Source organism: Parapedobacter sp. (assembly GCF_035556095.1).
Lineage (GTDB): Bacteria > Bacteroidota > Bacteroidia > Sphingobacteriales > Sphingobacteriaceae > Parapedobacter.
In genome coordinates this window covers 57672-115342 of record NZ_DATMFT010000016.1, presented here as the reverse complement: position 1 = coordinate 115342, position 57671 = coordinate 57672, and the positions used below count along the sequence as shown (strand labels likewise).

Below are 57671 nucleotides of genomic sequence, written 5' to 3'. Positions count from 1 at the left end.
AACGGAGGTTCGTCCTCGATGATTTCTGGAAATCTCCCGATTTCATCATCCCAGAAGAAGTTATCATTTTCATCGTCATTGGCAGTAGATACCTCGCCGATAATGCATTCGGAAGAAACCGGCTGAAACGCGTGCCACAATAGCGGCGTAATGGTGATGCGTTCACCAGCATTTAGCGTAATCGACTCCCCGTTCATAACGGTACGCTCCTCGCCGTTTATCTTAACGGTAATGAGTTCATGTCCCGTCGCTTCGGGATTTCCTTTCCACAGTGTCACAGCGAGCTGTCCTGTTCTGCAAATGATATCTTCTTTCTTCTGTTTATGGTAGTGCGCCGGTGTGGTCTGATCACGCCAGGCATACATCAGCTTTTCACAGTACTCGGCTTCCGCAGCAAGGTTTACCAATACCAGGCCCGCTTTGCGGAAAATCCCCAAGCCAAAATCGGTCACGTCCCACGCCGGATTGGGCGGCAATACCCAACCATTACGTTCAAAAAAACTGATCGCGGACCGCACGGCATAATTTATTTCCGACCGCTTCATATCGCCATCATATTAGTGTATGGAACTTCGACAAACGATCCGGTCTCATGCGAGTGCAGGGCTGCTTTGAAAACCCGGTGGCTATCTACCGCCTCTCCCGGCGTTGCGCAACCAAACCTCCCGTTCAGCAATCCTTCGCGTTCGGCAACATAAGCCGCAATCATCTGCATAAAACAGTCGGGAAAACCGGCCTCAAAAATACTTCCTGTAATGGTTTCGAAAGGCATCTGAAATCCGAGATCCGTACGTTTCCACCATTGCTCAGCGCCATTGGTGAACTGCCAGAACGCCTTGGTGTCTTTTGTACTGTAACGTACACCGCCTTCCGTTCCGTAAATTTCGATGTACCACGTGTTCGTTTCACCGGGTGCCAGCCGTTTCATTTCCAGTTGCATAGGCACCTGTTCGCCATCAACGACAACCTGGGTACTCAGTGTTGCGTTATTCCATGTATCACATTCGGCAATCCCCCCTTTCCCATCGGGCCGCTCAGTGATGATTTTCTGCAGTTGGGCGAACACTTTAACGGGCTTCCAACCCAATCGCAGCGGCACGTGCAGCGCGTGCATCCCCAAATCGCCCATCACACCGATCTCGCCACAGTATTGCGATTGGCGTTTCCAATTGATGGGCTTCTGCGCATTCATATCGCTCGCATGGAGGAAACCCGACCGGATTTCGAATATCCGTCCCAAACGCCCCGATTGCACTTCGCTGATTACCCGCTGGGGGCCCGGCAGAAAAGGCATCTCCGAGCTGCAGCGGACAAACCGGCCTAATTTAGCTGCTTCTGCCGCAATTGCCTCCGCAGCTTCCTGATCAATACCAAAAGGCTTTTCACCTAGTAGGTCTTTGCCCGCCCGCAGGATGTCGATATATAGTTCACGGTGCAAATTGTGCGGTACGGCAATATACACCACATCCACTTGGTCGCTATCGATCAGTTCGCGGTAATCTGTGGTGAGCACCGAAACACTTTCGATCTGCTTGTACCACGATAAAATCGTCTCATTCAGATCACACACTGCGGTCAACTGCGCCCGTACGGGAAAATCTTTCAGGGCGAACCAGCGCCCGAATGCGCTTGCAGCCTCACGCCCCATCAGTCCACCGCCAATGATGCCAATGTTTACTGTTTTCATTTATGCCTGTTTTAACAATCCGATTACTTCCCCTGGTTTAGCACCCTCGTGGACAATAGCCATCAACGCACGCGTCATGCCGCTCGGATTGGCATGCTGAATAACATTCCTTCCATAAACGATACCCTTTACGCCTTGCTTCATCAAACCGTACGTACGTTGAAGGATTTCCTCATCGCTTGCTTTTCCTCCCCCACGAACCAGCACGGGAATGTCACCGGCTGTTTCTACCACACGATGGTAATCTTCCACGTGATCGGTCGGATCGGCCTTAATGATGTCAGCACCGAGCTCCACGCCCTGCCTAACTAATGGAATAATTTTCTCCGGATCGCCGTTCACCATATATCCTCCCGCTTCGCTATTCGGGCGGAACACCAAGGGTTCCACCATCAGCGGTATGCCATAGCGTTCGGCTTCAGGCTTGATTTTCAATATGTTTTGAACACATTGGTCGGTCACTTCCGGCTCATCCGGGATGCTGAACAGGTTCACCACCACGCATACGGCATCCAAACGAATGGCTTGCTCAATCGGATTTTCAATCATCCGGCTGAATAGCGCACGAGGCAATTGTTTACCATATACGTTGGCGACGTCCGTGCGCAATACCAGCGACGGCTTTTCGCGGCCGGGGATGGATTGGAGATAATGCGCCTGCCCGATCGTAAGCTGTATCGCATCCGGAGCCGCGTCGACGAGCACATCAACGGCGTTCTTAATATTTTCTATTCCGTGTAAAAATGAATATTCGTTAAAGAATCCATGGTCAATGGCCACATCGAAGCAATTACCTGATTTACGGTTGAAGAGTCTGTTTAATCTATAATTTTTCATGACACAAATATAATAAATTAAACAACTTGTATATACAAGTTGTTTAATTTATTTTAGAACGATTTCATCCACAAACATCCAGGCTTCTGCACCCGCGCCGGGGTATCCCTCAGGAATCTTTCGATAAGGTTGTGCAATCAATTTCAGGTAGCTCACTTCGGCGTTAATTGGGCAGTGGATGAGTCTGGGCGACACCAACTGCTCCTGCTTATCTGGAACAGGCAGCACCTTCGCCAGTAGTTTTTCTTCGTTGTTGTCGCTTCCTCCCCATACTTCGATGTATTCAGGGGCAAATGCATGTATATACGTAATTCCCACGTAATTCTGCATGACACTAAGTGTGAGTGTATCGATCGCTGTTGCCCCGTCGAAATGCAACATAGCAGATAAGGGAGACTGGTAGTAGCCCTGCCATTTCCCATCTGCATGGTTCCTACCGCCACTCTCCAAATCAAAAAAAGACAGCTCTCGGCGTGCCGGATACAGCGTATGGGGCCGCCCTTCCATAACAATGCGATCTGGTTTTTTCCCAGACTGCACATACCTGCGCGTTACAGTAGGACTTGCCCCCCAGCCTTCCTTGAATGCCTTCACGGTCAGCTGCTGATTACTGTCGATGGTGATCGGACCGTCAAATAGCTTGCTGTTTAGACTATCTGGCTCACTCCCATCCAATGTATAACGGATTTGCACCTGGGGAATGGGATGGCTAATGGCAACGTTCAGTTCATCACGGAAAAAGGTCCGCGCCGGCGTAACCTGCGGTTCTGTCAACGGGAGGATGGTCTGTCCGTCATCAACATACCCCACCGTAATCTTTTTTGTCGGGAACGACTTGGCGAGCTGGGCTACCTCCTCATCACTGATGGCCGTATTCCAAATGAACACCTCCTGCAGTGCATCATTCGCCAACAATTGCTTGATTCCGATCTCGGTCAACGCGGTTCCATTTAGTCTCGCGCTTCGCAAGTTTCCCAATGCACTCAGGCTTCCTATGCGTTGATCATCTATTGGTGTACCATTCAGGTTGATATCACGCAAGTTTTCAAATTTTGCGATTGTTTCTATTCCCTTTGCCCCGATAGGCATGCCGTTTAGGTTCAACGACACTATCTGTTTGGCAATAGGTTCGAGCTCCGCCAAAGACTGGTCGGTATAAAAAGCGGCACCGTAAAAATTGACCAAAAGAGCTGGTGACCCATCGGCTACCACCCTCACAACACGGTATGGGGTAGAAAGTGTTTTAATCTGGTCTGTATCTGCAGCTGGGAAATCAAAATGTTCATCTTCAGCTACCTGATAGACCGCACTTATCGCCAATCTGAGGCTATCGTTGGCAGCCAATGAAGCCACAGGTACTTCAAACCGGGCACCGTTGGCCACCCAGATCTGGAGTAGTGCCAATTCCTCGGGCGTCAATTGTGGCTTACCCTTTGGCGGCATGTGGTGTTCATGCTCAATATCTAGCATCAACCGCTGGATCAATAAGCTTTCTGCTGGGTCGCCGGCAACGAACAAGGCACCGCTTTCACCTCCTTTGGCAATAGTTACCGAATCAGTTAACACCAATTCGCCCTTTGATTTGCCGGTACGGTGACAAGACAGGCATTTCGCTTTTAATATGGGCAATATTACATCGTCAAATACTTGAGCAGTTTGGATGTCGAATAGTTGATCATCGCCTTTTTTCAGAGGTGCCAGTACAAATTGCTCACCGTGTGTTAGATTTGCCCCAAAATGACCTGCTACCAACACCAGGCACAGACATCCATTTGTAGATAAGATAAACCAGCGCCGACGGTGTGTGCTTAACAACGACTGCGCCCACACTAACCCGCATGACACAAAAGAAATGGCTATCCCGGTCCATTTATGCCACAAGAAACTATTTCCCTCATAGCCATCCTCCTGGGCAAGGAGCAGCCCCAGGATCACGGTTATGGCGGCACTCACTGCGGCGATGAATAAGGTTTCGCGGATTAACCGCGTTACTGGAAACGATTGCTGCAACGGCTTACGGAAATTAACGAATGCGCCGGCAATCAACAGCATGACAATCGGGAAGTGCAACACCATCGGGTGCATCCTCCCCACGACCTGCAGCCACAGCGGTATATGAACCAGGTGCTCAGCTAGTAGCAAGAAGACAATAAAACAGTTAAGGCCTATAAGCGTATTAAGCCGCCAGTTCGGTGCTTTCATCAATCCACAAAAACTTAAGCTATGATACTTTTCACGACATTACCTGCCACATCGGTGAGCCGATATCGCCGACCCAAATGCTGATAGGTTAGCCGCTCATGATCTAGCCCGAGGAGATGCAGTATCGTAGCATGGAAATCATGTACATGAACCGGATCTTTGGCTATGTTGTAACTAAACTCGTCTGTCTCGCCATAAACGATGCCGGGCTTTACGCCGCCGCCTGCCATCCAGATACTAAAGCAACGGGGGTGATGGTCCCGTCCATAATTATCAACGGCAAGGTGTCCCTGACAAAAATTCGTACGGCCGAATTCGCCACCCCAAATCACAAGGGTTTCATCCAACAAGCCGCGTTGTTTTAAATCGGTAACCAATGCCGCCGAAGCTTGGTCCACATCTTTCGCCTGCATGGCCATATAATTGGGAAGTGCGCCATGCTGATCCCACCCCTGGTGATACAGCTGCACAAAACGGACGCCGTTTTCCGACAGTTTTCTGGCCAGTAGACAATTCGCGGCATAGGTTCCCGGCACCAGGCACTCCGGACCATACATTTTCACGATATGGTCAGGCTCTTTGGATACATCCGTGACTTCCGGAACGGAGGTTTGCATACGGTAAGCCATCTCATACTGCTGCACCTTGGCGGTAATTTCGGCATCACCGAAAATCTCAAACTGCATACCGTTCAATTTGGCTAACTTATCGAGCAAATTCCGTCGGCTAGCCTTATCGGCGCCTGCTGGATTATTCAAATACAGCACCGGATTGGGACCGCCCATGAACTGGACGCCTTGATGAATGGAGTCAAGAAATCCATTCGACCACAACTTCGAATAGATGCCTTGGTTATCACCGGCACCTTTGGAAATCAACACACAAAATGCGGGAAGATTCTCATTTTCACTTCCCAGTCCGTAACTCAGCCAAGCACCCATACTCGGCCGATTGCCTTGCTGGGCACCCGTCTGAAAAAAGGTAATGGCTGGATCGTGATTGATTGCATCGGTGTGCATCGATCTGATGATACAAAGCTCGTCGACAATCTTTGCAGTATGCGGAAATAAACTGCTTACCCAAGCGCGGCTTTCCCCATGCTGGGCAAAGTCAAAATATGAACCCACCAATGGAAACGATGCCTGGCCGGCGGTCATACCCGTGAGTCGTTGTCCTCCGCGTACGGATTCGGGCAGGTCCTGCCCAAGCATTTCCCTTAATTTCGGTTTGTAATCGAATGATTCCAGTTGAGAAACGCCCCCCGACTGAAACAGGTAGATTACGCGCTTGGCCTTCGGGGCGAAATGCGGTATGGCCCTTTCCAACGCCTCTTGCCCTTTCTTACCACCAGAAAACAAATCGGGAATCAGCAGCGAGCCTAAAGCCGCGCTACCGATGCCAATGCTTAAGCTCGATAAAAACTGACGCCGGTTCTGAAACAATTTGGCATTCTGTATTTCATTTTCCATCGGCGGTGTTCTTTTCCTTTCCATTACTCAGCGATTTATCGTTTACACACGTGTGGTGGCTTCTTCAAGGTTATAAATGGCGTGGATGACAGCCATCAACGCCGCATGTTCAATGGCAGGTACATCTGCGTTACGCGGCGCTTCTCCCACCTGCAAGAATTTGTCGGCTTCATCCGGGACGTTGCGGAAACGCTGTTGCTCCTCTTCGTAATACTGTTGCAGCACATCGATTTCATCAGTTGTTGCTTCTCGACATAAAATCCGCTTAAATGCGGTCTTTATTAAGCTTTGTGGTGACGTATCGGTTGACACGGCCAAAAGCTCTTGAGCAAATACACGAGCCCCTTCCAATATTGTCGGGTCATTCAACATAACCAACGCTTGAAGCGGTGTATTGGTCCGCTGCCGGGTTACCTCACACATATCGCGGTTGCTTGAGTCAAATATAAGCATACTGGGAGGCGGCAACGTTAACTTAAAGAACACATAAATGCCCCGCCGGTACAATGCATCGCCATGGTCTTGAACATAATGGGCCAACGCTCCTCTTCCGGGACTGGTAACCTCCCATATTCCATCCGGTTGATAGGGTTTCACGCTCGGTCCACCAATGGTCTTGTTCAGCAAGCCGCTGCTTGCCAGCACCTGATCACGGACCATCTCCGCCGGCAATCGTAGGCGGGAAGCGCGGGCATAATAGCGATTGTCAGGATCGATTCTCCGATGTTTGTCCGTAATTTGCGACGATTGCCGATAAGTCGCACTCATCGCGAATTGCTTCACCAGGCGCTTAATATCCCAACCATTTTCCCGAAAATCAACTGCGAGCCAGTCGAGCAATTCGGGGTGTGTGGGTAATGTTCCTTGATTGCCGAAATCGGCAATCGTAGGCACCAATCCGTTACCAAAAAACAATGCCCATAGCTGGTTCACAAATACACGGGCTGTCAGCGGATTGTCATCACGGAATGTCCATTGTGCCAAACCGAGCCGGTTGGACGCATATTGTGTACTATCGAATGCAAGGATAGATTCTGGTGTGCCAGGGTACACACGCGTTGTTGGCGCATCATACAGCCCGCGGTCCAGTACAAACGTCGATCTAATAACATCCCGTTCGCCCATCACCGATACCGTTACTTCAGCCTGGTCATCCCACTTGTTGATGAAATCCAACACACCATCCAGGTCCTCCTGTGAAATCGTCAGCCGGGGCGTCTTGGAAGGCCCGGAATTAACCAGTCCCTCCAGCCCTCTTTCAAGCGTGTTGTTGAAAAACGCATACAAGCTGAAATAGTTCTGTTGGGAAAACGGATCATATTTGTGATCGTGGCACTGTGCGCATTCCATCGTTATCCCCAGAATCCCTTTGGAGTAGGTATTGGCTTTGTCTATGGTATACGCTACCCGATATTCTTCATCAATCACGCCACCTTCTTCGGTGATTTTGTGGTTCCTGTTGAATGCAGTGGCCAACAGTTGCTCCTTGGACGCGTTGGGCAACAAATCGCCCGCCAACTGCCAGGTAACGAATTGATCATAGCTCATGTTTTCGTTAAACGCGTGGATTACCCAATCGCGCCACGGCCACTGGGTACGGATATCGTCATCCTGATAACCGTATGAATCGGCGTACCGCGCTACATCCATCCAGTGCAACGCCATGCGCTCACCATAGGCGCTGGAAGCCAATAGCTCATCGACTACCTTTTCGTAAGCATTGGGCGAGTCGTCTGCCAAAAAGCGATCAATCAGATGTACATCGGGTGGTAAGCCAGTCAGATCCAGACTTACGCGGCGCAGTAAATGGTATTTTTCGGCCACCGGATTAGGAGTGAAACCGGCTCCTTTCATCCGCTGGAGGACGAAATGATCAATTTCATTCCGTGCCCATCCTTTGCCATCGTCCTGCGGAACTTCAGCCTTTAGCGGAGGTGTAAATGCCCAATGCGGTTTATATTCTGCACCCTGCTCAATCCACCGCGTAATCAATTTAATTTCGCGGTCAGTCAGCGCAAGATTTGACGAAACCGGGGGCATGCGATACGTTTCATCATCGGAAACCAACCGGTGGTAAACCTCGCTATCTTCCGGTTTACCGGGCACGATGGCATACATACCCGGATAATCTGCCAATGCGCCGTAAGCACCCTCCTCGGTATCCAATCGCAACCCCGCTTCCCGGGTATTGTTATCCGGGCCATGGCACGCAAAGCATTTGTCTGACAATATGGGCCGGATATGAAAATTATAGTCCACGACATCCGGCAAACGAGTGTTAGCGGAATGATCACCTTCGTTGGTCGCATTACATGTTGCCAGCAAAAAGACCACCCCACAGATACCTCCTATCGTCGTCCATTTCTGAAACCGGTTTACAGCTACTCGGGCTAATTTGGCTTGAATCATAACTACGGCAACACTATTGTTTATGATAAGTACAGAATCGGTCCTTTCACTACTGCACTTAACGCAAATATACTAATTCAACTTGTATACACAAGAGAACCTATGATTATCGTGTTTCCATTTTCGCATATAAACGTTAACCATTCACCCCGATGGTCATTGGATTGATTGCCTGCAAGTTCATTTAGTACTATCTTTTGCTTGTTGAAAACGAGTAGGGAACATCCTGTTCTTTCACGCCCCGTTGTTTGTTTGGGCTATCGGACATCTCGAATACGACGTTGCCACCCTTCATCAATTCACCATGATCGAACCAATTTTTAGTATATTCCTTACCGTTTACTGTTGCCTTTCGGATATACCGGTTTTGTGCACGGTTTCCCGGCGCTTCAATCGTTACCCGATTCCCATTTTCGAGCATCAAGGTCGCGGTTTCAAAAAGCGGAGAACCGATCACGTATTGATCCATTGCCGGGCAAACGGGATAGAAGCCCAACGCCGAAAACACATACCACGCAGAAGTTTGCCCGTTGTCTTCATCTCCGCAGTATCCGTCAGGTCCTGAATGATATAGCTTATCCATCACCTCCCTAACCCAATATTGCGTCTTCCAGGGCTGCCCGGCAAAGTTGTATAGGTACGTCATGTGCTGGATTGGCTGGTTACCATGGGCATATTGACCCATATTCATAATCTGCATTTCCCGTATCTCGTGGATAACGATGCCGTAATAACTTTCATCGTAAACCGGCGGCAGGGCGAACACAGAATCCAATTTCGCCACGAATTTCTCCTTTCCGCCCATAAGATCGATCAGGCCTTGGATATCATGGAACACCGACCAGCTATAATGCCAGCTGTTACCCTCAGTAAATGCATCGCCCCATTTAAACGGATTAAAAGGCGACTGAAATGCGCCGTCTTCGTTCTTACCGCGCATCAAGCCGGATACCGGATCAAACAGGTGTTTATAGTTGCCTGCGCGCTTGGCAAACCGGTTAATTTCCTCGGCCGGACGGCCCAATTCCTTAGCTAACCTGTAAATGGCAAAGTCATCGTAGGCGTATTCCAGCGTACGTGCGGCATTTTCGTTGATTCCGACATCGTAAGGGACATATCCCAATCGGTTGTAATAGTCCACACCGCGTCGCCCTACCGAACTCAACGGCCCTTCATTTTCGCTGTTTTTCAGCAATGCTTCATATAACGCATTGATGTCATATCCCCGTGCGCCTTTTAAATAAGCTTCAGCGACGATGGATGCCGAATTGGAACCAATCATGCTTTCCCGATGTCCAGGGCTTGCCCATTCAGGAAGCCATCCACTTTCTTTATAGGTGTTCACGAGGCCTTCCATAATCTGCCCCGTCAGCGTCGGATACATCAAGTTGAAAAACGGAAATACGGCACGGAAAGTATCCCAGAAACCATTGTCGGTAAACATATAGCCTGGCAAAACCTGCCCGTTGTATGGACTGTAATGCACGATATTCCCATCCTCATCATACTCATAAAATTTACGGGGGTAAAGTAAAACGCGGTATAAGCACGAATAAAACGTCGCCAATTGATCATCCGTACCCCCACTGACCTGTATTCGACCCAGTTCAGCATTCCATATAGCCTCCCCTTTCGCTTTGATGGCATCAAAGCCCTCGTTCCCGAGTTCATTGAGATTTCGCTCCGCTTGCTCATGGCTGATGAATGACGAGGCGACATTGGCGTGCACCTTTTCACCATGCTTGGTCTGAAAAGCGATTACACCGATAGCGTGATTTCCAGCGTATTCCAGTCCATGCTGTTTTTGCTTACTTTCATAAGTAGCTGCATAGGTAAAGGGCTTATCAAATGTGATGACGAAATAATTCTTAAAATTCTCTGGTACGCCCCCACTGTTTTTTGTAGTATATCCAATCACCTTACGCTCTTCCGGGATTATTTTGATAAATGACCCGTTGTCAAACGCATCAATGACGAGGTATGCGCTATCCGTATCCGGGTAGGTAAACCTGAATTTCGCAGCCCGCTCTGTGGGTGTGACTTCTGCCGTCACGTCTGGATCGGCCAGATACACACTGTAATAATGGGGTTTCGCTATTTCGGCCTTATGGGAAAACCAGCTCGCACGTTCCTCTTCATCAACCTTAAGCGTTCCAGTTACCGGCATCAGTGAAAACTGACCGTAATCGCCTATCCATACGCTGGCCTGATGAGTTTGTTTAATGCCACGGATCTTGTCTGCCGAATATTGATATAGCCACCCATTCCCCATTTTACCGGTTTGTGGCGACCAGAAATTCATCCCCCAGGGCAGCGCAATAACCGGGTATTGGTTTCCATTTGACAATTCAAACTTTGAATCTGTTCCCATCAAAGGGTTTACTCGATCGACTGGGTTCCTGTCACTCCCCGCAAATAGCTGGTAAGGCACGACATGGAATACCACAAAAAAAGATATGATCCACTTTATACGCATATTACAATATGATTTCATGAGCATCATTAAATTAGTGATTCGGCCATGAGCCTCGCGCCGCTTCCGGCGTGTTTTCTAGGTATTTCCGGTATAAAGCAAAAAAAGTAGCTCCGTCCAAAAGCTCGATATTCGGATTACGTTTGTGCACTTCATCCACCACTTGCACGTACCAGCTCGGCGATTTCAGAATATTGCGGAACCAGTGGAAACGCAAAGGCCGTTTGTCTACCCGGTTTACAATAACCGCTGCAGCTGTTGCCGGGTCTTCCTGATTGACATCTTCATCCGAGCGCAGCACCGGCATCCGGTCATGCAGTAGCGTCAATGGTACTTTCTGTGGTACAATGCCATCCGGACTGAACTGTGCATAGGCGTCCAGCCCGTCTTTGTTCAAACCGGGCGCTTCCCCGTCAATGACAAAACCCGTAATGGAAAGACCCCATTGTTTATAATACGGCATATTGTGTACAGCCCACTGCGCTGTGGCGTCGGGTAGTCCAGACACATCTCGGGGCACCTGCAACATGCCGGGCATTAGATATCCGGCACCGTTGTCCGCTGCTGCGAAATAGTCGTTTGGCGTAGCCGACGACCTCCTGTATTCCATCGCCATCGGGACGCGTTGCGCTAAAACCGGACTGATGCACCACATCAGTGGCACTTTCCCCCGGTTGGGATCATCCCACAGCGTTGGTGTGGTTTGGGACAGCCAAGAAGCAGCGTCGTAGTCGCCTACGTAAAACACCAGATATTCCTTTCCGTTTTCCACCAGCTTACCGTCCGCCGTGAGGTAACCGCGTGCCACCAATTCCTCGTCAGTGACCTGCTCTTGGGGATAAACGTCCTTTAGTGGATAGTGTTGCCAAAACGACGCATTGGCCAAGGCTCCGTACCCGATAGCGTCTGCATCCTTAAATGCATTGTAGGCACTGATGATGCGAGAATATTCCCACTCCGTCGGTACATCACCGTGCTTTCCACCTGCATGTTGGGTATACTTGAATGCCCATGGCGGAAATCCACCGATATGAGTAAATGTATTCCCGTTACCATTTTGCTGATAGGCCAATAGCAAAAATTCTTTCAGTGTTTCCAAGTCTGTCCCCGGCTGTTGAGAAGGATCATCGGTGGCCGGCTCGTCCGCCCAGGGACTAAGGTCAAAGAAAAAGGCTTTTTGACTGACAAAGTAGTCATGGTTGGATAACGTGTGGTGATTTCGATTTATCCGCGTCGGATTGGTCATCCAATATTGGTCGATGTAATAAGCGCCAAAAGCGGTATTGCATTTCCCCTTTTTTAGATAGTGCTCAATAAACCACCGATAGGCGTCATTTTTCGCCGATCCGCTTGAAGGACGCGAAGTGCCAGGTATCTTCCCCGAGCCTGTAAAAACCGGCTTCCCGTTCTTTTTTACCAGCCGAACTTTTACGGGTAAGCGCAGCCCGGTTTCCACCAGCTGATGATAGAGGCTCCCCTCATCGGGATCGTAACGGACGGCAATCAGCCCGTCAGCACCGGCTACTGCCGATGCTACGTTGCTGGTAGCCGGCACATTCGGGTCATAAACGACGACGCCTTTGATATCGCCGCTAAATGCCGCGATCAACGAAAGAATATCTGGATACACCAGTGTATCCCGCTTTGCAAGCCATTTGCCTTCAGCCCGGTACTTGTTCCACCAATAACGGTCGATATCGTGTTGACCGTTTTTCACGAAGTACGTATACAAGCGAGGGGATTCTCTATTAACCAACCCCTGCAACGTCGCCAGTGTATGCGCATGATCCCAAGCCTGCTTCACCGCCTGTGGTTCTTCCCAAGTGCCTTCCAAGGTATATCTCAGATCGAATACAACAATTGCATCGGACATGCTGGTCTGCCCGTACGACAGACGACAACCCATGACTCCGATAACAATTCCAAATAAGGTTAAGTAACGCATAGCAGATTTCAGTAGCAAATTATAAGTTGAATGACGGGTACGATAAAACTAAACTAATCGCTAACTTTAGTATGATATATGTTCTCATCTTTATCAATACACCCTATTGCATGTATTATCGCCTTCTTATTATTAATCGTGATGGGCGTGGGGGAGATATAGTCTCGCATCCTACAACCTACCATCGATATGGTGAGCTTTTTATTTCCCTCAATTAGCATAAAATCATATGATTTTGCAACGTTTGTCAAAGCGGGATTATCGCCGGAAAAGGCTTCTACGTTCGTAATCGCCGTATGGCCCTCGCCTTTTATTACAATCGGATGAATGATATCTACATCGGTACCGGCATTGGCAATAATCGAGCCCTGTGCAATCTGCCAATTACGGTTAAAGGTATTAGCCCCCTCTTTCAAGATACCGATAACCACACAATCCAAATTGAAATTTGTTAGTTGTCCATAAGACTGCTCCCCCAATCGTATTCCGCCGTACGAACCGAACGTAAAAACATCCATCAATTGAGCGTTGTCCGTATGATTGATTGAATAGGTAAACGTCTTTTTCGCGACAACTGCATCAATCACGTCGCGACTATATCCACCCCCAATAAAGCGTTGATTAGCTGGATTCACGTGGCAATGCAGGATTCTAGGGATATCATAGCAGTAATCTATTCTAATGAATTCACCACTTAACGGATATCCATAACAATGTTCAAATATCATCGATTCGCAGATATTTTTAGCATCCGCATTGAAATCCATAGCTAAATATTCACCATAGAACGTCAGACAGGACAGATATACTCCCTGGGTAGAACTCGTTTTAGAAGTTTGGATGGTAGCCGGATAGGGTATGATTGCGTCAGGATCATTAATAGTTTGTTCGGAATACCAAAATTGAATGCCTTTTATCTGTGTTGCACTTTCAACCGTCATAAAAACATGGTCTCGGTCGGTAATCTTGAAAACACTTCCTACGGGTTGCTTCTTTGAAGAATGTACTGTACCCCTCGCGGTTGGACCATGTACGCCAATCAGTGATACGTTCCTTTTTAGCACAATTCCCCCATCAACATGATAAGGTTCGTCAGACGGTTCTACATACAATCCTGCTCCGTTATCCGACGCCCAGTCTATTGCCTTTTGAAGGTTTATGGCATTTTCCATCCCCGTGTTACCAGGTTTAACTCCAAACTTTTGGATACTAACCAAGTGTCCGTCATAGTTAATTTCATTACTTGCTGAAAGTGTCTGGTACCCTCCGGCAAGAATCAATGTAATGATCACGGAGAAAAGGCTTTTGATGGTTAAACCTGCCGACAAATTGAGGAAGGTCGCTAATGTACTTTTGGTTTTTAATGGATTTTTACTTGTTTTCATGGTAACAATATTTGCGAATGATGAATTTACTTTCCAAGTTTCTTTCCTGCATTTTGAATTAAACTTCTTAAGTAGGAAGCTGAGTAACTTTCTGTACCATCGGGTCGAATAAGCCAAAATCCCCTCAATTGATCATTCGTGTATACCAACGAATTTTTTACACCTTCTTTGACCTCGTTGCAGTAAACTTGCCAATGTATAATATAGGGGATATCTTGTGTTATAAAAACCGACATAGCCTTATCCCAGCGCTTAATAAGCTCTTCTTTTATAATTCTTCCATTTTGTGCCGCAATTCCAAAAACAGTTCCTTCGTTTTCGGGAATCCCAATTTCGCCAATCATAATAGGAACAGCTGGAAATTCACCAGTAGATTTCATATTTTCTCTGATGTAATCAATACCCCGCCAAAGATCCACCGGGTCAGCCAACCCTTCATAGCATGACCAAGACACCATATCCGTCTTTACATAGGGAAGCACATTGGAGGTAAGACACGGAATACCTTTTCGACCATCAAGCACCTTATTGACTTCGATTGCGTGATAAATCTTACAGTTTGTTATTCCCATCTCAGCACGTGCCCGATCGACCCCGGTTTGTCTAGCACTAAACCAGTTGATCATGACATCGCTACGCTTCTCTACATCGGGAGGAAAAGACTCCGCTGTCCACTGCGCGGCCGCGTTCGTGCCACCGCGCATCAACCAATCGCCTTCCCAGTTATGCAGAATAAAAACCACTTCCCTATCCTTATAAGTTTGCAGCAGATACTTAGTCAATTGATACATGGCCTCTTCTTCCTTGGCATAATCTGTAGCTGATGCTTTCATCGCCTGCTGAAGATTTATTTCACCACGCACACTCAATGCAAAGGTTTTGAATGGCATATCAAAGACCGCTTTAAAATAGGGATGCGCCGCAATCTCAACCAAGCTTGCCTGCTCACTTAAATTCCAGTCGGAATTGTACGGATAATCGCTTGCGGGCTTATCTTGGAGCCACAGCTTAATCGTTCCCATGCCTAGGTGTTGAATGGCTTGACTACCCGCTGTTAAAAATGGAGATTCGGTTAGAAAGTACTTTCCCGCAACGTGTGAAGCCCCTAGCCGCACTCTCATATCTGCCGGAATAGTTGCACCATTAAGCGGACTATTACGCGCTATCATAGCACTTATTTCAGCAGTGGTGGGTCCCTCTCTGTAAATATCTGTTTGTGCTTTGCATTGGAGGGAACACAAGAGAGCGATTTTAATGATTAACCTCACGGGTATGTCTATTGCTGTTCGCATACACACTACCAATTGGGGTTTTGTGTAAGCGCTTTATTCACATACAATTCATTCTGTGCAATTGGGTACAAATTCATTTTGTCGTGCCAAACACGCGTTTCAACCAATTTCGGGGTATAAGATACCTGGCCCGAATTATTCCGGCTTACGTCCACGCCATATATTTCTGCGGTCGAATTACCAATTCCCCATCTCCTGATATCCCAGAAACGACTATCCTCAAAGGCCAGCTCCACCCGCCGTTCATTCCGCAATTTTTGCCTAAAGGCGTCTTGCGACATAGCTGCGGGAAAATCCGGCATTGCTGCCCGCCACCGTATAAAGTTCACCGCCTCGCTCGCGGTCATTTGCAACGTGCCGGGGCCCTTGACATCGGGGCCAAATGCTTCATTCATAGCCTCCGCATAATTTAACAACACCTCGCCATAGCGAAATACCACCCAGGCATGCTGCTGCGTCGTAGGGTTGACGGGATTTAATGAAATACTTTCTATTAGGTATTTTTTAAGATAATACCCTGTCTTGGTAGCCCGTTCCTGAGGAGGGCCATTGAATCCGCCAGGCCAAACCTCTATAGTCAAATTTTTCCAAGTGGCACCATTGTAAAGGATGGTTTCATACATCCGGGGGTCACGACCTGCATACGGATTTTGAGCAACGAAGCCCGATTCTTGCTCGTTAATGTCCATCCCAGTTTCCTGCATTTCATATGCCTCCACCAGATTTTGTGTAGGGCACGTCCCCGTATTTCCCCCTTCATAACCTACCGGAAAGTTTGCCACTTCAAAGGCATTCGAGAAGTTTTGTCTGGTTTCCAATATCAATTCAGATGAATTAATGTTGTTTACGACGTTTTTATAACTGCCCTCCAGCGAATATTGTTGCATATCGATGATTTCTTTTGCCGCAGTAGCTGCGGCCACCCACTTCGTCTGGTCGTTTGAAACGTTATGCAACGGACTAGCGGCGTATAAAAGCGTACGAGCTTTTAATGCAAGGGCGGCTCCTTTTGTTGCACGTCCGGTTTCGGCACCCGGCAGGCTTGCGTAGGAAGTAGGCAATTTCGGAATGATGTCGTCACATTCGGAAACAATAAAATCGACCACGTCGTAATAGGGCGTTCTAGTCACCGCATTAGCTTCTTGCACGGTTAATGGGGTCTTAATCAAGGGAACATCCCCATACCGCTTAATCAATTCAAAATAAAAAAACGCTCTCAAGAATCGGGCTTCGTTGGGGTAGTTATCGTATTGAATCATCATCTCCCGATAACCGTCGTTATACCTTAGATCTTCAAATGTCTGTCCTTCCGATTTTTGCAGGAACAGGTTAGCTGAGCGGATTCCAGTATACAAGTGGCCCCATTGATCGTCAAGCGGTTGTAAGGCACTCCAGCTTCCATCGTTGAATCTCTTAATGGCAGATAAATCCCACACATGCACCGCGTCATCGGATGCCGACGCCCGCATCGCGCCATCAATACTGTTAAAGTCAGTGGGCAGGTATGCATAAATCGTAGTCAAAAGTGCCTTATAGAGGCTCGGACTATTCAGCACCGCATCTTCCCCATAAAACGACGCTTCACTATAATCCAGCGGCTTATTACACCCTCCGAAAAGCGGTATTAATATTGAACAGATTACAATTATCTTTATGTATTTCATAACAATCTATTTTAATAGCCTAAAAACCAATTTGCACACCTAAGCTATAAGTTGCATACGTAGGATATGTAAATCCAATAGCCTCCGGATCCACCGCATCGATATTATCAATAGAAAATAAATCCATTCCCCTCATTATCACTCGGATATTTGACAGCCTAAGCTTCGAAGTCACTTGTTGAGGAAGGCTATAGTGAAGCATGACGGATCTTAATTTAAGGTAAGAGCCATCGACCAGCCAGATACTATTAGGGCGATAATTATTATCATTGCTCAACGTAGTCAGTCGCGGCAACGTTGCCGTTTCTGACGTCGCCGGGGTCCATCTGTTTGCTGAAAAATCGGTTATGCTGCTGTTTCCAATCAGGGGCCAGAAAACACTTTGTGCGCTCAAATAAAGCGTTCTGTTAGCAACGCCTTGGAACATCACATCCAGTCCGATTCCTTTATATGTCACCCCAAAGGATGCCGCATAATACATTTCAGGATTGACCGTATTAAACCCTAACGCCTTTTCATCATAGGCGTTGATAATACCGTCATTGTTCTGATCCCTATATTTTATGTCTCCTGGTTTTACAGATGAAAATGTCTGCGTTGGGCTATTTTCTATATCTGTCTGGTCTTTGAAAAACCCGATCGCTTCCAGACCAAAAGCCTGTCCAATACTTCTTCCTGTTCTTGATAGGTAATTAAAAGGTTGAAAGGCCTCGCCCATTTGTTCGATCTTATTGCGGACATACGCAAACTGCCCGTCGATGTAATAAGTGAAGGAACCTTCATTATTGTAAAATTTAAGCTCCGCTTCAAAGCCTTTGTTATTTACAATGCCCTCACTTAGCAGTGGCTTAGCAGCTCCAAGCACATTGGAAACCAACCCATCAGATTCAACCAATATATTTGTCCGATGGTCATAGAAAACATCGACATTCAAATCGATCATCTCCAGCACAGATACATCTATGCCGAGATTATACTTGGTGGAGGATTCATAGGTTAAGCCGGTCGATGGCAGTCTACCTTCTTGCAGTCCCCCGGAAATATTATTGTTACCCGTATAAAAATACGGTGTAGATCCATTAAATTGGACTTCTGAAAGATTTTGCGGTATCAAATCATTACCGGTTATTCCCCAGGAAGCCCGTAATTTAAGGTCATTAACCACCCTTTTAGAGAACCATGATTCCTCAGCTATTTTCCATCCAACCGACAAAGCGGGGAAGAAGCCAAATCGACTCCCTTTCGGCAATACATTTGTTCCACTGTAGGAAAGCGATAAATCGGCAAAATACTTCAAACTGTTTGCATAATGCAGATTACCTGCGACCAACTGATGAATATAGGTATTAGATTGGCCGTTTCTAAGCAGCTTATCCTGCTGATACAATAGGATAGAGTTGACGCTTTGATTGCCCCATTCTTTGTCGTATTTCAATTTTCCTTGAACCGTTGCATGGTTCCATTGGTTTGCAAGGTTATGGTAGTAATTCAATTCTGTATCTTGTCCATAGTCCGTTTCAACAGAATCCAGCGCCCCATTGTTTTCAGTTAGTGATATCGACTGGTATTCGTATTGTTTGACTTTACCTTCCGAATAGGTGGCAGAATTATCAAAAGCAACGGCAGCTTCTACTGCCAAGCCGGGTAATAGCGCATCAAGTCTCTGTTCGATGCTACCGTCTGCCAGCAGTTCGCGGATCTGCGTATTCCGATAGCCCGTGGCTGAAATCTGCGCAATCGGATTATTAGCAAAATTGGCAGTACCTCCCCAAATATTGTGGTATGTTTTTACCGGATAAGCTGCTGACGGTGTATTATATAGCGCCCACATGATATCGGCAACCGAAGTACCCGGCGTTTTGGTTTCCCGCAGGTTACCGCTTAAGCCAATCTTCAGTTTGGTTGATTTGGTGACATTCACATCCACATTTGAGCGGAAATTGAATTTACCATAATTCAACTGCGTATTATATCCTTCGTTCTCATTTACCGGCCCCAATATTCCATTATCAGACTGGTAATTCAACAAGGCAAAATAACTAGCTGTAGCTGTTTGTCCCTGAAAGGTAGCCTTGAAATTATTGGTTTTGCCAAAATCCCGGAATGCCTGCTCAAACCAGTTTACATTCGGATAAAAATAGGGTGAAGATCCAGATTGAAAGGCATCCAATGCTTGTTGTGAATAAAGCGGTGTTAAGCCGTCATTCAACCTGGCTTCATTCATCGCAGTTGCATACCCGTATCCATCTAAAAAATCAGGTATGCGCCTCGCTTGTGTGATACCTTGTTCATACGAGATATCTACTTTGTTCTTCCTTGCATCCCCTCGTTTTGTAGTCACCAATAGCACACCATTTGCGCCACGAACACCGTACATCGCGAGTGCAGCCGCATCCTTTAGGATTGCTATACTTTCAATTTCTCCAAGAGAAAGTGACGAAATAGGCCGTTCGTAGCCGTCGACCAGCATCAGAATAGACGCATCGCCGAAGGTTCCAATCCCCCTAATCATCAGCCGAGGGTCGTTCTCCCAACTGGCTCCTCCGTTTTGCATCACCGCCAAACCTGCTATCTTACCGAAAAGGGCGTTGGCCGGATTGATGGTCATCCGATTTGACAACCCGTCTGCCCGTACAATACCTATCGCGGATGTGAGTTCATTTTTATTGCGTGTCGAACCGAAACCCACCGGAACCACATCATCATCGTTTTCTTCACTAACGGGCTTATCCACCTTGTCAATGGCCAGCCCAGCGGATTGCTGTTGAGCAAGCCCCGTGAAGGGAAAGAATAACAATGTGAGCGACAGACATATGAGATCCATATATTTATTTGTCATCTTTATACGTTTTAGTTGCATTGTTAAAACCACTTTAAGTATCACCAGCCAGGGTTTTGAACTAATCCATAACCTTTATTTACCTCCGTTGGGGGGAAGGCACTCAAATACCATTTAGGCGACCAAGACCGTTGCCAAGCCCGTGTAGGTAGTTCAAATAATTGATACGTAAATTCGTCACCTTCTTTAAAAATATTCATTCCATGCAGTTTTTTCGTGAAATCATCTGCCCTTTTCCAACGGATCAGATCAAACCACCTAACCTCCTCATACCCAAATTCGCATGCGCGTTCGATCAATACCGCTTCGTGAAATTGTTCTTTATTCAGATTCGGAGTCAAATCCGGAAGTCCTACCCGATTCCGTACAACGTTGACACAGCGATAGGCTTCTGGAGTAGGTCCGTTGTTTAATTGGTTACTCGCTTCCGCATACGTCAAATAGATTTCAGCCAAGCGGAGGTAAGGAAATTGCACAACAGAACCAAACGACGTAGCACTATTAAAATCCAATAAGAATTTCCGCATGTCGTAGCCTGTCGCTGCCATCGATTGTCCGATGGATTGACGCTCGATCCCGCCAACCCACAACTGTGCCGTACGCCCTTGGTACGTATCTTCATTCGTAAGCACCGTTTCATATAACCTCGGATCGCGGTTGACAAAGGGATTCTCTTCCACATATCCCGAATTCGGATCGGAAATCGGCAATCCATTGGCCATACCGAACATATTCACATATTCTTGTGTGGGACAGCCTATACCGTGAATACGCGTTACCTGCATACCCAGGTAGTCGTAGTCGCCTTCATTTCGATATCGCACCCTGGTGGAAATCAAAATTTCACCATTTCCCCGTTGATAGTAAGCCTTCTGGAAATCCTGTCTCGGATGGCCGGTTTTGACTAATTCATACCCTCCCTGGGCTTCCACTTTCTGAATCAGTTCTTCTGCCGCATTGGCCGCCCGCTTCCACAGATTCTGGTCATAATTCCCATGCCAAGTCATCTTTTGTTGCGACGCTTCTCCGTCGAGATATGGTGTATCGCTATTAAACAGCGGACTTGCACCAAAAAGCAGCATACGCGCTTTCAGACCAAGCGCAGAAGCTTGTGTAAAACGGCCATCGTCATTATTGATATCGTTTAGCACCCACGGTAAATCAGGCGTTGCCTCATCGATGATGTTAATAATCGAATCCATTGTGGCTAAGCTTGTAAGCCGTGGAAAATGAGTGTCTTCATTGACTCCAATGGCGTGATCAATCCAAGGGAGTCCACCGAAATGGCGATACATATCAGCATAATGCATTGCTATAATCATTTTTGCTTCTGCTTTCAGCCGCTTCTTGGTTTGCTCATTTACGTTGGGAACACGGTCGATATTCTCCAGAAAAATGTAAGCCATTCGGATGCCTTTCCAGCTATCTTCATGCAAAAAACTATATTTGGTACCGGTTGCGTTATTTTCTGTTCCCGCACTGTATTGCCCTGAATAATAAATACGGTACACAGCGCCATCCAACCGGAAAGATTGCGTAATGTCAGTAAGCGACTCTAAGATATCCGCATCCATACCAATCCCTTTGGCCGAAAAATCATACAATAACCCATAGTGTAGCGTTGCATAGGCTCCGGTTAGAAACCGGTTAGCATATTCGAGGTTAGAGAAAATGGTATCCTTCGTCACATCCACACTGGGTGGTTTTTCAAGAAAGTCGTTACCTACTTTAAATTTCTCACATCCCACTATGGCGAAAGCCAGTAGCCATAAAAAGATAATTAGTATATTTTTCATCACCTTGAAATTTTATGATGTTAGAATGTTACGTTTAAACCAAAATTGAATATTCTCATCAGCGGATACTGTGCATTTTCCGTTGGTACAGATTCCGGGTCTATGAGTCCTAGATTGTCAAAAGTCAACAGGTTATAACCATTGGCATAAAGACGTAAACTCGACATGCCGAGCCGCTTTAACAAAATATGCTTGGCAGCATCAAAACTGTATCCGAGTTCAACGTTTTTCAATCTTGCATACGAAGCGTCCTTCAACCAATAATCACTATATTTCATGTTGTTCTCGATTCCCAAGAAAGTCATCCGCGGATACGTTGCCGAGGCAGCCGTTTCCGGAGTCCACCGCCCATCGGCCATGTACTTCATAAGCCCGAACCCATGTGTAGGCCCAAACGGCAATTGGAACGACCCTTGAAATGCCCTTGATACGTTGGTTGCTCCAGACCACATCATATGCAAATCAAATCCCTTATACTGCATTTCGATCGTTAATCCAAAAACATATTCAGGATAGTCCGGAAAGCCAATTGGTCGCTGGTCATCAACATTTATCTGCCCATCGCCATTCAGATCTTTATACCGTAAATCCCCCGGTTTGGCCTCGTAATTTGCATTTGGGAAATTGCCGATATTAGCCACATCTGTTTCGGTCCAAAAGCCATCAAACACATAGCCGAATGGTTGGTTGACGCGATTTCCCGTGCGCAAAAGGTACGATTCCCGCTGCGGTGTCTCATCCATAAAAACAATTTTGTTTCTAGCGAAGGACATATTCGGGCTAATCATGTAGTTAAAGGCACCGATGTTATCCCTCCACTTTATTTGTAATTCATACCCATGATTGTCAACGACGCCGATATTTACTGCTGGAAGGTTAATAGCCAGAATGCCGGGAACCGTCTGACGTGTCGTAAGGATATTATCGCGATGTTCAGTGAAATAATCCGCCACGACGGCAATTTTCCCATTCAGCATCGTAAGATCCAGGCCAATGTCCTTTTTCTTCGACTTTTCCCATGTGACGAGCGGATTTCCAACCTTGCCTTCCGATGCGCCGATCTGATTCTGGGGAACATTGACCCCGAAACTATAGCCACCCGAATTCGCCGAATAACTGTCCGGTAAATAAAGGAACCGGCTATTCCCCATCCGATCATTACCCACAACTCCGTATGAACCCCTTATTTTCAGGTACTCAATAAACGGAGCATACGCTTTCATAAATTTCTCTTCGGAAACCACCCAGCCTGCTGATATGGCTGGAAATAATCCAAATCGCCTTTCAGGAGCAAAATTTTCGGAACCGTTATACCCCATATTTAAATCCAGCAGATACTTTGATTGATAGTCGTAGGTTATCCGTCCTACAAGCCCAACGTATCCCCGTGGGATATCCACATTCGACGTCGGATAAAACGTTTTGCTCTGATTGTAAAGCAAGAGTCCGGTGACGCGGTGTGCCTCAAACATTCGGTCATAAGAAAAAGCCGTTTCGAAATACCAATCCCGGGCTTTGTCGTAACGCTCGGCATAACCTAATGTCCCATCTTCCCCGATTTTCCGGTAGACAACCGTTTTATCATCCGGTTCGGTAGGATCTAAATCATGTAAATAGCTGGCCAAGTACGTTGCCCGACTGGAGTTTCTGATTTTGGTAAAAGAGTAGCTTCCGTTATAAGAACCTTTAACTTTGAAGGAAAGCCCCTTTACGAGGGCGTCCAGCTGCTGATTTAACATCAAGTCAAAATTGAGCGGATTCGTGAGTGCATTTTGGAAACCCTTCCCATAGTAACCGTTAAGCGCATCACGTGTTTCACCTGAAATATAGCGGGGATCGCTTTGTATATGCTTTCCGTCTACAATCCCTATTCCTCTATAAGGCTGGGCAAAATAGATATTCCGCCAGATACTGAATTGCGGCTCATCGGCCAAGGGCTCGTTACGAAACTCACTTCTTCCGCCGGTTGTTAAGGAAAGGGTAGTCGTTTTAGTTACATCGATATCCAAATTTACCCGGTAGTTATATCGGTTATAACTGTAGTTATTATTATCCGGCAGGTCAAATATCCTAAACAGGCCGTCTTGCTTGAGATACCCCAGTGAAACAAAATACCTGACCGCCTTTGTTCCGCCCGAAATATTGACATTTTCTTGCGTTTGAAATGCGGAAGGCTTCAATATATAATTCACCCAATCGGTATTTGGATAAATGATCGGATCCGAGTTGGTCCGGAATGCTTCCAGGGCCTCTGGGCTGAACTTCAGTACTGCATTCGGATCGTCATTTTGTTGAGCTTCTGTATACATCTTTGCATGCGTATAGCTGTCTACAAAAACAGGAAGTCTCAATGGCTGTTGAAGGCCAGCAGAAGCCGATACGCTGATTTTGGCAGGCCCTTCGGTTCCCCGCTTCGTTGTCACGATGATTACTCCATTGGCTCCCCGCACACCGAACACGGCGGTAGCAGACGCATCTTTCAATACAGATACCGACTCAATTTCATTGGGGTCTAATTGGGTAAACGGCCGTTCTACCCCATCTACAAGTGTAAGCGGTGCTGAAGCCGCTGACGTAAGTGATCCGATTCCGCGGATATAAGTTATAGGATCGTCGCCTCCTGGACGACCTGAATACTGTACCGTTGCCAAACCGGTAACGCGTCCGGCAAGCGTATTCGCAACACTAGCATTTGGAGATTTGATCAGATCCGCCGACCCTACAGACGAAATCGCACCCGTAACCGTTAACTTCTTCTGTGTCCCATATCCCACCACCACAACCTCTTCCAGCCCCGCGACATCTTCTTCCAGCGTAACATTGATCTCCGTTTGGGTTCCAACTGTCACACTTTTTCGTTGAAATCCTACGCTGGAAAACTCCAGTACAACAGACGAATTATCCACGATACTGATGACATAAAATCCCTCACTATTGGTGGTGCTTCCTACCGTAGTACCTACCACGTTTACAGACACACCCTGTAGCGGATTCCCTTCACTATCCACAACCTTTCCTTTTATTTGAATAGGAGGTATTGGATTGCCAGGAGGGTCATAACTTGAAGGCACACCGACTATTGCACTCATAGCGCAACAATCCGCACTTACCTTAAATGTAAAAAATAGCAATAAAATAGCGGTTAGCTTCATAATAATAGTTATTTTGGTCGTTAGTGATATGGCACCTAATCTCTTTGGAGGAGCAAAAAACTTTTTCCGTGAATTACACTGAAGTCTTTGCCCTCATTTAGTTACACTTAGGTCTATATGAACTGATTAAAAACGCGTTTACAAATAGCCTTCAATCGGCAAAGGCTAGTACGATCTTAGCTATTTCCTAGGTTTATCGCCCATCTCCAGTTCCAGCACACCGCCTTCCAGCAGCTGCTCATGCGTAAAAAACAGTTCATCCAAGGGTTGGCCATTGAGTTTCGCCTCCTGGATGTACACGTTCTCCGTCGAATTATTGTTAGCTACTACCTTAAATTCATTGCCATTGGGTAACTGGATGCTAACCTCTTCAAACGATGGGCTGCCGATTGAGTAAGTAGGCACGCCGGGGGTTACCTGAAGGAAGCCCATCATCGAAAACACCACCCAGGCCGACATCGCTCCGCCGTCTTCATCACCAGGCATTCCGAATACATTGTCGGTAAACCATGTATCTAACAGCATACGGATACGCTTCTGCGTTTTCCAGGGCGCACCGAGGTAGTTATACAGGTATGGGATGTGTAAACTGGGTTCATTTCCCATGACGAACTGCCCCACCAACCCCGAAGCATCCGGTTGGGTTGCCCAGAATTTCCATTTGGACAAGCCGAGGTCCTCACGGAACAACTGATCCAACTTCGCCTCAGCAGCCTGTTTCCCTCCCATAAGCGCAAATAGCCCATTTAAATCGTGCTTCACATGCCAGTTGTAAGTATACGCGTTGACCTCGGTGAAGTACTCCCGGCCGGAAAGGCTCGGGTTATACGGCTCAATCCATTCACCTGCCGCATTTTTTGGCCATACCATGCCCTTGTCTTCCCGGAACACATTCCGGTAAAACTGGGAACGGTCCAAGAAAAGCTCTTTTTCATCGACATGTCCGGCGGGTTCCGCGAGTTGGGCGATACACCAATCACTAAAGCTGTTCTCCAGTGTCACCGACACCGCCTGGCGCTTTTCCCAGTTGGGATCAACCCGGTCGACCGTCTCCGGCTCTCCTGGAGCCAACCCTGGCATATAGCCATGTTCGTTGAAAAAATCATCCAGCTCACTGGGTGGACCATTTCGCCAAGGAATCAGCGTCGCTTCCAACGAGTTCTTGCGAAGACCTTCATAAGCGGTCGCTACGTCAAAATCGCGCAAGCCTTTCGCCCATGCGTCAGCCATCCACGCAGATGCATGGTTACCCACCATCGCTGGCCAGTCGCCAAAAACCACCGCAAACGAGGGCATCCAGCCGTTTTGGCGATACATCTCCACGTAAGAACGAATCATGGTCTGATCCTTTTCCGGGTCCAGTATCATATTCAGCGGATGGTGGGCGATATACGAATCCCATACCCAATTGTCCATATAGAAAGGTTCGTCCGATTCATGCACCTGATAGTCGAACGCACTGTAATAGCGCCCATGCTCATTGATATCCACCATACGCTCCAAGGTGCGGTACAGGGCCGTATAAAACACACGCTTGTCTTTATCGCTGCCTTTTACCTTTATCTTGGATAGTGCCTTCGTCCAAACATCCATGGCCCCTGCCTTCGTAGCAGCGAAATCGCGGTCTCCGATTTCCTGTTCCAGGTTTGTCTTTGCCTGGTCGACACTGATGAAGGAAATACCGTATCGCAGTTCCAACACACCATTCGCCGATTCGACGGTAGCCATTAAGTTTTTTCGGCTGTCGGCTCCCTCAGTTTCCACCTTCGTTACCGTACCGTCAACCGTGCCATAGAAATACACCTTCATCCCGTTATAGTCTTCTTCACCTGAAAAGGCATGGTCATTCGGCGACTCCACAAACCCGGTCGCATTAATAATCGAAAACCGCAATCGGTGTGTCCTCGACTGGTCGGCATTCGTGATCCGAAAGACACCGCTCTTTTCATTTGGCGCAACCGCCACGCTATTATAAGAAGTTGCATCCACCACCTCGTAACTGTAGGGGTGTGCTTCCTGACGGTGTATAACAATATTCGACTGCCAAGGGTTATCAGCTGTGAATACCGGCAGAAAAGAAAATGCCCAACCGATGCGATGGGACACAACGGTAAGTGGGAAGCCCGATATCCGATCGTCTAACTCATCCTTTTTCAATGGGTGCACCCGCAACATGCTATTAGGGAGGTGCACAAGGGGCCGCGTTGGCTCCAAGATCAAGCCCACACCGCCGATTGTAGGGTCGACGTATGTCAGCACGTCGTCATTGCCTACATCGGGGTTATGGCAACCCGCACAAAGCCATCCGGTAAGCAAGCCAACGATTAAATATTTTCGCATATCCGCATTTATTAGGTTATAAAATTGGTTTTCCTTTACCTTAACACAAAGGTATAAATTAAACTTGTATATACAAGAAAAAATAAGAAATCTTAAAAATACAACATAGATAAAAGTTATAAAACTTTTATCATCATGCTACTAATCAATACATTAAAATAGTTTTAATTGCAAATAGTAAAATAATATTTGTATATACAAGTACATAAAAAACAAATTATACACATTAAGCTATTTGAACCAACAACGCTGCAGCGGCTAAACTTGTATACACAACATCAATAAATTAACTATTTTTGTTCCGATCTGACAGCACCCATTATGGCGAAAGAACCAAACACACCACTTTATAAGGTGCTCATTGCCGACCTGAAAAGGCAAATCGACGATGGGTATTACAAAAAGGGCGACCTGCTTCCTTCAGAAAATGAGCTTTGCAAAAGCTATGGAACTACCCGTCCCACGGTACGGCAGGCATTGGGGGAGTTGACGCAGATGGGGTACATCATCCGCCAGCATGGCAAGGGCAGCATTGTGTCTGAGCCGAAAAATGGACTGGGCATTTTATCGCTGAAAGGTTCAACCGCGGGGGTAGGCAAAAAAAACTTACGTACCGAGATCCTGGTGAAAACAAAACGCATCGGATGGCCCGTCGATTTTCCATATGAGCTGACGGATACACAACGGGAAGCAGGCTGTCTTTACCTCGCCCGGCTGCGCCATGTAAATGGCCTACCGACACTGTACGAAGAGACGTATATCACCGATATCGACCTGCCAAGATTCACCATGCACAACCTAGCAAAGCATTCACTATTTGAAACGTTAAAAAAAAATCACCACGTGGAAATCAAGGAGGGTGAACAAAAGATATGGGCCGTGGCAGCAAGCAAACGTATTGCAGATTTACTTTCCATCAGGCCAGGCAAGCCTATTTTGCACATGAAACGCAGTATGCAGACCAACAAAGCCAACTTACTGATGTACTCCTTCCTTTACTGCAATACAGAAGAATATTTTATCCAGGATTATTTTTAAAGCCTATCGATACTCCCCTCCCTGCCGTCATTTGATGCTTCCAAAACCGCTCATCTATATTGCTTTACTGCTTCGATCATATCGTCTTTGATAAATTCCCAATATTTTCCCCTTAGACAGATCGGATCAAAATCCTGATCAGCCCTTTCAAAGTTCTCGAAATTTGAAATAATTTGAGTTTTGTCATGAGTATAGGGATGACGTTCCTCATGCAATGTGAGCATTTGAGAAAGATTATATCGTTCCATTAACTCATGTAAATCCCAAAAATCCTTTTTTCTCCCACTTCTGGAAATAACATCTACTTTCATCGCAATGATCTCCTCTATACCGGCAAGCCTTATATCATCATACTCAACTGTCGGTCTTATGAACTTTTCCTGTGAGTAGTACACATCCAATTTGATGTGATCCTCCAGACTATTGCCGATTAAGTATGCTCGGCCAAAACCGGGTAAGCCACCTATGTCCCCTTGTACGAATGGAAAAGTATTCAGCAAGTATTGGTCTACTGCATCAAAATCAACGCTACCATGATTAGCATCCGTAAATAGATCAATATCAACAGACATGCGATGGCCCAGGTGCAGACTGAGCGCCGTGCCTCCCACGAGTCTAAAATCTGCAAATATCGGAGCTTGCATCAAGGTGAGCAGGGCTTGGCGTAACAGGTCGCCGACGGTGTTCCAATACAGCATATTGTTTGATTTAGCTGGCAACAATTGAGTCTGTACCCAATACCTCAGCTATCCGTCTGTCTCCGTAGTAATCGGTGATATATTCTTTTTCTTCCGCGTTACCGCGCTCAAAGACTCTTCGGATAATTGCAGTGGCGTGTATATCTGGATCTATTTTGCTGATGTCCGTATCCCAAAAAAGTCCATTACGCAATTTACCCAACGCAAAGCTGGTTTTGGTCAGCCGTTGTTTTTTCCGGTAATCTTCAATTTCGAAATAGGTTTGCATCATCAACATAGTTCCTTCTGCATAGCCTAATTCCTTGTCAATTTTGAATGATAGTTCGACCGGTAGTTTTCTTCTTCCCTTAGTTATAGCGTTCAAGGTCTGCCTATGCTGGTTAATAGCAGTCGCAAATTGATTCTTTGCAATTTTCCTCTTTTTAAGCTCATGCTCTAAAATCAATCCTGGGTGGATACCTTTGTATTTTTCCATTGAAGTTTCCATAAAACGAATGTAAGCAAATTAGCTTACGTAAGCAAGTGTTTTCCTTAGAAAAATACTCGTGTGTAGTCGCCTTACGGCAGGGGGTTGGTCGCTAAACGATCAGGTAGCCGGATAAATTAACACAGCGGAGTCGCCGACCTGCACCGGGAAACCTCGCCCCCTTACCGGGGGACGATGTACCGATACCGGAGAAACAATAACCCGCATCAGAATACAACGCACCTATATCGGTCCGTGTTAAATCGATATCCTTCTTTGTCGAACCCATACTGGTAAGCGCTCCCCCGATACGGGGTGGCGCTTTACCGGTATGGATTAACATTCTCCCTGTGTCGGGTAACTCTCCTCCGGTATGGGTTCGTATTTTCCCTGTATCGGAAAGCTTCCCCCCCGTACTGGAAAGCTTTTTCCCCGTACTGGAAAGCTTTTTCCCCGTACCAGGTAACATCTCTCCGGTATGGGTTCGTATTTTCCCTGTATCGGAAAACTTTCTGCCAGCACCGGGTACAACCTCCCCGATACAGGTTTGCACCTTTCCAGCGACGGGTAACATTTTCCCGGTACCGGGAAACTTTTCCCCAGTACCGGAAAGCCGGGCATGTTGCACAATACACCCGATAAATACCACCTTAAATGCCCGAAATGGAACCCAATATGCCCGATAATGCCCGATTTTCGCTAGCTAGGCAAGCCTATTTTGCACATGAAACGCAGTATGCAGACCAACAAAGCCAACTTACTGATGTACTCCTTCCTTTACTGCAATACAGAAGAATATTTTATCCAGGATTATTTCTGATGCCCATAAACATACCCCGGTGTACGATAATAATGTGTTAGTACAATATTGCCTTCTGCCATTCCTTCGACCATTTCCGCAAAGATTAATTTTGCTATTCCAAGTTATTTTACTATATTGAAATCAAATCAATTTCAATCAATAATACAACAAGAAACATGGGAATTTCCAACTTAAGACTTATTAAGCTCAATACAAGCTTCACAGTGTAGAAGACATCCGAGAATTTAATGAGTTTTGTTTTTGTCACATCGGGAACGCCCAGCGCTCCCGCTATAGCCAATCAATAACTTATGTTATCAAAAAAAAATTTGGTGTGGATATTAAGTGTAGTCTTAATGACCCCCTTTTTATTCTTTGTCTATAAAGCATGCCAAACGATCATGTTAACTTCGGTTATCAGAGCCGCTGACTATCCCAACGACTATGATGCATCGGTAAAGGCTTCGGGTTTATCCGGCGATGATTTTAATTCGTTTCTTAAATTCAAAACCGGAGGGGAACTCATCAAGTTAGACTCTCGCGAAGCCATGTTACGAGTGCTTAAGCTACCCATCCCACCTCCCGATACGGTGTTTGTTAACGAGTTGCAAGTGGCCAACAATTGGGATTCAGGATACGATCCCTTTAGGTTTCCCAAGATAAAATCACGCTATAAACTGACAGGAAACCATATCTTTACCGACGACCCTACCCGGGTGTCACTGATTTTTACCGCCGGTAGTTATCAGCGAAATTTCCGAGATGGGCACGATTACTACGCGTTCAAATCAATTAGTTCTTTGTCACTTGATCTCAACGATGAGCACCTTTTTATATTCAATCAGCCCCAGTTAGCCGATATCGATATTTTCTTGAGGAATAACACCGATAGCCTGTATATTGGCATAGTCTACTATCCCGGGAGCGCGGAACCAGCTTCCACTGACAAGGGCTTACTCTAATTGCTTCACGCTGTCAATCACTAGGTACGCCCCTTGGCGCACCAAACGGTTTTTCCGCAGCGGGTTGAACGCCCTGCGTACCTGGGCGCATAGCAAGGGTCAATGGTGATTTGCGGTACCGCAATGGGCTTTTGCGGTACCGCGACACCCTAAAGTTGTACCGCAATGGGCTGTTGGCATACCGCATCGGTCCATCGCCATATGTCAACGTCCCATTGACATATATCAAAAGCCCATTGTAATATATCAAAAGCGCATTGCAGTACATCAACAGCTTATTGTGTTATACCAGCGGCCCATTGTAATATATCGAAAGCGCATTGCAGTACATCAACAGCTTATTGTAGTAGGTCATTTGCGTATTGTAATACTTCAACAGCTCAATGTAGTATATCAGCGGCCTGTTGCGGTATGTCAATAGCCTCACGTCGTATATCAATAGCGCACTGCAGTATATCTACGGCCCATTGTAATGTGTTGCCATCATACTGTAGTATATCAACAGTGCGTGGTCGTATGCCGGCAGCCTCTCGTGGTATGTATTTGTTGCATTGCAGTATATCAAAAGTCTATTGTGGTATGTCAATAGCACATGGTAATACTGCAACTATTCAATGCAGTACATCAGCAGTCCATTGCCATATTTCAACCCGCCGTTGTAGTACCGCAAACAGCTAGTACGTTGTCCGCGGAAATGTCCATTGTTGTCTTTTGTTGTCCAGTAACAACGGTGGACATCCCTTCTTTTCGGTTCATTTCCCTGTCGTCTTAGTTATATGGAATCGGCTTCGCTGCCTGCGCATCCATAGATTGCGGCAGTTGGAATACATTCCCGTCCCGGTCGGAAAAATAAAGTCTAGATTCAGACTTTTCCCGGCCATTTCCATCGGCCCAAAATGCATAGAAATCCGGATGGACGTTGACGGGACGGCGGGCATACGTATGGTTGAATTCGCTTTGGCTAGTCAATTGCCTCACCTTTTTCCACCGCTTCCCTTGGTTTGTAGACTGCCAAAGTACCATCTCTCCCCCCGTATTATATTCCTGGGGCCCTTTCTCTGTGGGTGCAATAATCGTCCACTTCCGGTTTTCTATATAAAGTGACCCCATATCGTAGGCATTGTCAGAATCCGTCACTTTCCTGATATCCCATTTCTTGCCGGTCCAACGTGCAGTATGCCATTCCCTGGGCCCATCTTCGGGACCGGGCATCGGCCCCCCGCTAGTCAGGTATAGGATGATCGGGCGCCCCTTTTTATCGAAGTTCACATCGCAGATGTATACGTTCCGTTCTTTATTATCATAATCATGAACCAGTGCATCATTGGCAACCTCCGTAAGCGGCAGTTCGATCGGCTTTCCACCAACGGTCTGCCATGTCTTTCCGAAATCATTCGTTTGTAAATAATAAAGATTGGTCCGGAAGTCAAGCCCCCCTCTTACTTTACGCGTCGGATGATAATTAAACGCTGTGCCGATCCGTGCTCCCTGGTTGCCACTGGTTTGATATTGTCCTTGGTCCAACAGCGAAAGATCCTTCCATTCGGACCAATCCACCCCATCTTTACTGGTCATCCAACCGATTACCCGACCCCCTTTTTTTTCGTAATGGGTAAACAATCCGGTAAAGCCGTCTTCGCTTGAATAATATAGTTGCAAGTAAGAAAAATTATCCATTGGCACTTTCTTTCCGTCTACTAACTTCGTGGCCGCTATCCGTTCAAACACAGAAATATCATGCGGCTGTTTGCTGCGATGGATAAAAGATGGACGGCCAGTGCCATGAGAGGTAGAGAAAATCCAGATGTAACCCTCCTTATCGACCTGCATCACGGGATTATCATGTGCATCATTCGTGGCTTTGTCAAGCACAATAGTAGGACGGGGTACTTCACCTGTCTTATGATCAAAATAAGAAACCATATGGTACAATGTCTTCCCTGAATCATCAGTTCCGCCATAACAGAAAAAAGTCTTGTCCACTTCCGCTGCGTAAACAGAAAAAGGGTAATGATTGGCAGGGTACGTTCCCAGTCCACCGCTATATTTAAAATTATAAGGTGCAGGTACCGATCCCCGTTGCCCCGCGCCACCAATGGCATACCAGATGCCGCGGTATCCTTCGGCAGGCTGGTTTATCAGTTTCGCCTTTCCATAAATGTCTTCGGGCGATTGCGCACGGACGGGGTCCAAGAGTATAACCAATGACCACGTCAATAAAAGCATCAGTTTTCCGATAGACACATGTTGAGTCTTTGTCTTTAATAACATATTAACTTTATTTAATTTCAAATTTCCATTAACAGCATATTGGGGGGTATATCAAGCCAATAACATCCCAAGTAAGCCTGCTGCAAGCACATAATATATGGTAGGAACAATGGTCTTTCTTAAAATGGCACCCTCTTTACCTATTAAGCCCACCACCGCAGAAGCCGCGACCACATTATGGATGGCAATCATATTGCCCGCAGCAGCTCCAACCGCTTGAAGGGAAACGACCGTTACGGTAGAGAGTTGGAGCTTGGTTGCAATACTGTGCTGGAATTCGACGAACATCAGGTTACTTACCGTATTGCTCCCGGCTATAAACGCCCCCAATGCACCTACCGACGGGGATACTGACGGCCAGAATTGACCTACTTTAAACGCCACCCAGTCCGCCAGCACCACAGGCATGCTCGCCATTTCAAGGTGGTTAATCCCCGAGTTGATGTATATCCGCACCATGGGGATGGTAAACAACAGCACGAACGCGGCCGCCAGTGTCGTGGAAAGCGACTCTTTGCTTGCTTTCATGAACCCAGACGAAGGCAGCTTATGGACCAATACCGCCGCCAGAGCTGCGATAATCAACATGGTTCCCGGCAAATACAATGGTGAAGACGATGCTGATATGGTCGTCCCCAAAACCGATGGCCAATCAAACTTCAGGCTTTGCAAATACTGTCCGATCCCCAAGCTCTGTAACCGGGTAACGATCAACAGTATCGACACCAACACATAGGGCATCCATGCCTTGTAAATCGGCATGGGCGTATTACTTTCCAGCCCGTCCTTTTCCATCGCCACTTGTCCAGACCAAGCTGGCTGCCATCGGTCTGCCGGCGGGAAATCCCAGGTATCCTTGGGGATCAAAAACTTACGCTTGACCGCGAAAACCACGATACCCAGCCCGATCATAGCTCCCAAGAGCGACGGGAACTCCGGCCCCAGCAAAACCGCTGTACAGAGGTAGGGAATGGTAAATGCTAACCCTGCAAAAATAGCAAATGGCGCAATGGTTAAACTTTTCTTCCGGTCTTCTCGTCTTCCAAAGACGAAAATGGTCATCACCACCATAAACCAAGGAATAAGCGTACCGATGATGGCGTGGATAGTCGCGGCCTGTGCGGTAACGGCCTGCAAGAAAATCTCCTTTTCTCCAGGCCCGCCAAAACCGGCTGCCAACCCATTGTTTACACCGATCAATATCGGGGTGCCTATCGCTCCGAAAGTCACCGCGGTGCTTTGTACCATCAGGCCCATCAATACCGCGGCCATCGCCGGAAACCCTAAAGCCAATAACAAAGGCGCCACAATGGCAGCGGGCGTCCCAAAGCCAGAGGCCCCTTCAAGGAAAGACCCGAAAAGCCAGGCGATGACGATGATCTGTATCCGCTTGTCGGGGCTGATCCGGGCAAAATTATACCGGATACTGGCCAGCCCACCCGAGTACTTGAGTACAGACAGCAGTAGCAACGCGCCGAATATAATATACAACACGTCAAACGTGATGACCAACCCCTGTATCGTGGAAGCCAGCACATCTGCGATATCCATTCCCCAATATTGCAGCGCCAGCCAACCGGTCAGCACCAACACCAAGGGCATGGTGTATTTTGCGGGGAACCGGAAACCGACCAACAACACCATCGCTAGTAAAATCGGCGAGAACGCTAATGCTGCCTGTAACGTCAAGCTCATCTTCAATTAATTTTCTTTTTCTTCGTAACCCCAAAAAGTCAATTGTCCGATATTGGTAAAACCACGCTTGTCGGAATCCCAATTGGAAAGGGTTTTAAACCGGATATACCTCACTGGCGGCAATCCTTCTTCAAAGGTGACCATTTCGCCCTCTAGCGCGTAGGCGATGTCTGTCGACGTAACCGCACCCTCGCCCGACGGTTTAAACGATTCGAATGTCCCCAGCAAAATCCAGCTGTCCCAACTGCCGTCCGGATTCGGATCCGCAGAGCCCCAGATTTCGGCAGTTCTCACATTCCCTCCGTTATAAAGACGGTTCGAGGCAGTTCCACGTTGATTGATCTGCATACGCGTCAACTCGGCTGTTACGCCCAAATCAAACGTAAACCACTGCGGCATATCCCCGTCGACTTTCGTAATAAACGTTGGACTTTCTTTATTCATGGTTCCGTCCCAGATGTTTTTCATCGTTGAATTAGTTGCATTTGGCTCGTGCGTGTCGGTGGGCAAATTATATTGAGCGAACCGCGACTTACTCAACTCCACTTCGCCTTTAAATAGATCGGGATCAACCACAAACTCAAACTCCGCGGTCATGAAGGTATCAATCGCGAGTGAATCCGGCACGAATAGGGTTTTATACACAAAATTATGCTCAGGAGCGTACAACGGTAATTTCGTCGTATCGTCCGACGACGATACAAACAGCCGATTCAGCTTACCTTCGGTATCTTCATAGATCAGCGAATCACCAATACTGGTTTCTTCAGCCGGCATCCAATCAACCACCAAGGTATCCTCGCTAACCGACAAATTTCGGACCGCACGGGTCAACAACGAATTACGGTAGATGTCTCCGTATACGGTGCCCAATATCTCCGACATCACCGAAACGTTGCCTTCATCGTCCCGGGTAAATATCTGGAAAGTATAGGATTTTTCTTCCATGTCGGTTAGTTCTACCCGTACCGTGTCCGGTCGGACCGACTGGGATATGGATACTTCCAATGAGTCTCTTCGGTTATCCCAATAAATGACGGCGTTGCTCACATTCGGGTCTGAAAGAATAACCCAAGACAACATTATTCTGTTGTTTCCTGGGTGGGCTCTCAACGAATCTGCTTTAGCCGGGTAAATGAACTCGCCTTCCTCTAAAAAATCACTATAAATGGCGTCCATCTTTCCGCACGACGCCGTGACCATTGCGACTATCAGGTAAACTAATATCCGCAAGCTTTGACGATTAGTATTCATGGGTTTTGACATTTGCTTGTTTAACTTATTGTACTTGGCCGAAAAGATCGATTTCGACAATATTCACGTGGGTCACTTTGCCCCAGTTCTCGTATACTTTCCAGCGGAGATAACGCACCGGAGGTGTGCCTTCGGGGAAAATAAACTCTTCGCCGGCCGCAGCGTATGCCCGATCCTCCTCGGTGTTCTCACCCGCAGGTAAGCCCGAAGGCTTTATCGATTGGCACTCCATCAGTAACGTCCAACTATCGTCGAAACTGCCATCCGGATTGGGGTTGTTTGACCCGTAAATCTCCCAACGCTTCACCGCACCCGAATTATATAAATACTGGGCCTGTGTCCGGTTGAAGAGCACCACGCGGGAGAGCCTAGCTTCTGTTCCCATATCGAATGTGAACCATTGCGGCACACCATGACCGGGAACCGATACATAATCTGAACCGCCGTAATTGCCGTCCCAAATGCGTTCGAGATACGCCGTACCGCTGTTGTGGGCGACAGTATAGTCTGTCGGCAAGTCTACCTTAACGTACGGTTTCGGTATACTTTCCTCCAGCCACGGCACCACTTCTGCAAACAAGGTGTCCGACCGGTTATCCCAATGATCTCGCACCACCACGCCGAAAAGACGTTCTTCTGGGTCATATCCTCTGACTGGTAGCCGGGCGTCGCGCATTTTTGTATAAAATGTTTCCGCAATGACTAAGTCGCCCTGCTCATCGGTAGTAAGCACTTCCACGGTCATGCTCGTTTCGCTCTCGTTCGTCAGCAGCACGGTGGCCCCACCCCAATCTTCCACGATTTCGAGCGATCCAAATACGTCCACCACGGGAGGAGTGGATGGAGTTACCTTAACAACGACGGGTTCGGAGTGCTGTTCATTGCGCCCCACCGTATATAAACTAACATCATATTCTCCTTCTTTAGCGAAACCTTCGATATCAATGGAATTGGTGTAAAAAGAAGCCTTTGCCTCCCGGATAACCCCCGGACGGATTTCATAAACAGCTTTGACATACAATAAGCCTTTACTTTGAGGCAATTCATAACTTATCTGCGCTGCCCCCGGCAGGTTTTTAACTTGTGGATTGGCGATGCCCTGCGGCTTATCATCATTCTGACTAATTGGAGTATGTTCAGGTTCATCCTTACAAGCTTGGACACCAATCAGTACGCCTGATATCAATACAATCCAAAAATAGAAGCTAATTTTTTTCATGGTCGTAAATTTTGACTATCATTTGCATAAGTACATTACCAACCCGGATTCTGCACCAGATTCCGATTCACAATCAGGTTGGATTCCCGGATGGGCCAGAAATAATCACGCATCATAAATGTCTGGTTGAATAATACACGTTGGCGATAGTATGTTTCCGGATTCTCTTGGTCAATGTCCCAACCGGTGATCAGGTTATTCAACTCGATATGTGCACGTTTCCATCTCCTCAGGTCCCAGAATCGTTTCCCTTCAAAAGCCAGCTCGTTCAGCCGCTCTTGCTGGATGATACTCCGCAGCCCCACCTGTGTGGTGAATTTATCCGGCTGTCTGGAGAAGTTTGTCCATGCATCCTGGACCGTCGGCAAACCCGCCCGCTCGCGAACCTTATTTAAGTATTCATAGGTTTCGTCGCTCGGTTGTTCATTCAGTTCGTTTAATGCCTCGGCGTACAATAAATACAAATCCGACAGCCGCATTACAGGCCAAGGGTAGTATTGGACGGTATAGGTGTTTCCCGCACCGATGATGTTTTCATAATTAACCAGTTTTTTGGGCCAGTATCCGGTTACGGAGAAACGGTTATTGGATACACGCGTTTGTGCTTGCCCCAATTTAGCCTGGATGGTCCACTGATCGTTATCATCTAATCGGCCCTGGCCATACCACAGTCCGCCGTCGAACGCCAAGCTGGCATAAAACCGCTCTTCGCGGTCAAAATGGAGCCCAACAGTCGTATATCCCGTTTGCAGATGATACTTATCTGCTTCATCTGCCTCACGCAATTCAAAACGCCCTGCGTAATCATAGGTCACATCTTCATCGATGGGCACCCCGTTTTTCGAATAGAACTGCTCCGCGATTTTGATTGGCGGCGCCATATTTCCCAGTGTGTTGGCATTTACGCTGTTTGTAGGGTCCAGCGGCGGTGTCGCTTGCCGCTGCAAAGCCACAGCGGTACTATTTGTATTGCCCCAAATAATCTCTGAATTCCATCGCTCCGTTACGCTATTCCGTATACTCATCTGGGTGATGGTCTCTTCCGACGGCGAAAACTGACTGATGCCGAGCTCAAACGTGTATAATTTCATACCCAGCTCATGACATGCATCGATCGCTTCCCGGCAGGCATCCGCTGCCTGTTGCCACTTATCGGTCGAATACGTTTGGTTGAACAACTCCCGTCCGTCGGGCCCAGCGAATCCTACATACTCGTTATTTCCATTGAATAGTGGACTGGCTGCCGTCACCAACACTTTCGCTTTCACCGACAAGGCAATGGTTTTCGTAATACGTCCCAGTTCTGTCAATTCATCCGAAATGACGTCAGGCAGGTTCACTACGGCTTCGTCCAACAGCTCCACAATATAGGCCACACAATCGTCGATCGGCTCCCGCGCCACACGGACCTCTTGAACCGACGCGGAAATCGGCAGATTTTCGCGGATGATCGGAATCGGCCCATACATCCGCATCAACCAAAAATGATAATAGGCTTTTAAAAACTTCGCCTCCGCAATCCACCGGTCCTTTTCTTCATCCAGCATGTCGGGTACCCTACCAATATTTTCGATGAAGATATTGCAGTCGCGGATACCTTTGAACGGTTGACTGACGCCGTCCCAATAGTTTAAAATCGGGGAGACAATGCTCTGGTTACCTCGGGCAATCTGCCATCCCGGTGCCGAGTGGAACTGGAGAAACGAATTGGAAAACCAGAATTCGTCGCCAGTTGCAAAGGCAGGGTTATCACCTAAACTCGCATGTGACGGGAGGTAACGATAACAGGTAAATAGATATTTTTCTGCGGTATTGCGCATGTTAAATGCATGATCCACGGTTGCCACGTTATCAGGAACCACGTCAAGGTAGCTGTTGCAGGAAATACCCAACAACAATAAAACACCGATTCCTATTCTTTTAATTTCTTTCATGATCTACTCCATTTATAATGAAACATGTAAACCCAAATTGACAACGCGCTGTACGGGGTAGCCCAAGCCATTGTCCGCCATCTCCACGTCCCATAGTTTAAACTTACTCCACGATAGCAGGTTCGTCCCGCTCACATAAAAACGCAAGCTATTCAGCCACACCCGATCAGTGAGGCCCTGGGGCAGCGTATATCCGATTTCAGCCTGCTTCAACCGTAGGAAGCTGCCGTCGCGCTGAAACCACGTACTGCGTTGGGTATTGTTTGTATTGGTGGTGGCAGTTAACCGGGGCCACAATGCGTAGAGGTTCCGGTTGTCTTCAGACCAATGGTCGTCCGCATACGCTTTGAGCAGCTGATTCTGAAGCGTTATCCCCGGCAATTCGGAGGGACTGTATCGATGACTGAGAAAAGGCGCCGTTTGGGCAACGCCGATCCGGAATGACTCCCTAGCCAGGCCTTGGAAGAACACACTGAAATCAAGGTTCTTCCATCCTGCGGAAAGACCAAATCCATATACAATTTCGGGCATCGTCGGAAAGCCAATGGGAACCATATCCAACTCGGTAATCTGGCCATCCCGATTGACGTCACGATACTTGATATCGCCAGCCATATACTCACCGAAATTCTGCCTCGGCGAATTGGCCACCTCATGCTCATCAACAAATAAGCGCTCGGCAATGTAGCCCCATTCCTGATTGACGGAATAGCCAACACGCGACTGCCACGACTCGCTATATTCCGGCTCCTCATATACTTTAAAAGCACTTTGCGCAAACGTGAAATTGCCCATTCCTTGAAGCCACAACCCATTGATAAAACTATGCGAATAATTGGCCGACAGATCGACCCCCCGGCCTGTGGCTTCACCCACATTGGCCATAACATTGACGGTGCCAAGCCCCATAGTTGATGGGATGTGCGACCGTTCCATCAGGATATTGGTCCGGTGTTCTTTAAAGAAATCTGCGGTTATATCCAATTTCTTGAACAGTCCGACTTCCAAAGCAACATTCATCTTCTCGGCTTGCTCCCAAGTGATGTCCGAATTGGCGTACCGCGTTACGTTAACACCCGACCGTGAATAGCCATTGTCCCGGCCGAACGTGCCTCCACCGGCCTCCATGTCTACATTCGACAAATAGAAAAACCGGTCTTCCGGCCTCCCGATTGCATCGTTACCAACCAAGCCGTAAGTGGCCCGTACGCGCAGGTTGTTGACCGTCGACGTAATCGGTTCAAAGAATTTTTCGTTGGAAATCGTCCATGCTAACCCGGCAGACGGGAAAAAGCCGAAACGGTTGTTTTTGTAAAACCGCTCGGATCCGTTATAGCCGAAATTGAACTCGAAGAAATACCGGCTATCGTATGCATACGTTGTTCTACCCGACAAACCTATATTCCGATACGGGAGGGAGAGCTGCAGACTCCCCGCGTTGGCCGACAGCCGCTCTTGCATGATGTATACCAACATGCCGCTCAAACCATGTTTTTCGCCGAATGTCCGGTTGTAGCTCAACGCAGACTCCAGGTAAAAGATAGAACTCACCTCCTTCGGCCCTTCATTATAGTCGAGGTATTCCCGTCCACCATCCTCATTGATGAGCGATAAGCTATAGGTGTCCGCACGCCGGTTATAACCGTTTAACGAGTAGTAGAATGGCGAATAGGCTCTGTTGACATCAAAAAACGAGGTCCGGTTCGTATTCATCAACGCACGGAATTGCAAGCCTTCGGTGAGGAAAGCCAGGTCTTGTTTCAACTCCAACTGGGCCAGTACATACGAGCGTGAATAATCACGGTACCCTTTCACCATTTCCGCATAAGGATTCAGGTAATTACCTTCCTCATAATTTCCAAACATGATATGGGTAACGTGCTGATAATCTTCGCCCGGTGGATAAAAGGCGGAAAAAAGAACCGGATTGGTACGCATCACCATTTGGTACATCGCTTTTCCCCCCGCTATCGGCCCGGTGTAATCGTCAAAGTTGCCATTCATCCTGATAATCAATTCGGTGGATTTCGTCAGGTTAACATTGACGTTCGAGCGAAGGTTATAACTCGTCAGATCGATGTTACTATTGAAGTTATTACGCGGATCTACCTGTAATACGCCATTATCTTTGGTAACCGCTCCAGCCACGTAGTAACGGGCAACGCTCCCACCGCCGGAAAGGTTGAGGTTGAACCGTTGGTTCATGGTATAGTCCTTGAAAAGTTCTTTCCGCCAATCAGTCGCTGGGTAGGCTATCGCATTCGTTCCGGCCTTTGTGTTATCTATCTTCCCTTGGGAATAAGGCTGTTCCCCCAACGGATCCCGCGTTTTCACGGCTTCATTATGCAACTCCATATAAGTAACGGGATCGGCCAGCTCCACGTTGCGTGTAGGTGCCGAGATCGAGTTTTCCAGCCGCACATTAATTTTCACCTTCCCTTCGGTACCTTCTTTGGTCGTAATCAGGATGACTCCATTGGCCCCCCGGGCACCATACAGCGCCGTTGCAGTGGCATCTTTCATGATCGAGAAACTCGCTACGTCATCCGGTTGAAGACGGGCCAATTCCGTGGTGGTCACTTCGAGGTTGTCAATCAGGATCAGCGGGTCTTTTTTATAACCGAATGTGGTTACACCACGGATAAAGAAATCCGCATTGTCCATACCTGGCTCGCCGCTTCGTTGATAGGCAATCATACCGGCAACCCGTCCCGCCAAAGCGGTGGTCAGGTTACTGGATGGCACTTTGAGATCTGAGGGCTTAACCGACGTAATGGCGCCGATCATGTCCGTGCGCTTTACCGCGCCACCAAAAGCGGTCACGACCACATCATCCAACATGGATGAGGATTCGACAAGCACCACATCGATGACTTCTTGGTTACCCACCGCTATCTCTTGGGTCTCGAACCCTACCATTGAGAACGTCAGCGTGGATCCAGCCGGAACACTCAATAAATAGCGTCCGTTGAGATCGGTGGTCGTACCGATAGACGTCCGGTTTTTAACGTGAATGGATACACCGGTAAGCAATGATCCTGTCGAGTCGCGTATGGTACCGCGAACCTCCGTATCCTGCAACATACTGTTGGGCTTCCGTACCGACGTTTCCAGTCGGTGTAAGGTGACATCAGCAGGGCTAAACATTCCCGCCGACACGTAGGGCATCGCTGCCACTACCGCCACCGTGGTTACTACGAGATTACGCAGTACCCGATTTACCAAAGGCAGTCGGGTACGGCCTTTAAGGTCTACATAAGAATTCATATTTTTCGTTTTTATTGGTTTTTAATAATCAGCATAACACTACCATTCGCTTAAATGCTGTAGCTGCTAGATTGCTTAAGACGCTAAAAAGCTGCCTTTCATTTTAGTTTTTCTTTTTCCATACTCATTTATTTTGACTGTATTTTAATCTTAACCTAGGTATTGTGTTCCGCATTCCCGCTCATTCTTGCTGCGACTTTGGCAAGAAGGAGATAAAAATAGCGCCGAGCAATGCGACTCCGATCAATAGCGAAAACCCTAAAGTATATCCGGTACTTTCGCTATATAATGCCCCCAGTAGCACGGGGAAAAGGGCCTCTGCCACCCCATCAGCGACGAGGATAATCCCCATGGTCCTACCGAGTGCCTTCAACCCGAACAGATCGCCAGCCATCAGTGGAATGATCATGTAGTCGCCACCAAGCCCGATACCGAAAACGATTGCGAAAATATATATACGGCCGGCAAAGTCGGGGAGCAGAAGCAAAGGGATCGATGCCATAACAATCAGGTAGATCGTCAACATGACATACTTCCGGTTAATGATATCGGCCAGCCAACCCATCAGTACACGGCCAATCAGGCTGGATAATAACACGAATGACATCACATGCGCAGCCTCTGTCTGCGAATAGTTCAGATCGCTCAAATAGAGTTTGATGTGTTGGCCTATGCCGCCCACAACCCCGATCGAGCACATGCTGCCTATTGCCAAGAGGTAGAAGTTGCGGCTTCGGAGTATACTCCGCATAGAACCGCCTTCCACTTTCTGTTGGGCTACCGGTGCAGGCTTTTCCCGTTTGTCTTTAATGAAATAGGAAAAGATAAACACCATCAGAAACCCGATTACCCCCAGCATGGCCAAAGCCACGTGCCAATCGTACCACAATTCAAGCCGGGCAGCGAGCAAAGGTGCCAATGCGCCACCGGCCCCGATACCCAGATAGGCAATGCCCATGGCTTTCCCTCTATTCTTGTTAAACCACCGGGAAATGAGCACCTGGCACGGTAGCGGACCTCCGAAGACGTACCCCAACGCATTGAATACATAGAAGAGGTAAAACATTTCCAAAGAGCTGGAATAGGCGATCCCGATCAACGCAATCGCCAGCATCAAAGCGCCAGTCATCATCAACTGCCGTGGCCCGTAGCGGTCGATTAGCCACCCCGCAAAAAATCCAAACAATGGGGCGACAATCAGCTTGCCAACGGCATTACCCGAAGTAATGACCGTTCTGGACCAACCACGCTCCTCCATGATGAAATCAAAAAAGAACGGCAGTCCGTAGAACCCGAATCCAACGATTGCAAAGAGTGCAAGAAAGGCCGTGATAACGATATACCGCTTCGAACTTCGTTGCCCTTGTTCCATCTGGCTTAATTGTATGCTATTATCCATCTCTTAGGTTTATTAATTATATAATGCTATATTTTCACATGTCATTGGCGGTAAAACCCATCATTCAAATACGTCTGTATACTTAACTAAAACCGACACTACAACCGGGGAATATTCATCCCCCCATCAACCATGATAACCTGCCCCGTTGTATAGGGGAAATTACCAGTGGCGAGCGCCGAAACGGTTTTGCCCACATCGTCAGGCATCCCCCACCTTGGCAACACACAAAGTCCTTCGGCAATCAGCTTATCATATTTTTCCGTTACTTTCGCGGTCATGTCTGTAGCCACGATGCCGGGGCGAACTTCGTATACCGGTATACGGTATTCGCCCAACCGCGCTGCAAACAATTGCGTGGCCATACTCATGCCCGCTTTGCCTACGCAATATTCCCCCCTGTTCGTGGATACAACAGTAGCCGAAATGGAAGAAATGTTGATAATTGCTGCCTCAAAATCGGCATCGGCAGATTTCTGCGCAATCATCCAATTTGCAGCGGCCTGGGAGAGAAAATACGGGCCGGTTAGGTTGGTCCGCAACACGTAATCAAAACTCTCTTCAGTGGCTTCCAGGATATCTTTCCGTTCTTTCGGCGCCACCCCGGCATTATTCACCAACACGTTCAATTGCCCGAAATGCGCCTTCACGCTATCCATGATCGCACGCCGTGCTCCCGCATCACCCACGTCACCTCGGCAATAAATCACGTCTGCACCCAATTGCCGCAACTCCTCAAGCGGCAGGGCGACATCCATTTCATCCCGCACCCCGTTAATGGCCAAGTCGAATCCTGCCCCGGCGAGGGACCGGGCTATACCTAGCCCAATCCCCCTGGATCCTCCCGTTACCAATGCTATCTTCTTCATGAGATCAACTGATTTATCCAACCTATAATTCCGGTATCGCAACCCACGCTCGCTTCTCCCAACTTTCTATCCCTTTTTCAGCGAGCTGGATTCCCTTGGCGCCCTCTTTCATATCCCATGGGAACGGCTCATCAAGCACGACGTGCTTCAAGAAAAGCTCCCATTGCACCTTAAATGCATTGTCATAGGGTTCCTGCTCGGGAACCTTAGACCACCCCTCATAGAAGTCGATAGGTTGCGGGATATCAGGATTCCATACCGGCTTGGGGGTGTTGCCATAATGCTGTATATAGCACTCCCGCAGTCCTGCCACCGCCGAGCCCTTGGTTCCGTCTACTTGCAGCGTGAGCAGGTCATCCCGTCTTACCCTGACGGTCCACGACGAATTGAAGTGCGCAATAACATCCCCTTCAAGCTCGAATGTGGCGTAAGCCGAGTCATCAGCGGTACATGCATATGTATTCCCTTGTTCATCCACCCGCTCTTTGATATGCGTTGCGCCAAGACAGGAAACCGCCTTTACCTTTCCGAAAATATTATCCAGCACATACCGCCAGTGGCAGAGCATATCCACAATAATTCCCCCATCATCTTCTTTACGGTAATTCCACGAAGGTCGTTGTGCAGGTATAGTATCTCCTTCAAATACCCAGTAACCGAACTCCCCGCGGACGGAAAGGATCTCCCCGAAAAAACCACTTTCTATCAACCGCTTGATTTTCCGGAGACCAGGCAGCCATAGCTTGTCTTGTACCACGCCATTTTTTACGCCGGCTTTCTTACATAGCTGGTAGAGCTCCAAGGCAGTGGCCGTATCGGTGGCCATAGGCTTTTCACAATAAATATGCTTACCGGCCTGCACTGCTTTCCTGATGGCTTCGGCCCGTCGCCCCGTCGTTTGGGCGTCAAAATAAACCGTATAACTTTCATCCTGCAGCAATGCATCCAAGTCTGTCGAGATTTTGGAAATCCCGGACCTTTTGCCCAATTCTTCCAGCTTGGCTTGGTTCCTGCCGACCAATACGGGGTCAGGCATAATGGTGTCCCCATTAGGCAGCTCCACCCCGCCCTGCTTTATAATCTCCACAATACTTCTCATCAGATGCTGGTTGGTACCCATACGGCCCGTAACCCCATTCATGATAATTCCTACACGGTGTCTCATATCCTATTTTATATCAACTTTGATAGTAGTTTTCTACGATTTTATTTAAAAACTCATTTTGATCTTCCGACCATAACCTGTCGGAAAAAATTTCCACTTCGTTATATCCGCGGAATCCTGCTGCTTCTGCCCACCCCCGAATCTTCCGAATGGGGATACAGCCTTCGCCCATCAGTCCGCGGTCGTTTAGGAAGTCGACAGTCGGGCTCATCCAATCGCAAATGTGGAATGCAAACAGATTACCGTTGCGGCCGCACCGCATAAGCTGCTGTTCCAGGTCGGGGTCCCACCAGATGTGATAGACATCTGCTGCTACCCCTACATAATCCGAACCGATTGCTTCGGCCATGTCGTTGGCTTGCGCCATGGTGTTCACGGCCGATCGGGTATCGGCGTACATCGGATGCAGGGGTTCGATGGCCAATTTGATGCCGTTTTCGATGGCGTATGGCAATATGGCCTCAATACCCTCCCGAATCTGCTGCCTAGACACTTCCAGGGTTTGACCGGGGTCCGCACCGCACACCAGCACAATCATGGGCGCTCCCAGGGCGGCGGCCTCGTCAATAGCTTTCCTATTGTCTGCCAGCGCGCTGTTTCTCTCCGCTGATGAAGTAGAGGGGAAAAATCCCCCCCTTACGAGAGATACGATCTCCAAACCGTGGGCACGCAGCATTTCCCCGGTATCGGCTATGTTCCGGCCATCCAGAAACTGCCTCCAAACCGAAATCCCCTTCACACCGACCCGGCTGTAGTTTTCTGCAGCTTCTTCGATCGACCAGTGCTTCGTGGTAATCGTGTGGATGCATAGTTTGCTGAGGTCAGCTATCTTCCCCGCACTCATAACACACCATTATAAAATGCATAATAGGGTTTATTATCGATGATCCGCTGCACGTAAAGGGCGGCCTCACGGGCATGGTAATCGCCCCACATGCTCGATTCACCGCAGGCTATCTGCTGACCCGCGGGGATATTGTCCCATCCATTCGGTTGATGATAAATGGAATGGAGAATAATACCCTGATGAGCTGCATCCGTGCTCAAATAGGGCTCAGCCAGCAACGAACGCAAAACCGTCAATCCTGCCTGCCAGTACTTAGTGCCTTTTTCCTCAGCGCCTTTCTCCTTCAAGTAATTCCCCAGCCTTAACAGTCCCTGCGCACCAATAGCAGCGGCAGAGCTATCTACGGGTTCAAAGTCGTTGTACGGATCGGCAGGCTTGGAAAGGTAATCGCCAAGCTTATGCAAGTTAGGAGCGCCCGTATCCCAATACGGGATACCGTCTGTAGGCGTGTGTTCAATATAAAAATCACATGTTGCCTCGGCAGCCCTGAGCATGAATTTCTCAATCTCTTCTCTGTTCCCATAAGCTGCCAGATCCTGGGCGGAAACGGTATGGAGGAACTCCAACTGTTCAGCGAATCCGACCATTGCCCAAGCAAGCCCCCTTGTCCAGGTAGAAAAACCAGTATAACCCTGCTGTGCATTGGGACTGCGGAAATTCCCGTCATTGGTATTGAAAATACTTTCATGAGCCGTTCGACCCCAAATATCATAGCTATCTCGCCCTTCACCGTAAAAGACGGAATAATCTGCCGTGGCTCGCATATGCTGCAACCCACGGACCAACAGGTTTACTTTCTCGTCATTTTCCTGTTGCAGCACATGCCCCAGTTTATGACTGAGCATCAAAATCCTAACGGTACGCATCGTATCGACGAAAAGGGAATGTGGACCATTGAAGGAATAAATGAAGCCGCCGTTTTTTATTGATGTCCATCTACTGGCCTGAACAGCGCCAGACACTTTCAATGCGAGCTCATAAAAATTCTTCTCCCATTCGTTGAACGGTGTTTTCCCTTCCACCATCAGCCGAAGTAGATTACCATAGGTGCTGACGTTATTGAACCCATGGTCGTGCACACCGATATGGCTCACATGCGGAGCCATGAGTGCCAACGTCTTCTCCCGCCCTTTTTCAAGAAATTCATTGTCACCCGTGGCGTCAAATTGCAGGATAGACGACCCGAACTGGAACCCCTGTGTCCATTCCGTCCAACCGCGGGTGGTATATTTACCGCCCACCGTAAACACGGGCGAACCCTTTCCGAGCTCATACTCGTTCTCGATAGCCGTGATTTTTTCACCCGAAAGCTCCCAAAACCGCCGTAACTGACCTGCCAAATCATTCGGCATTAGGTTAAAATCAATCCTAATCATTCAATAAACTTTTTTTGTGTTAAATGTTAATAATCAGCTTATAGAGTTCAAATTTACCCTTCCTTGGGGATGGGGATAGGCACTTTTTTGATTAAAGCTGGTACTTTTTGTTCAGTTGGGTTTACAATGGTAGGAATACGTGATTAATCTGGGTAGCGATGGTTACATCAGGCTTCTAGCCATAGCCTGCGAATCGTTGACAGGTCCTTTTCCATCGCACGAAATACTTCTTCTGGTTCGATTTTCAATTGTTTTGCCCCCGATTCAACCCCGCCCAACGGATACTCGATATGCAACGACGCAGGAACCTGTATATTGAAGTCCTTTAGCATCCGAAAATACGATTTAAAATCAACCATACCTTCACCAATTGGTGTGCCCACCGAACGCCATTGCCCTCCTTGTTCAACCCATTTAAAATCTTTGACCACAATCGTCTTTATGTGCGGTTGTATCAACTTGAGGCCATTTACCCAAGACCTGCCACCTTCTACTACTGCATGGCGGACATCATATTGCACCCCAAGGTAGTCGTGGTCCGCATGCTGCAAAACATCCCATAGTTCCCACAACGAGGCGCCCATCATAAGCCCGGCGTGATTCTGGTAGCATCCTACGATAGCTAGCCTGCTATTCAATTCGCTTAGTTCCTTGGCTCGCTTTTGGAAAAACCCGATCGATTCGGGTATACTCTTGTCTTTTAGGTATTGGAAATAGTCTGTCCTATAAAAAGAGATGCCAAGGCTCGCCGCCACTTCCAAAACGTTACGTCCCACGGTATCCGCTGGATCTGCCATCGCAGTAGCAATCATGGTAGATTGTAAACCCGCTCGCTGTATTTCGCCGATCGCTTTGGGCAAGTCGTCAGCTACCTTTTCCGGCACAACATGTCCGCCGGGTCGTACGGTGAGATCGACCCCATCAAAACCTACCCTTGCGGCAAACTCCGCCATGTGCTCATAGTCGAGAAAATGCAGGCACTTTGAAAAAATATGCACTTCCAATGCCTTTTCTCCTTCCGCCCTATTTTTTGGATAAAAACCGGGCGATACCACAGGCAGCACGGCAGCAGCAACTGCGGCTTGCTTAATGAAGTTTCTACGCGACAACTGTTGGTAGTGTTGAACGGGTGCCATCGGATTATCGACTATAAAGATTTAATATATAACACAAGCGATTCGATATCGCTATCAGAGAGCATCCCTAAATAAGAAGGCATCTCGGCATCGTATCCTTTTACAATTTTTTTAGCAGGCGTTAATATGGATTCGCGGATATAATCTTCGTCGGCAATTCCCGAGGTACCGTCTGCAAACTGGCGCTCCGACATGAATATATCCTTAAACGGAGGGCCGTAAAACCCATCGGTGTCGACACCGGGGGAATGACAACCTGCACATGCCACTGCCCTGAAAAGTTGAGCGCCTTTTTCTTGGGACGGACGCTCCTCGGCAGTTTCCGCCGAAATACTTGCAGCACGGTTTATCGACAAATCGATGGGCCCGCGAAACCCTTCCCTAGCCAAATTGATTTTGTCCACCTCGTTCACGGTAAACCAAAGACCGTCCTCCAACGCAGCACCATCTGTTGACCGTAGGTTATACAACACCTCCATTTGCATCACCTCCTCCATACCCGGCACAACAATCAAAACTGCTTTACGGTCGGCAGAGATATATGATGCATATACAGGCATCGATTCCTCTCCCGGTGTATCATCGAGTTTGAAGTGGCCCGACCCATATTCCTTGGTACGTTTGTAATTCCACCTTTTGACCTGGAAATTCAACGGGTTCATGGCTACTGTCGAATCCAGCGCTACACCGAATCGCAGGACAATTCCCTGCTCGCCCGCCTTGAATCGTTCAGGCAAATAAAATGGCAGGCCGGTATATCGCAAGCGAACAAATGCCGCTACACCTTTGGAACTCGAGCCCCATAAATTAAATCCAGTTATGTACAATTGGCCGTCAGCCGGGTTTATCGTTCCTTTTTGCGTTGGCGCCGGGTAGTTTGCGTGCAAATACGAAACACCTCCCTGGAGTGTGCTTGAAGTAGTATCGATGAGTACCTTGAACAAGCCTGGGCGGGCAAATGAAAAATGAATCATTTGCTCGTCTAACGGTCCCATCTTTCCGCCTGTAATCCATGTCTGACTGATACCCGAACGATCGACACGGTGTGGAATCCAAGCCAGCGGTGTTTTGATGGGTGCCTGACGATGCTCAGGCGCAGTGGGAAAACCGAAGTAGTCGCCTTTATCCACCAGCAACAACGGTGTAGAGGGCACGTAATTGCCTTGTTGATCTGAAGCAGACAGGATACCTTTAGTAGGATGGATACCGATATATGGCCCTCTCAACCCCGATGCAATGGTCTCCACCTCTCGCCCATCGGCCGACACCTTGAGGATGGTACCCCGCTGCGAAGAGCCACCAATACCCCCTTTTGCAATGTAGAAACCGCCGCCAGGTGCGGAAACCATATCTGCTGCCCATTCACGCGAATGTAGCGACTGCTCCATTCCGTTGCAGAAATTTTCATAGAAATCGGCCACCCCATCACGGTTCAGATCGTGCAGCCGCACAATACCTTCTTTTCCAAAGACGTAAATCACACCGTCCACCACGTCGATGCTCATGGGCTCATACAACCCTGAAGCAAACCGGCGCCACTTCAGTCGCTTCAAGCTCTTGTCTATCCCTTCCACCACCCAAACATCGCCGGAAAAAGTAACCACCGCCGCACGCTTGCCATCAAAAAAAGCCGCATCAGCCACCCGTACATTCCGCTTCCATGGATTGGGTAGCGGAAGCGTTAGGATATCGGTAACATAGGCAGCCGTATCAGGTGATAATGCTCCTTGTGTATAAACGGTCTCCTTCCAGTAAGCCGGTCCCCCGCGACTGAAATCGGGCATCTTGGTTTTAGCTTCGCTCAATATGTCCAAGAACGCACCTTTCTTTTCTGCTGGACCGTTCCACATCAGCACGGTGGCCTCCAAAGGATCAGTGGCTCGTGGGAAAAGCACCGTAACGTATTTGTTATCCACAATTGCCGGCGCCAAATCTTTCTCGTGATTCGTTACCACCCCGATTACCGTAACGGTGTCTCGGGCTTCTCCGTGGTAGATATACAGAACAGCGCCTGTTGCCTCGGTGTATGAGTCACTCCCCACCTCGGCGACATTGAGATACAATGCCCGTTGCAGTTCATCTAATTTGAACGTTCTTGAAAAGGCAGTTTCTTCCCCAAAACGTATGCTGCTGGGGTGCTCCATGATGTTTGTCGTCCCTATCGTATAGGACAATCCAACATCATCTCCTTTTAAATAGATGCCATTCCACCTACCGATCTGTTCCGGTATTGGCCCATATCGATGGGGGTCTGCATTGCCGGACGGATTCCTGGGGTCCGAAAAGCTTGGCGTGTCAATAGTCCACCCCGCATACTCACCCGTGGCTATCCTGGGCGTACCCAAGATCGACGGGATCTTATCCCCCTTATTGAAAAAGTCGTCATATGAAATTTGGGACATGGTTACCATGGGTAAGAATTCGCCATCCCAGGCCACCGACCACCGGAGTAAATCCATGTCAAATCCCACGTAGGCACTGTCACCAAGATTGATTGACAATGTCCTGGCGGAGCGGTTACGTTTCGGGAAGCCCGGACCTAGTTTATCGGAATTCAATGGCCCCGTGATAAAAGGAAACCCCTCCTCGACAAACGGTCCGATTTCGGCGGTCTCGAAATCATTGGTTGTAATAACCGGATGCCGTCCCCCGCAACCAGCAAGGATGAAGAACGCCGCTATACCCAGAAAAAGCCGTATATGCACCACTGTTTTTTCGTTTTCGAATGATACGTATTGAATTTATTTTTTTCGCAGCCCTTTTTCCGGCTTTACGTCATCTGCATCCATCGTGTAAGGCAACTGCCAGACCCTTCCTTTGGAATCGCCAAAATATAAATGGGATTCACTGTGGGTATGGGGGTCGCCATCACCCCAAAAGTATTTAAATGGATCTTTTCCATTCACTACTTTTCTCACGTAGTTGTGATTTAACTCGCTTTTCTTGGTAATCTGCTTTTTCGACTTCCAAGTCTTGCCATTATCTTTGCTTTCCCAGAGCACGAGCTCGCCGCCACCGCCCCATTGCTGGGGTGTGTTCTCGGTGGGCGCTATCACAACCCATTTATCCCCATCAATCCATAAGCTACCGGTATCATAATTATGATCCGAAGTCGTTATGGTGTGATTTTCCCACTTTTCTCCCGTCCAATGGATTACCTGCCATTCCCGCATTCCGTTTTGGGGCCCGGGTTGGTGCCCAGCGCCCGAAAGGTATAGTGCCGCCGGATTGCCATTCTTGTCAAAGGCAACGTCCTTGATATATACATTTTCTTCCTTTGAGAAGAATTCCCTGACTAAGGTAGGGTTGTCAACCTCGGTCACGGGGGTGGACACCGGCGTGCCCTCCGCGGTAGTCCACGTACGGCCGAAATCAGTAGTTTGCAGATAATAGATATTCGTTCTGCGGTCTACGTTTCCATTTGGATGCCAGTTATAAAAAAACACGATTTTCTCTCCGAGTTGACCGCTGATTTGATAGTGGCCGCCATTCTTGTCTTCCGGCCGTTTTATGGCTGCAAGTTGTTTGTCATCGGTCCACTCAACACCGTCCTTACTCGTACTAAAGTACAACAACCGAACGCCAAGATACTTGGTAAACAGGTGCAAAAAGCCTTCCCCGTCAACATATTTGGGTTGCGGATAGGTAATTTCCCGTTCCGAAATCATGTCAAACTTATCGATGGAATTCGGCAAACTGCTTTTATAGATAAATCCCGGCCGACCGCGCCCTCTCCCGCTCACAAACACCCAGATGTACCCATCTGAATCCATGGCTATGGACGGATTATCGTGTGGATCGAAAACACCCCCTTTATCGTATACGACTGTAGGTTTTTCAACAGTACCCGTTTTATGGTCGTAGCTTCCGATCATGCAGACCAAGTAATCACCCTTCGCCTTTGCTTTGGGATCGGTTGGATCAGCATCACTCACCCGGTCTTTTACGATCCCGCCGTAAACAAAGAACGTTTTGTCTACCGTTGGCGAATAGATAGCCAGTGGAATATGCTTGGCGGTATAGGTTCCCAAGCCGCCGGAATATTTATCCCCATATTCCGAAAATTGCCCCAACGTGAACCAAATACCCTGATACCCATCAACCTTTTCGTTATTTAATGACGGGTAGGGTTGTGCGACAGCCGATAAGCCATAAAAGGAAAAAACGGCGAGAAAACAAGCAAATCTAATCAAGTTCATCTGTTGTGTTATTAAGTTTATACATCAGTTATTGCCAAACAAACCCAACGGCGCACTTTTGAAAACCAACCCCGATCATGTTATAATTGGTGGGTCGACCATCAGTTTACCGAATAGAATTCAAATCTACCGCTCTCCGTTAAGTCGACTATGCACTTTTTATATTAATGCTGGTACTTTTCGTTTAGCTCCTTTCTGAATTGGGAGGGGCTCTTGCCCGTCTTCTTTTTAAACGTACGTGTAAAATAGGAAGGGTCTGTATAGTTTAAGCTGAAAGCAATTTCCTTGTTGGAAAGATCGGTATAAATCAACAAACGTTTGGCTTGTAAGATAAGCCTGTCGACGATGATCTCCGCGGCTGTTTTACCGATTATTTTTTTTACGGACCTATTGAGGATCGCGGGCGATGTACCCAGCATTTCTGCGTAATCTTGAATCAGGAGATGCTCCGTGAACTTTTTCTCAACAAGCATATTGAACTGCTGGACTTGCGAAAAATCGGGCGTATTCATTTTTTGCTTTTCCGCAAATTTCCACATATAATGTCGCTTGCATTTTAAAAGCAGCAACTGCAGATAGGTTCTCAAAATCTCACTATGCGACTGCTGTTTGAGGCGACTCTCTTTCTCCATTTGACGGACAATTAGTAAGATCTCTTCGAAAGAGCTTTCGTCTAAACCCAAGATGGGCAGCATGGTCGGGTTATTGAAAAACGGGAAATAAAAGAGTGGATCTTCCTGCCGCGTTGACCCCAATGGAAAAAATTCACTGGAAAAAACAATCAGGTAACCGTGGTAATCTTCATTTCTAAAAATACGGTGCACCTGCCCCGGGGAAAGAAAATGGACACTATTGGATTGGATTGAATAAGTCACAAAATCAATCTCGTGTTTACCACCGTCATCGATAAAAACGCATACTTCATAATAGCTATGCCGGTGCGGCCGATCGGTTTTATGTGGATAATGCTTATTATCTATTTCTCCACCCTTTACCTCATAGATTTGAAAATCGTGGAGGACTTCACCTCCCGGTGGTAATCCATACGTCTTTATACGATCGGTCATTCGTACGCTACTTTTTAAGGTTAAACAGTATCTCTCATGCGAACAACTATGTGCCCGACGTGATTAAAACAACCATTAAACACGTAGGGCAATCAAATAATACGCCATCTGATTACTAAAACTGCCGAAAGCAACCCGCATAAAGCACAAAAACTACTTAGCGATGCCTTCCTGTACCGGCTCCGATTCCCTAACCGCACCCAACCTCCGGCCACAATACAACCCATACCCAGCAATATACGCGTAACATAAGGCTGGAATGATAAACGATGGCTTAAGCCCTACCGTATCGGCCATCCATCCCTGCAACAGTGGGATTAAGGCACCGCCAAGAATACCCATTACCAATAAAGAAGCTCCTTGGCTCGTATGTGGGCCCAATCCGGTAATAGCCAGCGTGAAGATATTGGACCACATGATGGAGTTGAACAAACCAACTGCCAAAAGTGCCCACATGGCCCAACTGCCGCTACCCCACACGGTGGCGAGCAATAAACCGATATTTACCAGCGCAAAGACCAGCAATGTGCGGGCCGCCATAGACCGGCCAACCGCGAAAGCACCGAAGTTGAGCAAGACAAACAATAAAAATGCAGAAATCTGCACAAATGTCAAATCAACGATACTGTATATCAAGAGGAAGACCAGCATCGCGGCAACGACCATATACAGTACTTTCCGTCCTCCCTTTAGTTTATCATTCAATGAGATTGCCCCCAAAAACCGCCCAATCATCGCGCCTCCCCAGTAGAGTGCAAGGTAATTTTTCCCAACATGTTCACCCACACCCATCACTTCCGGCTGACTGATAAAACTGATGATCAGGCTTCCGATAGCAACTTCAGCACCCACGTAAAAGAAAATAGCGATTACGCCCCCGCGTAATTGCGGGAATGCCAAAGCACCCAGTTTACCCCCCTCTATTTCTTCGGCCTGGAATTTCGGCAGCCGCACGAACCAGACGAGCACGGCTACCAATACAAACAACAATCCGAAAATCAGGTATGGAACCTTCGTTGCCTCCGCCGTAATTTCACCGCCTTCCGCGAAAAACTCAAAAATAAGATATCCGCCCAAAACAGGCGCGATTGTCGTGCCCAACGAGTTGAACGCTTGGGCCATATTCAACCGGCTCGACGCCCCTTCAGGGCGACCCAGGATGGCTACATAGGGGTTAGCCGAAATCTGCAATAGCGTAAACCCCAGGCCCAGCGTAAACAGTGCCAATAAAAACATGGGATACACCGCCATCGTTTCAGCAGGATAAAAAAGCACACATCCCAATGCCGAAATCACCAAACCGATGATAATCCCACCCTTGTAACCAATTTTATTGATGGGATCTCCATAAAGATAGGAAACGAGAAAATAAACTACCGATCCAACGAAATACGCCCCGAAAAACGCGAACTGTACGAGCATTGCCTGAAAATAAGTCAGCTGGAAAAGCTCCTTCAGGTGTGGGATGAGGATATCGTTCATGCAGGTGATGAACCCCCACATAAAAAATAACGTGGTCAACGTAGAAAGAGCCACTCGGTAATTTGGTTTATTCTCCACTTGAGTCATAACATCGTTTACAATTGGATTTATAAGGATACAAACATAAGAAAACAATCTTGTGTATACAAGTTGAAGTGAGTCACTTTTTTGTGTATGTCAACACCGGCGACCCCGGCTCCACACCTAGTTAGCCGTTGCATTCGAATGGAAAAAGTGGCAATTTCCCGTTGGCAAATGCCTGATAAACCCAAAAGGTAACACGTCTCGTCACATAACCTGCGCTGTCTTGGGCATCAAAAAAGCCATCTGCTGGTTGGCGGATGGCTTTTCTATTGAAAACGCTACTTGCAATTATTTGATGATGTCGCGCAGACCTAATGCCTTGATGATGGCACGGTAGCGTGCGATGTCCTTATGGAAAAGGTATTTCAACAACGCCCGGCGTTTACCGACCAGCTTCTGCAATGAACGCTGGGTTGCGAAATCTTTGCGATTCGATTTCAGGTGCTCCGTGAGGTGCGCAATACGTTTGGTAAATAACGCCACCTGTCCTTCCGCGGAACCGGTGTTGGTTGCATTTCCTGCAAATTCAGCGAAAATGCCCGTTTTGTACTCTTTACTTAAATACATTACTTGAATAATATTAAAGCGTGAACTTAATGAAACAATAAAAAAATAATTAACGGCCGCAAAGGTACGCCAAATTTAGTTACGGTGCAAATGGGTTTACTTCATATCAAAAAACTCCTCGATAGGCACGCCGAGCGCTCCCGCCAGCACATACACTTGATAAGCCGACGGATTGACCCGCCCCTTTTCCATCCGGCTGATTGCCTGGAAATCTTTATCCATCAATGCCCCAAGCTCCATCTGGGTAAGTCCACGGCGTTCCCTAAGCACCCGGATACGCTGGCCCAACTGGGTTTTGAATGTTTGAATATCTATTGCCATTCGGCAAACAAGGGAAATGTTTGAAATTCACACTAAACATATTTGTTTAATAAAAATAAAACA

The 57671-nt window shown here is 47.6% G+C and carries 40 protein-coding genes (1 of these 40 only partly in view); 2 read left to right on the top strand and 38 right to left on the bottom strand.

All coding sequences use genetic code 11. The features are described 5' to 3' along the window. From VNQ80_RS07595 to VNQ80_RS07525, 15 genes are all read right to left on the bottom strand, one after another. Positions 1 to 545, bottom strand: the 5' portion of a protein-coding gene (locus tag VNQ80_RS07595) for a D-lyxose/D-mannose family sugar isomerase (RefSeq protein WP_325637094.1). Its footprint begins 22 nt before the window's first position; 545 of the gene's 567 nt are visible here — the first part of the coding sequence; the start codon lies at positions 543 to 545; the stop codon falls past the left edge of the window. Next, entirely contained in the window at positions 542 to 1687 is a 1146-nt protein-coding gene (locus tag VNQ80_RS07590) for a Gfo/Idh/MocA family oxidoreductase (protein WP_325637092.1), read from the bottom strand. Before VNQ80_RS07590 ends, VNQ80_RS07595 begins: the two co-directional genes overlap by 4 nt. Further along, positions 1688 to 2524, bottom strand: a complete 837-nt coding sequence (locus tag VNQ80_RS07585; protein WP_325637090.1) for a hypothetical protein — start codon at positions 2522 to 2524, stop codon at positions 1688 to 1690. It lies immediately after the preceding gene. A 48-nt stretch (positions 2525 to 2572) separates the two neighbouring features. Beyond that, on the bottom strand, positions 2573 to 4726 hold the full coding sequence (locus VNQ80_RS07580) for an FN3 associated domain-containing protein (protein ID WP_325637088.1): 2154 nt from the start codon (positions 4724 to 4726) through the stop codon (positions 2573 to 2575). 14 nt (positions 4727 to 4740) lie between these two features. Beyond that, entirely contained in the window at positions 4741 to 6219 is a 1479-nt protein-coding gene (locus VNQ80_RS07575; RefSeq protein ID WP_325637086.1) for a DUF1501 domain-containing protein, read from the bottom strand. A gap of 18 nt (positions 6220 to 6237) precedes the next feature. Next, the gene (locus VNQ80_RS07570; RefSeq protein ID WP_325637084.1) at positions 6238 to 8604 is read right to left on the bottom strand and encodes a PSD1 and planctomycete cytochrome C domain-containing protein; all 2367 of its coding nucleotides are present in this window, start codon (positions 8602 to 8604) and stop codon (positions 6238 to 6240) included. 190 nt (positions 8605 to 8794) lie between these two features. After that, positions 8795 to 11080 (bottom strand): GH92 family glycosyl hydrolase, encoded by a 2286-nt coding sequence (locus tag VNQ80_RS07565; RefSeq protein WP_414692988.1) that lies wholly within the window; start codon positions 11078 to 11080, stop codon positions 8795 to 8797. Positions 11081 to 11111: 31 nt separating this feature from the next. Beyond that, entirely contained in the window at positions 11112 to 12950 is a 1839-nt protein-coding gene (locus VNQ80_RS07560) for a GxGYxYP domain-containing protein (RefSeq protein ID WP_325637082.1), read from the bottom strand. Positions 12951 to 13075: 125 nt separating this feature from the next. Continuing rightward, positions 13076 to 14407 (bottom strand): hypothetical protein, encoded by a 1332-nt coding sequence (locus VNQ80_RS07555; protein ID WP_325637080.1) that lies wholly within the window; start codon positions 14405 to 14407, stop codon positions 13076 to 13078. A gap of 26 nt (positions 14408 to 14433) precedes the next feature. Beyond that, the gene (locus VNQ80_RS07550; protein WP_325637078.1) at positions 14434 to 15576 is read right to left on the bottom strand and encodes a hypothetical protein; all 1143 of its coding nucleotides are present in this window, start codon (positions 15574 to 15576) and stop codon (positions 14434 to 14436) included. Positions 15577 to 15704: 128 nt separating this feature from the next. Beyond that, positions 15705 to 17363: a RagB/SusD family nutrient uptake outer membrane protein gene (locus tag VNQ80_RS07545; RefSeq protein ID WP_325637076.1), complete on the bottom strand. Its 1659-nt coding sequence runs from the start codon at positions 17361 to 17363 to the stop codon at positions 15705 to 15707. A 19-nt stretch (positions 17364 to 17382) separates the two neighbouring features. After that, positions 17383 to 20187: a SusC/RagA family TonB-linked outer membrane protein gene (locus VNQ80_RS07540; RefSeq protein ID WP_325637171.1), complete on the bottom strand. Its 2805-nt coding sequence runs from the start codon at positions 20185 to 20187 to the stop codon at positions 17383 to 17385. A 56-nt stretch (positions 20188 to 20243) separates the two neighbouring features. Then, positions 20244 to 21998, bottom strand: coding sequence for a RagB/SusD family nutrient uptake outer membrane protein (locus VNQ80_RS07535; RefSeq protein ID WP_325637074.1), 1755 nt, complete (start codon positions 21996 to 21998; stop codon positions 20244 to 20246). Between the two features lie 20 nt (positions 21999 to 22018). Then, positions 22019 to 25087, bottom strand: a complete 3069-nt coding sequence (locus VNQ80_RS07530) for a TonB-dependent receptor (RefSeq protein WP_325637072.1) — start codon at positions 25085 to 25087, stop codon at positions 22019 to 22021. 243 nt (positions 25088 to 25330) lie between these two features. After that, positions 25331 to 27490 (bottom strand): GH92 family glycosyl hydrolase, encoded by a 2160-nt coding sequence (locus tag VNQ80_RS07525; protein WP_325637070.1) that lies wholly within the window; start codon positions 27488 to 27490, stop codon positions 25331 to 25333. Between the two features lie 321 nt (positions 27491 to 27811). Between VNQ80_RS07525 and VNQ80_RS07520 the strand changes: the two genes are divergently transcribed. Then, positions 27812 to 28528 carry a GntR family transcriptional regulator gene (locus VNQ80_RS07520; protein WP_325637068.1) on the top strand — a complete coding sequence of 239 codons (717 nt, stop codon included), beginning with the start codon at positions 27812 to 27814 and terminating at the stop codon, positions 28526 to 28528. Positions 28529 to 28578: 50 nt separating this feature from the next. Here VNQ80_RS07520 and VNQ80_RS07515 read toward each other — a convergent pair whose 3' ends face one another. The 3 genes from VNQ80_RS07515 to VNQ80_RS07505 all read right to left on the bottom strand — a co-directional run bounded on the left by VNQ80_RS07515 (position 28579) and on the right by VNQ80_RS07505 (position 30320). Further along, a complete protein-coding gene (locus VNQ80_RS07515; protein WP_325637067.1) occupies positions 28579 to 29226 on the bottom strand; it encodes a nucleotidyl transferase AbiEii/AbiGii toxin family protein in 648 nt (215 codons plus the stop codon). Positions 29227 to 29236: 10 nt separating this feature from the next. Continuing rightward, positions 29237 to 29713, bottom strand: a complete 477-nt coding sequence (locus VNQ80_RS07510) for a helix-turn-helix transcriptional regulator (RefSeq protein ID WP_325637065.1) — start codon at positions 29711 to 29713, stop codon at positions 29237 to 29239. 91 nt (positions 29714 to 29804) lie between these two features. Next, the gene (locus VNQ80_RS07505) at positions 29805 to 30320 is read right to left on the bottom strand and encodes a hypothetical protein (RefSeq protein ID WP_325637063.1); all 516 of its coding nucleotides are present in this window, start codon (positions 30318 to 30320) and stop codon (positions 29805 to 29807) included. Between the two features lie 575 nt (positions 30321 to 30895). On the opposite strand from VNQ80_RS07505, the gene VNQ80_RS07500 reads away from it, so the two are divergent. Further along, positions 30896 to 31456, top strand: a complete 561-nt coding sequence (locus VNQ80_RS07500) for a hypothetical protein (protein ID WP_325637062.1) — start codon at positions 30896 to 30898, stop codon at positions 31454 to 31456. A gap of 13 nt (positions 31457 to 31469) precedes the next feature. Here the strand turns inward: VNQ80_RS07500 and VNQ80_RS07495 are convergent, their stop codons facing one another. The 20 genes from VNQ80_RS07495 to VNQ80_RS07400 all read right to left on the bottom strand — a co-directional run bounded on the left by VNQ80_RS07495 (position 31470) and on the right by VNQ80_RS07400 (position 57608). Then, entirely contained in the window at positions 31470 to 31727 is a 258-nt protein-coding gene (locus tag VNQ80_RS07495) for a hypothetical protein (protein WP_325637060.1), read from the bottom strand. 12 nt (positions 31728 to 31739) lie between these two features. After that, positions 31740 to 31883 carry a hypothetical protein gene (locus tag VNQ80_RS07490; RefSeq protein WP_325637058.1) on the bottom strand — a complete coding sequence of 48 codons (144 nt, stop codon included), beginning with the start codon at positions 31881 to 31883 and terminating at the stop codon, positions 31740 to 31742. Between the two features lie 341 nt (positions 31884 to 32224). Then, entirely contained in the window at positions 32225 to 33727 is a 1503-nt protein-coding gene (locus VNQ80_RS07485) for a BNR-4 repeat-containing protein (protein ID WP_325637057.1), read from the bottom strand. Between the two features lie 51 nt (positions 33728 to 33778). Further along, the gene (locus VNQ80_RS07480; RefSeq protein ID WP_325637056.1) at positions 33779 to 35422 is read right to left on the bottom strand and encodes an L-lactate permease; all 1644 of its coding nucleotides are present in this window, start codon (positions 35420 to 35422) and stop codon (positions 33779 to 33781) included. Between the two features lie 6 nt (positions 35423 to 35428). Further along, on the bottom strand, positions 35429 to 36676 hold the full coding sequence (locus VNQ80_RS07475) for a DUF4998 domain-containing protein (protein WP_325637055.1): 1248 nt from the start codon (positions 36674 to 36676) through the stop codon (positions 35429 to 35431). Positions 36677 to 36701: 25 nt separating this feature from the next. Next, on the bottom strand, positions 36702 to 37895 hold the full coding sequence (locus VNQ80_RS07470) for a DUF5000 domain-containing lipoprotein (RefSeq protein ID WP_325637054.1): 1194 nt from the start codon (positions 37893 to 37895) through the stop codon (positions 36702 to 36704). A 35-nt stretch (positions 37896 to 37930) separates the two neighbouring features. Further along, positions 37931 to 39829, bottom strand: coding sequence for a RagB/SusD family nutrient uptake outer membrane protein (locus tag VNQ80_RS07465; protein WP_325637053.1), 1899 nt, complete (start codon positions 39827 to 39829; stop codon positions 37931 to 37933). A 12-nt stretch (positions 39830 to 39841) separates the two neighbouring features. After that, a complete protein-coding gene (locus tag VNQ80_RS07460) occupies positions 39842 to 43096 on the bottom strand; it encodes a TonB-dependent receptor (protein ID WP_325637052.1) in 3255 nt (1084 codons plus the stop codon). A gap of 181 nt (positions 43097 to 43277) precedes the next feature. Next, positions 43278 to 44495, bottom strand: coding sequence for an MFS transporter (locus tag VNQ80_RS07455; protein ID WP_325637050.1), 1218 nt, complete (start codon positions 44493 to 44495; stop codon positions 43278 to 43280). A 98-nt stretch (positions 44496 to 44593) separates the two neighbouring features. Next, positions 44594 to 45364 carry a 3-ketoacyl-ACP reductase gene (locus tag VNQ80_RS07450; RefSeq protein WP_325637048.1) on the bottom strand — a complete coding sequence of 257 codons (771 nt, stop codon included), beginning with the start codon at positions 45362 to 45364 and terminating at the stop codon, positions 44594 to 44596. Positions 45365 to 45386: 22 nt separating this feature from the next. Further along, positions 45387 to 46529: a Gfo/Idh/MocA family oxidoreductase gene (locus tag VNQ80_RS07445; RefSeq protein WP_325637046.1), complete on the bottom strand. Its 1143-nt coding sequence runs from the start codon at positions 46527 to 46529 to the stop codon at positions 45387 to 45389. A gap of 13 nt (positions 46530 to 46542) precedes the next feature. After that, positions 46543 to 47373: a sugar phosphate isomerase/epimerase family protein gene (locus VNQ80_RS07440; protein ID WP_325637044.1), complete on the bottom strand. Its 831-nt coding sequence runs from the start codon at positions 47371 to 47373 to the stop codon at positions 46543 to 46545. After that, positions 47370 to 48752, bottom strand: coding sequence for a hypothetical protein (locus tag VNQ80_RS07435; RefSeq protein WP_325637042.1), 1383 nt, complete (start codon positions 48750 to 48752; stop codon positions 47370 to 47372). Before VNQ80_RS07435 ends, VNQ80_RS07440 begins: the two co-directional genes overlap by 4 nt. 167 nt (positions 48753 to 48919) lie before the next feature. After that, positions 48920 to 49888 (bottom strand): sugar phosphate isomerase/epimerase family protein, encoded by a 969-nt coding sequence (locus VNQ80_RS07430; RefSeq protein WP_325637040.1) that lies wholly within the window; start codon positions 49886 to 49888, stop codon positions 48920 to 48922. Positions 49889 to 49899: 11 nt separating this feature from the next. Further along, complete coding sequence (locus tag VNQ80_RS07425; protein ID WP_325637038.1) at positions 49900 to 52596, bottom strand: DUF6797 domain-containing protein; 2697 nt, start codon at positions 52594 to 52596, stop codon at positions 49900 to 49902. Positions 52597 to 52629: 33 nt separating this feature from the next. Beyond that, positions 52630 to 54087 carry a BNR-4 repeat-containing protein gene (locus VNQ80_RS07420; protein ID WP_325637036.1) on the bottom strand — a complete coding sequence of 486 codons (1458 nt, stop codon included), beginning with the start codon at positions 54085 to 54087 and terminating at the stop codon, positions 52630 to 52632. Between the two features lie 164 nt (positions 54088 to 54251). Further along, a complete protein-coding gene (locus VNQ80_RS07415; RefSeq protein ID WP_325637034.1) occupies positions 54252 to 55154 on the bottom strand; it encodes an AraC family transcriptional regulator in 903 nt (300 codons plus the stop codon). 153 nt (positions 55155 to 55307) lie between these two features. Then, entirely contained in the window at positions 55308 to 56723 is a 1416-nt protein-coding gene (locus tag VNQ80_RS07410) for a sugar MFS transporter (RefSeq protein ID WP_325637032.1), read from the bottom strand. A 285-nt stretch (positions 56724 to 57008) separates the two neighbouring features. Next, positions 57009 to 57287: a 30S ribosomal protein S15 gene (gene rpsO / locus VNQ80_RS07405; protein WP_325637030.1), complete on the bottom strand. Its 279-nt coding sequence runs from the start codon at positions 57285 to 57287 to the stop codon at positions 57009 to 57011. A gap of 96 nt (positions 57288 to 57383) precedes the next feature. Further along, entirely contained in the window at positions 57384 to 57608 is a 225-nt protein-coding gene (locus tag VNQ80_RS07400) for a helix-turn-helix transcriptional regulator (RefSeq protein ID WP_325637028.1), read from the bottom strand. Positions 57609 to 57671: the final 63 nt, after the last annotated feature.

What these genes read in the sequence shown, in the direction of transcription:
- VNQ80_RS07590 (WP_325637092.1), bottom strand. Translation starts at nt 1,687, where the DNA reads ATGAAAACAGTAAACATTGGCATCATTGGCGGTGGACTGATGGGGCGT.
- VNQ80_RS07585 (WP_325637090.1), bottom strand. Translation starts at nt 2,524, where the DNA reads ATGAAAAATTATAGATTAAACAGACTCTTCAACCGTAAATCAGGTAAT.
- VNQ80_RS07580 (WP_325637088.1), bottom strand. Translation starts at nt 4,726, where the DNA reads ATGAAAGCACCGAACTGGCGGCTTAATACGCTTATAGGCCTTAACTGT.
- VNQ80_RS07575 (WP_325637086.1), bottom strand. Translation starts at nt 6,219, where the DNA reads ATGGAAAGGAAAAGAACACCGCCGATGGAAAATGAAATACAGAATGCC.
- VNQ80_RS07570 (WP_325637084.1), bottom strand. Translation starts at nt 8,604, where the DNA reads ATGATTCAAGCCAAATTAGCCCGAGTAGCTGTAAACCGGTTTCAGAAA.
- VNQ80_RS07565 (WP_414692988.1), bottom strand. Translation starts at nt 11,080, where the DNA reads ATGCGTATAAAGTGGATCATATCTTTTTTTGTGGTATTCCATGTCGTG.
- VNQ80_RS07560 (WP_325637082.1), bottom strand. Translation starts at nt 12,950, where the DNA reads ATGTCCGATGCAATTGTTGTATTCGATCTGAGATATACCTTGGAAGGC.
- VNQ80_RS07555 (WP_325637080.1), bottom strand. Translation starts at nt 14,407, where the DNA reads ATGAAAACAAGTAAAAATCCATTAAAAACCAAAAGTACATTAGCGACC.
- VNQ80_RS07550 (WP_325637078.1), bottom strand. Translation starts at nt 15,576, where the DNA reads ATGATAGCGCGTAATAGTCCGCTTAATGGTGCAACTATTCCGGCAGAT.
- VNQ80_RS07545 (WP_325637076.1), bottom strand. Translation starts at nt 17,363, where the DNA reads ATGAAATACATAAAGATAATTGTAATCTGTTCAATATTAATACCGCTT.
- VNQ80_RS07540 (WP_325637171.1), bottom strand. Translation starts at nt 20,187, where the DNA reads ATGGATCTCATATGTCTGTCGCTCACATTGTTATTCTTTCCCTTCACG.
- VNQ80_RS07535 (WP_325637074.1), bottom strand. Translation starts at nt 21,998, where the DNA reads ATGAAAAATATACTAATTATCTTTTTATGGCTACTGGCTTTCGCCATA.
- VNQ80_RS07530 (WP_325637072.1), bottom strand. Translation starts at nt 25,087, where the DNA reads ATGAGTGCAATAGTCGGTGTGCCTTCAAGTTATGACCCTCCTGGCAAT.
- VNQ80_RS07525 (WP_325637070.1), bottom strand. Translation starts at nt 27,490, where the DNA reads ATGCGAAAATATTTAATCGTTGGCTTGCTTACCGGATGGCTTTGTGCG.
- VNQ80_RS07520 (WP_325637068.1), top strand. Translation starts at nt 27,812, where the DNA reads ATGGCGAAAGAACCAAACACACCACTTTATAAGGTGCTCATTGCCGAC.
- VNQ80_RS07515 (WP_325637067.1), bottom strand. Translation starts at nt 29,226, where the DNA reads ATGCTGTATTGGAACACCGTCGGCGACCTGTTACGCCAAGCCCTGCTC.
- VNQ80_RS07510 (WP_325637065.1), bottom strand. Translation starts at nt 29,713, where the DNA reads ATGGAAACTTCAATGGAAAAATACAAAGGTATCCACCCAGGATTGATT.
- VNQ80_RS07500 (WP_325637062.1), top strand. Translation starts at nt 30,896, where the DNA reads ATGTTAACTTCGGTTATCAGAGCCGCTGACTATCCCAACGACTATGAT.
- VNQ80_RS07485 (WP_325637057.1), bottom strand. Translation starts at nt 33,727, where the DNA reads ATGTTATTAAAGACAAAGACTCAACATGTGTCTATCGGAAAACTGATG.
- VNQ80_RS07480 (WP_325637056.1), bottom strand. Translation starts at nt 35,422, where the DNA reads ATGAGCTTGACGTTACAGGCAGCATTAGCGTTCTCGCCGATTTTACTA.
- VNQ80_RS07475 (WP_325637055.1), bottom strand. Translation starts at nt 36,676, where the DNA reads ATGAATACTAATCGTCAAAGCTTGCGGATATTAGTTTACCTGATAGTC.
- VNQ80_RS07470 (WP_325637054.1), bottom strand. Translation starts at nt 37,895, where the DNA reads ATGAAAAAAATTAGCTTCTATTTTTGGATTGTATTGATATCAGGCGTA.
- VNQ80_RS07465 (WP_325637053.1), bottom strand. Translation starts at nt 39,829, where the DNA reads ATGAAAGAAATTAAAAGAATAGGAATCGGTGTTTTATTGTTGTTGGGT.
- VNQ80_RS07460 (WP_325637052.1), bottom strand. Translation starts at nt 43,096, where the DNA reads ATGAATTCTTATGTAGACCTTAAAGGCCGTACCCGACTGCCTTTGGTA.
- VNQ80_RS07455 (WP_325637050.1), bottom strand. Translation starts at nt 44,495, where the DNA reads ATGGATAATAGCATACAATTAAGCCAGATGGAACAAGGGCAACGAAGT.
- VNQ80_RS07450 (WP_325637048.1), bottom strand. Translation starts at nt 45,364, where the DNA reads ATGAAGAAGATAGCATTGGTAACGGGAGGATCCAGGGGGATTGGGCTA.
- VNQ80_RS07445 (WP_325637046.1), bottom strand. Translation starts at nt 46,529, where the DNA reads ATGAGACACCGTGTAGGAATTATCATGAATGGGGTTACGGGCCGTATG.
- VNQ80_RS07440 (WP_325637044.1), bottom strand. Translation starts at nt 47,373, where the DNA reads ATGAGTGCGGGGAAGATAGCTGACCTCAGCAAACTATGCATCCACACG.
- VNQ80_RS07435 (WP_325637042.1), bottom strand. Translation starts at nt 48,752, where the DNA reads ATGATTAGGATTGATTTTAACCTAATGCCGAATGATTTGGCAGGTCAG.
- VNQ80_RS07430 (WP_325637040.1), bottom strand. Translation starts at nt 49,888, where the DNA reads ATGGCACCCGTTCAACACTACCAACAGTTGTCGCGTAGAAACTTCATT.
- VNQ80_RS07420 (WP_325637036.1), bottom strand. Translation starts at nt 54,087, where the DNA reads ATGAACTTGATTAGATTTGCTTGTTTTCTCGCCGTTTTTTCCTTTTAT.
- VNQ80_RS07415 (WP_325637034.1), bottom strand. Translation starts at nt 55,154, where the DNA reads ATGACCGATCGTATAAAGACGTATGGATTACCACCGGGAGGTGAAGTC.
- VNQ80_RS07410 (WP_325637032.1), bottom strand. Translation starts at nt 56,723, where the DNA reads ATGACTCAAGTGGAGAATAAACCAAATTACCGAGTGGCTCTTTCTACG.
- rpsO (WP_325637030.1), bottom strand. Translation starts at nt 57,287, where the DNA reads ATGTATTTAAGTAAAGAGTACAAAACGGGCATTTTCGCTGAATTTGCA.
- VNQ80_RS07400 (WP_325637028.1), bottom strand. Translation starts at nt 57,608, where the DNA reads ATGGCAATAGATATTCAAACATTCAAAACCCAGTTGGGCCAGCGTATC.